The following is a 56,112-nucleotide window of genomic DNA, read 5'->3' as shown; positions in this document are numbered from 1 at the left end:
ACCTGCACATCCCCGAGGGCACCAAGGGCCGCCTCCCCAAGGACCGGCGCACGCTCGCCGGGCTCGACGCGGAGGAGATCGAGGACCTCGGCGAGACCGGCAAGCGGCACACCCCGGCCGGCGGGTCGCGGGGACGCCAGGGTGGCCGGTCCGACGGCGGTCGCAGCCGGGGCGAGCAGGGTGACCGCGGACGGTCGGGCGGCCAGGGCCGCTCCGGCGGCCGACGCGCGGAGGGCGAGCGCTCGGGCGGTCGTCCCGAGGGCGAGCAGACCGACGCCGCGGGCGCACCGTCCGAGGGCGGCGAGCGCCGTCGTCGGTCCCGCAACCGTCGCCGCACGCGCGGCGGCCGTCCGGTCGAGCAGCAGGGCGGCGCCGAGGCGACCGCCCAGCCCGCCGAGTAGCCCGGAGGCTCCCGCAAGCCCGACGACGAACCCCGGGTCGCTCCCCACGGTCACCACGCCGTGGGGAGCGACCCGGGGTTCGTCGCGTCCGGGACCGGTCAGTGCACGTGCGCGTCCCGGCCCGCGAACCACACGGCGACGCCCTGGACGGCGGCCGCGGCGACGAGCAGGAGGAGCGGCAGCGTCCACGCGCCCGTGGCGTCGTGCGCGAGGCCGAGGCCGAGCGGCCCGGTCGCCGCGAGCAGGTAGCCCGCGCTCTGCGCCATGCCGGAGAGCTCGGACGTGTGGGCGGCATCGCGGGCCCGCAGGGCCATGAGCGTGAGCGCGAGGCTGATGCCGCCGCCCTGGCCCAGGCCCACCAGCACGACCCAGAGCGCCGCGGCGCCGGGGGCGAGGGCCAGCCCGAGCAGCCCCGTCCCGACGAGCACGACGAGCGCGATCCCGATGCCCCGCTGGCGGCGCATGCGCCCGGCGAGGACCGGGGTCACGAACGACCCGAGGATGCCCGCGAGGTTGCACAGCGCGAGGAGCCAGCCGCCTGCCTCCGGCGTCCGGCCGAGCGCGACCATGATCTCCGGGAGCCACGCGTTGACGGCGTAGAACGACAGCGACTGCATGCCCATGACGACCGTGACCGCCCAGGCGAGCGGGCTCCGCCACACCGTGGAGCGCGCGACCCCGGCTCCCGCGCCCGCGCCGAACGCCGTCGCGCCGGCCGCGTCGGGCCGCAGCGCGCGCGGCACCCACACCAGCACGCCGAGGACGGCGAGCACGCCCCACGTCGCGAGCGCGCCGCGCCAGTCGAGACTGGCCGCGGTCGCGACCGGGATCGTCAGCCCCGCGGCGAGCGCGGCGCCGCCCGACAGCGCCATCGAGTACAGCCCCGTCATGAGGCCGATGCGGTCGGCGAAGTCGCGCTTGATGAGCGCGGGGAGCAGGACGTTCCCGAGGCCGATCGCGCACCCGGCGACCACGGTCCCGGCGAACAGGCCCCACGTCTCGGGGACGAGCCGCAGCGCGAAGCCGACGCACAGCGCGACGAGGCTCACGAAGAGCGCGCGCTCGAGGCCCCACCGCCGCGCGAGCACGGGCGCGAGCGGCGCGAGGAGGCCGAAGCACAGGACGGGCAGCGTCGTGAGCACGCCGGCTGCCGTCGCGCTGAGCCCCAGGTCGGCGCGGATCTCCCCGAGCACCGGCGAGATCGACACGACGGCGGGGCGCAGGTTGAGCGACGCCAGGACGATCGCGACGACCGCCCCCACCCCCAGCGGTCGGCGCAGCCCGCTCACGCGTCGGCCTCCGTCGCCCCGGCGCGCTCCGCGGCGGCCTCCACCAGGTGCGCACGCACGGCGTCGATCGTCGCGGTCACCGCGTCCTCGGCCGCGTCGGCGTCGCCGGCCCGGATCGCGGCCACCACCTCCTCGTGGCCGGGGACGTCGCGGTGGTGCAGGCGCTGCTCCCCCGAGGGGTACGTCCGGACGAGCGCGTGGTCGAGGCCGTCGTAGAGGTCCGCGAGCAGCGGGTTGCCGGCGGCGCGCACGACCTCGGCGTGGAACGCGACGTCGGCGGCCTGGAACGTGTCCTCGTCCGCACCGCGGGCCGCGGTCTGGGCCGCGAGCGCCGCGTCGAGCCGGGCGAGCGCGCCCGCGTCGTGCCGGACGGCCGCCGCCCGCGCCGCACCGCGCTCGAGGACGCCGCGCACGTCGAGCACATGGAAGGCGTCGGTGGTCCGCGCGCGGCGCGCCAGGGCGGCGTCGAGGCCGTCGGCCGCGCGGACGTAGGTGCCGTCGCCGCGCCGGGGCTCGAGGACGCCGGCGTGCTCGAGGGCCCGCACGGCCTCGCGGACCGTGTTCCGACCCACGCCGAGCTCGGCCACGAGCTCGGGCTCCGGCGGGATCCGGGAGCCGACCGGCCACTCCCCGCGAGCGATGCGCTCGCTGAGCCGCTCGACGACGAGCTCGGACACCTTGCGGGGAGGGACGATCGGCTGGTTCACCGAAAGAACCTAACATCCCCTGTTTGGCCGCGGCGACGAGGACGGGCCGTACGGGGTCTCTCGTACGGGGATTGACCAGCACGGGGCGCCCGGAGGACCTTGCGCGGGACCGCTCCTCGACGACGAAAGCGAGACCCACCATGGACCCCACGACCCCACGACGCCGACGGCTGCGCAGGATCCTCGCGCTCGTCGCCTCGGCGACGCTCGTCGGGACGCTGCTCACCGGGACCACCACCGCCACCGCAGCGGACACCGAGCTCGCCGTCAACGGCGGGTTCGAGTCGGGGCTGTCGGGGTGGACCTGCTCCGGCTCGACCGGACAGGCGACCGCGAGCCCGGTCCGCACCGGCAGCGGTGCCCTGCGGGCAGCGCCCGCCGGCGCGGACAACGCGCGCTGCTCGCAGTCCGTCCCGGTGCAGCCCTCCTCGACGTACACGCTCAGCGCGTGGGTCCAGGGCGCGTACGTCTACCTGGGGGCGAGCGGCGCGACCGCGCAGGACGTCTCCACGTGGACGCCGTCCGCCTCGACCTGGCAGCGCCTCAGCCTGACGTTCACCACCTCGGCGACGGCCACGTCGGCGACGATCTACCTGCACGGCTGGTACGGCCAGCCGGCCTACGTCGTCGACGACGTCAGCCTCGTCGGCCCGGGCGGCGGCACAATGCAGCCGCCCGCCACGCCCACCGGGCTCACCGCCGGCACGCCCACCGCCAGCAGCGTCCCCCTCACCTGGGGCGCCGTGACCGGCGCCACCGGCTACGCCGTCTACCGCGACGGCACCAAGGTCGCCACCACCACGAACCCGTCCACGACCGTCACCGGGCTCGCCGCCTCGACCGCCTACTCCTTCCAGGTCACCGCCACCAACGGCGCCGGCGAGTCCGCCCGCTCCACCGCCGTCACCGTGACCACGGCCGGCGGCACGACGCAGCCGCCGGCCACCCCGACCGGCCTCGCCGCCGGCACCCCCACCGCCAGCAGCGTCCCGCTCACCTGGGGCGCGGTGACCGGCGCCACCGGCTACGCCGTCTACCGCGACGGCACCAAGGTCGCCACCACCACGACCCCGTCCGCCACCGTCACCGGGCTCGCCGCGTCCACCGCCTACTCCTTCCAGGTCACCGCCACCAACAGCGACGGCGAGTCCGCCCGCTCCACCGCCGTCACCGTCACGACGGCCGACGGCGGCGGCACCGGCGGCGACCTCCCGCCGCACGCGCTCGTCGGCTACCTGCACGCCTCGTTCGCCAACGGCTCGGGCTACACCCGCATGGCGGACGTCCCCGACTCGTGGGACGTCATCAACCTCGCGTTCGGCGAGCCGACGAGCGTCACGTCCGGGGACATCCGGTTCAGCCTGTGCCCGCAGACCGAGTGCCCGAACGTCGAGTCGGTCGCCGAGTTCAAGGCCGCCGTCGCCGCCAAGCGCGCGGCGGGCAAGAAGGTGCTCCTGTCGATCGGCGGGCAGAACGGTCAGGTGCAGCTCACGACGACCGCCGCGCGCGACGCGTTCGTCGCGTCGGTGAGCTCGATCATCGACACCTACGGGCTGGACGGGGTCGACATCGACTTCGAGGGCCACTCGCTGTACCTGAACACGGGCGACACGGACTTCCGCAACCCGACCACGCCGGTGATCGTCAACCTCATCTCCGCGCTCAAGACGCTCGCGGCGCGCTACGGCGACGACTTCGTGCTGACCATGGCGCCGGAGACGTTCTTCGTCCAGAACGGCTACCAGTTCTACGGCTCCGGGCCGTGGGGCGGTCAGGACCCGCGGTGCGGCGCGTACCTGCCCGTCATCCACGCGCTGCGCGACGACCTGACGCTCCTGCACGTCCAGGACTACAACTCGGGCCCGATCATGGGGCTCGACGACCAGTACCACACCATGGGCGGCGCGGACTTCCACATCGCCATGACGGACATGCTGCTCACCGGCTTCCCGGTCGCGCGCGACACGTCCAAGGTGTTCCCCGCGCTGCGCCCGGACCAGGTCGCGATCGGCCTGCCGGCGAGCACGCAGGCGGGCAACGGCCATACCGCGCCCGCCCAGGTCAACCAGGCCCTGGACTGCCTCACGAAGGGCACGGGCTGCGGGTCGTACCAGACGCACGGGCGGTGGCCCGCGTTGCGCGGCCTCATGACGTGGTCGATCAACTGGGACCGCTACAACGGCTGGGAGTTCTCGCGGAACTTCGACGCCTACTGGCCCTGACGGCCGTCGTGACGCACCGACCGTGACGCACCGGCGTCCGGGGGCCGCGCCCCCCGGACGCCGGCCGTCCGCCTCAGTCGTCCCAGCGCACGTCGTGCACGCGGTTCCACCCGATGCCCGCGGCGTCCCACCGAGGGGCCAGCCGCACGATCCGTGCCTCGAAGTCCTCGTAGTCGCGGTCGGCCTGGGCGGTCCAGGCCACCTCGGCGAGCGCGGGCAGGCGGGGGAAGGTCATGAAGTCCACGTAGACGTCCACCTCGACGAACTCGTCGGTGCTCGCCGGCAGGTGGGTGAGGCTGTCCGGGTAGGAGCGGTCCGACCACAGGGGCGCCTCGACCCCGGCGACGCGTCCCGCGACGTCGACCTTCCGCTCCGGGTCGAGGGTCGACGTCAGCTCCGTCTCGGGGTCCCACGAGTACGCGCGCTCGAGGTCGATCCGCGCGGCCCACTCCAGCCCGTACGGGGTGAGGTCGTCGTACTTCATGTCGAGGTACGTGCGGTCCGCGGGAGACATGACGAGGTCGGCGCCGGCGGCGAGCGCCGCGCGGACCTCCTGGACGTCCGCGGTCTCCCGCGCGGTCCCGATGAGCCCCTGGTTGCGCTCGCCCACGCCCCAGTACTGGATCAGGCTGCCCTCCGGCAGGGTCGTGCCCTGCGCCCACTGGTGCCAGCCGACGACCGTGCGCCCGTGCTCCGCGACGATCTCGTTCGCCGCCGCCGTGTAGTTCTCGTACCAGCCCTCCGCGGGGCTGGGAGCCTCGTCCCCGCCCAGGTGCACGTACGGACCGGGGTTCTGCGCGACGACGGCGGCGAGGACGGTGTCGAGGTACTCCTGGACCGCCGGCATGTTCTCGTCGCTCGAGCAGATCATGGGGTTGTTCACCTCCGGCCCCCGGTACGGCTCGCCGGGCGTCCCGTCGCAGCGCAGCGACCCCAGCACGGACTGCGCGGCGAGCGTGTGCCCGGGTCCGTCGATCTCGGGGACGACGGTGACGTACCGGTCGGCCGCGTACTCGACGATCTCCGCGTACTCCTCGGGCGTGTAGAACCACGGCCCGCCCGTCCCCGGCGGCCAGCCCTCCTGCGTCCGGCCGCCCACCTCGGTGAGCTCCGGCAGGCCGTCGACCGTGAGCCGCCAGCCCTGGTCGTCGGACAGGTGCAGGTGCAGCACGTTGAGCCGGTAGTCCGCGAGGTGGTCGACGAACCGCTGGACGTCCTCGACGGTGGCGAAGCGTCGCGCGACGTCGAGCATCGCGCCGCGGTACGCGTAGCGCGGCGCGTCGGTGATCTCGACCGCCGGCACCTCCCACGCGACGTCGTCGACGGGGGCGGACGCCTCGACCTCGGGCGGCAGGAGCTGGAGCAGCGTGCGCGTGCCGCGGTACAGGCCCGCGGGCGTCGTGCTGGCGAGCACGACGCCGTCCTCCCCGGCCTCCAGGGTGTACGCCTCAGACGCCGGGTCGTCGAGCAGGCCGTGGGGGTCCCACGACTCGCCGCCCGGCTCGAGCCGGAGCACCACCGCGCCGCCGTCGGCCTCGGGGTCCGTCTCGACCGGGAGGTCGAGCGCCGTGGGCGTGCGCAGCTCCGCGGCGAGCAGCTCGCCGACGTGGACCGCGCCCTCCTGCCCGACGGCGCTGCCCGCCGCCGCGTCGACGACGACCCGGGTCCCGCCGTCGAGCACGAAGGGCGCGGCGTCCGAGACCTCGACCGACGCCGGGAGGGGGACGAGACCGAGGTCCTGGACGGTGGCCGTCGTGGTGGACGGGGAGGTGCAGCCCGCGAGGACGGCGACGCCGCTCACCGCCATCACGGTGAGCGCGCCGGGCGCGCGTCGTGCCCAGCGTCGGACTGCCTTCATGAGGACCCCTGCCGAACTCGTCGCGCGGACGGCCGTCGTCCGCGTCGGCCCGACCCTAGCGCTGCCCGGGCGCGACCGCGAGGGGCTGCCGCACGGCTCCGGTGCCACGTCCGGCCCGAGCGCCGGGGCAGGGTGCGCGCGGGAAAAGACGCTACGCCCGGGTCCCGGGGGCGCTAGCGTGCCGACCGGCACCGCCCGTCCGGGCGCGCCGCGACCCGTCCCACCCTCAGGAGACACCGTGCCCTCGTTCTCGCCCGTCGTGGCAGCCCACTGGGAGCGCCGCGTCGGCGGCGACGTCCTCTTCCGGGACGAGCGCCTGACGCTGGTGACGAACGCGAACCTCGACGCGAGCGAGCGCGTCACCGTGCTGTGGACCGCCACCGACGGGCGCACGTCCGTCGCCGTGACCCCGGACGTCGCCGACGCCGCAGGGCTCGTCGACCTGGCCGCCAGGGGGCTCTCCGAGTACGACCTGCGCGCCGCGCTCGTCCGCGTGGACCTCGTGCTGCACGACCCCGATCTCGTCCACCACCTCGACGACGGAGCGCGCGCGGCACTGCTCGGCGAGGCGGACGCGCCGGGGGTACGTCGTCTCACCGCCGAGGACGCCACGCTGTTCGCCGACTTCGAGTCCGCGGCCCCGGAGCAGGACCTCGACGACGCGTACGTGGAGCTCGACCACTGGGCCGTCTTCGGCGCCGTCGACGACGACGGCCGTCTCGTCGCCGCCGCGAGCGCCTACCCCTGGGGTGGCTCCGCCCTCGCGGACGTCGGCGTCCTCACGCTGCCCGACGCGCGGGGTCGGGGGCACGGCAGGGCCGTCGTGCGCGCCCTCGCCCGGCACGCGCTCCACGCCGGGCACGAGCCCCAGTACCGGTGCCAGCCGGACAACGCGGCGTCCGTCGCGCTCGCAGCGGCGGCAGGGCTGACCCTCTTCGGTCGGTGGGAGGTCGTGACGCCCGACGCTCCGGCGGACGGGAGCTAGGCGGCCTGGACGAACTGCGTGACGGCGTCGGCCACGAGCTGGACCGCGATGGCGGCGAGCAGCAGACCGGCGATGCGCGTCACGAGGATGGTCCCGGAGTCGCCGAGCACGCGGTTGATGACGTTCGCGAAGCGCATGGAGAGCCAGAGGCACACGTGCACCGCGACGACGCCCGCGACGATCGCGACCCACTCCGCGACGCCGCCTCCGCGCTCCCCCGCGCGCTGGACGAAGACCATGGTCGCGACGATCGCGCCCGGGCCGGCGAGCAGCGGCGTGCCGAGCGGCACGAGCGCGACGTTGACGCCCTTGTTGCCCGACGGCTGCGGCTCCTCCATCTTGCCCGTGAGCAGCTCCATCGCGACGAGGAGCAGCAGCAGCCCGCCCGCGGTCTGGAGCGCGGGCAGCGAGATGTGCATGTAGCTGAGGATCTGCTGGCCGAACGCCGCGAACGCGACGATCACGCCGAACGCGACGAGGATCGCGGTGCGTGCCGCCTGGTTGCGCTGCTTGGCACCCATCGCGCTCGTCAGGCCCAGGAACACCGGCACCGTGCCGGGCGGGTCCATGATGACGAACAGGGTGACGAAGACCTCCGTGAAGAGCCGGACGTCGAAGACCTCGCTCATCGTCCGATCATCGGATCACGTCCAACTGTCCCAGCTCCTCGATCTGCTCCAGCACGGTCGGTGCTGTCGTGTTCTCCCCGAGCCGGTTCGGTTTGCCGGCCCCGTGGTAGTCGCTCGACCCGGTGACGAACAGGCCCAGGGTGCGGGCCAGGTCCTCGAGCCGTGCGCGCTGACGCTCGTCGTGGTCGCGGTGGAACACCTCGAGCCCCGCGAGCCCCGCCGCGGTCATCTCCTCGATCACCGCGTCGGACACGACGCGCCCTCGGCCGTCCGCGCCCGGGTGGGCGAAGACGGGCACACCCCCCGCGGCACGGATGCCCCGCACCGCCGCGACGGCGTCGGGCGCGTAGTGGGGCACGTAGTACGGGGTGTCGGTGGCGAGGATCGTCGCGAACGCCGCCGAGCGGTCGGGCGAGAGCCCTGCGGCGACGAGCGCGTCCGCGATGTGCGGCCGCCCGATCGTCGTGCCCTCGACGGTCTGCGCGAGCACATCATCCCACGTGATCGGGTAGTCCTCGGCGATGAGGTCGACCATCCGCCGCGCCCGGCTCGTGCGCGCGTCGCGCGTGCGGTCGAGCTCCGCGAGGAGCGCCGCGTGCGCCGGGTCGTGCAGGTAGGAGAGGAGGTGCACGCTGATGCCGCCCGAGCGGGCCGAGACCTCCGCGCCGCGCACGAGCGCGACGCCGTGGCGCAGCGCCGCGTCCGTCGCCTGCGCCCAGCCGGCGGTCGTGTCGTGGTCCGTGAGCGCGACGACGTCGAGCCCGGCCGCGGCCGCGGCCTCGACGACCTCCCCCGGCGCGTCCGTGCCGTCCGACGCGGTCGAGTGGGTGTGGAGGTCGATGCGCACGGGTCCCAGGATAGTGACGGCACACCGGGTCGGCGGCACGGGACCCGCACACGATGTGCACACGGGGCGCTACCCCTCCCCACGGCCGTCCCAGGCTCGGGTGCCACAGTCGGGAGCGATGACCCCCACGACGCACGCCCCCGCCCTGCTCGCCCCGCCCGCCCCCCGCACCGACGCGCCCGCCGACGGCCCGGAGCGCCCGCCCGCCGTCGTCTTCGTGCACGGCATGCGCACGTCCGGCGCGATCTGGGACCACCAGGTCGACCACGTGCGCGCCCTCGGGCACGACGCCGTCGCCGTGGACCTGCCCGCGCACGGCGCCCGCGCGCACGAGCGGTTCACGCTCGACCGGTCCTTCGAGGTGCTCGACGAGGCCGCCGCCTCGTTCGGACCGGACCGTCGGGTCGCGCTGGTCGGGCTCTCGCTCGGCGGCTACACGTCGCTCGCCTGGGCGGCCCGCCGCCCCGCGAACCTCGCGGGCGTGGTCGCCGCGGCCTGCACGTCGGACCCCAAGGGCAAGCCCGTCGCGCTGTACCGCGACGTCGCGCGCCTCGTCGTGGCGGGCGGGGGCGCCGTCGGGCGCGGAGCGCGCTGGGCGGCGCGCACGAGCGCGGCGGCGTGGAGCACGATCGCCCGCGGCGGGCGCTCGCTCCCGGGCGGCGCCGCGTCGTCGTACGCGCTCGCCGGTCCGGCCGACGCGGGTGCCCCCGCTCCGGCCGCACCCGGGTGGCACGTCGTGACCGACGCCCTCACCCAGCTCGCGGGCCGCTCGTGGCTCGCCCACGTGCGCGACGTCGACGTGCCCGTCTGGCTCGTCAACGGCGCCCGCGACCACATGCGCCTCGACGAGCAGCGCTACCTCGCCGCCGCCGCGGACGCCGCGCTCGTCGTCGTGCCGCGCGCCGGCCACGACGTCAACAGCGAGGCCCCCGAGGCCTTCAACCGCGTGCTCGGGCGCGCGCTCGCGGACTTCGGCCGCGTGCGCGGTGCGAGACTGGGGGCATGACCGACGCCACCCCCGTCACGCCCGAGCCCACGTCCGAGACGCCCGACCAGGCACCCGACAGCGCCGGCGACGGCCAGGACCTGGCCGCGCGCGGCAGCAACCGCTCCCAGCGCCCCGACTCCGACGCGTTCAAGGCCTTCATCACGAGCGGCTGGGCGCCGCGCGCGGAGCTCGACGTCGAGCCCCTCCCGGCCGCCCCGTACACCGTCGCCCGCCGCGCCGCGCTGTCCGCCCGGTTCCCGGGCGCGCGCCTCGTGGTGCCCGCCGGGCCGCTGAAGACGCGCTCGAACGACACCGACTACCGGTTCCGCCCGCACTCGGCGTTCGCGCACCTCACCGGCTACGGCACGGACCAGGAGCCCGACGCGGTGCTCGTGCTGCACCCCGTGGAGCCCGGGACCGGCGACAGCGGCTCGGACCACCACGCCGTGCTCTACGTGCGCCCGCTCGCCGCGCGCGACACCGAGGAGTTCTACGCCGACTCGCGCTACGGCGAGTTCTGGGTCGGCGCGCGGCCGTCGCTCGACGACGTCGCGGCGGCCACGGGCGTCGAGGCCCGCCACGTCGACGAGCTGCGCGACGCGCTCGCCAAGGACGTCGGCCCGGGCGGGGTGACGCTGCTCGTCGTCGCGGGCGCCGACGAGGCCGTGGAGGCGCTCGTCGAGGCGATCCGCGCGGAGGCCGGGCTGGACGACGTCGAGGGCGCCCAGGACCAGGAACTCACCGAGGCCGAGTGGCTCGCCCGGGCGGAGGCCGCCTACCGGCGCACCGACGCCGCGCTCGTCGAGGCCGTCTCCGAGCTGCGGCTCGTCAAGGACGCCCACGAGGTCGAGCAGATGCGCGAGGCCGTCGCCGCCACGATCGCGGGCTTCGAGGAGGTCGTGCGGAACCTCCCGCGCGCCGTCGGGCACCGGCGCGGCGAGCGCGTCATCGAGACGACGTTCGACGCCCACGCGCGCCTCGAGGGCAACACGGTCGGCTACGAGACGATCGCCGCGGCCGGCGAGCACGCGACGACGCTGCACTGGATCCGCAACGACGGCGTCGTGCGCACGGGCGAGCTGGTGCTGCTCGACGCGGGCGTCGAGGTCGACTCGCTCTACACGGCGGACGTCACGCGCACGCTGCCCGTCGACGGCGAGTTCACCGAGGTCCAGCGCCGCGTGTACCAGGCGGTGCTCGACGCCGCGGACGCCGCGTTCGCCGTCGCCGTGCCGGGCGCGCGCTTCCGCGACGTGCACGCCGCCGCGATGGAGGTCGTCGCCGCGCGCCTGGAGGAGTGGGGCCTGCTCCCGGTGAGCGCCGCCGAGTCGCTCTCGCCCGAGGGGCAGCAGCACCGTCGCTGGATGGTGCACGGCACGAGCCACCACCTGGGCCTGGACGTGCACGACTGCGCGCAGGCGCGCCGCGAGCTCTACCTCGACGGGATCCTGGAGCCCGGCATGGTCTTCACGATCGAGCCCGGTCTGTACTTCAAGGCGGACGACCTGGCGGTCCCGGAGGAGTACCGCGGGATCGGCGTCCGCATCGAGGACGACGTGCTCGTGACCGCCGACGGCAACGAGAACCTCTCGGCCGCGCTCCCCCGCCGCCCCGAGGACGTGGAGGCCTGGATGGCGCGCCTGCGCGCCTGAGGTGGCTGGCCCTCGTCGTCCGTCAGGCGGGACGCTCGGGCTGGTCCGGCTGCTGCGCTCCCGGGGCCTGCTCGGTGCCGGGCTCCGCGTCGGCCGGCTGGTCCGACGTCGGTCGCATGGCGCCGTAGCGCGGCTCCCCGGTCGGCGTGGTCCAGCGGGGGTCGGGCGTCCGGGCGGGCGGCGCGACCGGGGGCGTGGGCGCCGGGCCGGCGCCCGACGTCGGCTCGGGCGCCGGGGCGGTCGGCGTGGGAGCCGCGGGAGGCGGGGTCGCTCCGGGCGTGCCCCACGTCGGGTTCGCCGGGGCGGCCGGGGCACGGACCCCGCCCGCGCCCTCCGGCATCCGCGCGAGGAGCTGGCGCGCGTCGCCCGCGCGCTCGGGCGCGCAGAGGATCCCGTACGACGAGGCGACGATCTGGCTCTGCGACGTGAAGTCGCGCTTGCCCTGCGTGAGGGCGTACGACAGCACAGAGAAGAGGAGGCCGAACCCGGCGCCGATCGCGATGGCCGTGAGGACGAACCCGCCCTGGCCGGAGAACATGAAGAGCAGCAGGCCGACGAAGAGACCGAACCACGCGCCGGACGCCGCGCCCGCGATCGCGACCCGCCCGTACGTGAGCCGGCCCGTCACGCGCTCGACCATCTTGAGGTCGGTGCCGACGATCGTCACGAGCTCGACCGCGAACTTGTTGTCGGAGAGGAAGTCGACCGCCTTCTGCGCCTCGAGGTAGGTCGCGTACGACGCGATCTCCTCACCACGGGGCGGGGTGGGGACACGGGGGACGGCACCCGGGCGTGACATGCTCATTCGCCCAGTCTGTCCTACTCGTGCCGACCGCGCGAGGCCCGCCCCTCCGCGCACCCGCGGATCCTGGCCGCCCGAGGGCGCCACCCGTCTCAGGAGCGCGCGGCGGCCCGGGCGCGTGCGTAGGCTGGCGGCGTGAGCGCAGCCACCACCGTCTTCGTCGCGCGCCTGGCCGGGACCAGCGTGTTCGACCCCATCGGCGACCAGGTCGGACGGGTGCGGGACGTCGTCGTGCTCATCCGGCCCAAGGGCGCGCCCCGCGCCGTGGGCCTCGTGGTCGAGGTGCCCGGGAGACGCCGGGTCTTCCTCCCGCTCACGCGCGTCACGAGCATCGACGCGGGCCAGGTCATCTCGACGGGCCTGGTGAACATGCGGCGGTTCGAGCAGCGCGCGATGGAGACGCTCGCCGTCAGCGAGCTGCTGGAGCGCACGGTCGAGCTCGTCGACGGGTCGGGCTCGGCGACGGTCGAGGACCTCGCGATCGAGCGGCAGCGCACCGGCGACTGGCTCGTCACCAAGCTGTACGTGCGGCGCCGCGCGCAGCACAAGGGCACGCTCGGCCTGCGCCGACGGGGCGACGCGATCGTCGTGGACGTGGGGGCGGTCACCGGCCTGGCGGGGAGCACCGAGGCGCAGGGCGCCGCGATGCTCCTGGCCGCCTACGACGATCTCAAGCCCGCCGACCTCGCCGACGTCATCCACGACCTGGGCGACACGCGCCGGCTCGAGGTCGCGGGCGCGCTCGACAACGAGCGCCTCGCCGACGTCCTGGAGGAGCTGCCCGAGGACGACCAGGTCGCGATCCTCTCCGGCCTCGACACCGACCGCGCCGCCGACGTCCTCGAGGCGATGCAGCCCGACGACGCGGCGGACCTGCTGCACGAGCTCCCCGAGGCGCAGGCCGCGCAGCTCCTCGAGCTCATGGAGCCGGAGGAGGCGCGCGACGTGCGCCGCCTGCTCGCCTACGCGGAGGACACCGCGGGCGGTCTCATGACGTCCGAGCCGGTCGTGCTCGGCCCCGAGACGACCATCGCCACCGCGCTCGCGCAGATCCGGCGCAAGGACCTCGCCCCCGCGCTCGCGTCGATGGTGTTCGTCGCGCGCCCGCCGCTCGAGACGCCGACGGGCCGGTTCCTCGGCGTCGCGCACTTCCAGCGGCTGCTGCGCGAGCCCCCGCACGCGGCCGTCGGCTCGGTGCTCGACTCCGACGTCGAGGGCGTCGCTCCCGACGCTCCCCTGGGGCGCGTCACGCGCATCCTCGCGACGTACGACCTCCTGTGCGTCCCCGTGCTCGACGCGGAGAAGCGCCTGCTCGGCGCGATCAGCGTCGACGACGTGCTCGACCACATGCTCCCGGACGACTGGCGCGAGACGGACGACGACGTGGACACCGAGCAGGCGCGCGCCACGCTCGCGCCCGGCGCGCTGCCGCGTCCCGCGGCCCGCGGCGGCGCGACGGGGGTGACCCGTGGCTGACCGCCTCGACACCCCGAAGAGCGCGCGGCGCTCCCTCATCCCGCGGGTCAAGGTCGACCAGGACGCGGTCGGCCGTGCGACCGAGGGCATCGCCCGGTTCCTGGGCACGCCCCGGTTCCTCGTCTACCTCACCGTGTTCTGCGCGGTGTGGATCATCTGGAACTCGTGGGGGCCGGAGGGCCTGCGGTTCGACTCCGCGGAGTTCGGGTTCACCGCGCTCACCCTCATGCTCTCGCTCCAGGCGTCGTACGCGGCGCCGCTCATCCTGCTCGCGCAGAACCGCCAGGACGACCGCGACCGCGTCACCGCCGAGCAGGACCGGCAGCGCGCGGAGCGCAACCTCGCCGACACCGAGTACCTCGCGCGCGAGATGGCCGCGCTGCGCATCGCGCTGAGCGAGGTGGCCACGCGCGACTTCGTGCGCTCCGAGATCCGCAACCTGCTGGAAGAGCTGGAGGAGAAGTCGGCCCGCCAGCCCGACGACGAACCCTCCGACCGCTGACGCGAGATCGACCCGCCCGTCGCCAGATCGACCCCCCGAGGGTCGATCTCGGCCGCTCGGGTCGATCTCAGGATCCGCTACCGCGTGCCCTCGGCCGCGACGCGGCGCAGGCGCTCGACGAGCGCGGGGTCGCCCTCGACGGCCAGGCCGTCGGCCGGGCCCCGGCCCCACAGCCACAGGTCGAGCGCCCACGCGGGGCCGGAGACCTGCGTCGTGGTCGAGCCGGGGAGGTCCACGAGCTGCGCGACGTCGAGGTCGTACGCGGTGCCCGACTCGGGGCCCGTCCCGGTGAAGCGCCCGAACGCGAGCTCCCAGCTCCGGGGCCGCTCCCCGAACCCGTCCACGACGACCGACACCGTCGCGCCGTCGGGCGTGAACACGCCCCAGCCGGGCACGCCGTCGATCATCACCGACAGCACCTCGTCGACGCCGTCCGCCGCGACGTCCGGGTCGGCGGGCGTGACGTCCCGGCCGGCCGTGAGCTCGGCGTCCGCGCGGTGGATCAGCGCCTCGTGCGCCTGCCGGCGCACGACCCAGCCGACGTGGCGGCCGTCGTCGTGCCACGACCAGCACGGCTCCGCCGGGTCGCGACCCGTGAGGGCGGCGACGAGCCGGCTCGTCGAGCGCTGCAGCAGCGCGGGCAGCTCCGCGTCCGACGACGGCCGCGCGAGCGGGGTGACGTCGTCGCCGTCGAGGCCGTGCCCGGGGGTGGGCCCGACGACGCGCGCCCAGAAGTCCTGCACCTCCGCGAGGTGGTAGAGCAGGTCCGCGCCGGTCCACTCGGGGCACGCCGGCACGCGCGCGTCCGGGGGCGCGCTGCGCACGGCGTCGCCGAACAGCTCGCTGTCCCGTGCGAGGGAGGCCAGGGCGTCCATCCGTGCACCGTAGACCCGTTCGGCGCACCACGGCGTGCGATGCGCCTCACGTCCGTCCCGGGACCTAGGGCCCGGCGGACCGCGGCGCCGGCGCGCCTACGATGGGTCCATGCCCGACCCTGTTGCAGACCCGCTCGAGCACGCCGTCCGGCAGGCCCTCACCACGGTCCTCGACCCGGAGATCCGCCGCCCCGTCACGGACCTCGGCATGATCCGCTCGGTCGCGGTCGCGCCCGGGGCGCCGGGCGCCGTCGTGACGGTGGGCGTGGACCTCACGGTCGCGACGTGCCCGATGCGCGACACGCTCTCGCGCGACGTCGCCGCCGCCGTGCGCGCGGTCGACGGCGTGGCGGACGTGCGCGTGGACCTGGGCGTCATGAGCGCGGAGCAGCGCGCCGAGCTGCGCACGATGCTGCGCGGCGGCGTGGGCGAGCCCGAGATCCCGTTCGCGAAGCCGGAGTCGCTGACCAGGGTCTACGCGATCGCGTCCGGCAAGGGCGGCGTGGGCAAGTCGTCCGTCACGGCGAACCTCGCGGTCGCGCTCGCGGCGCAGGGCCTCGAGGTCGGCGTCGTCGACGCGGACATCTACGGGTTCTCGATCCCGCGCATGCTCGGCGTCGACCGGCAGCCCACGCGGGTCGACAACATGCTCCTGCCGCCGATCGCGCACGGGGTGAAGGTCGTCTCGATCGGCATGTTCGTCCCGCCCGGCCAGCCGGTCGTGTGGCGTGGCCCCATGCTGCACCGGGCGCTCCAGCAGTTCCTCGCGGACGTGTTCTGGGGCGACCTCGACGTGCTGCTCCTCGACCTGCCGCCCGGGACGGGGGACATCGCGATCTCCGTGGCGCAGCTCCTGCCGGGCAGCGAGATCGTCGTGGTCACGACGCCTCAGGTCGCGGCCGCCGAGGTCGCGGAGCGCGCGGGCTCGGTCGCCACGCAGACGCAGCAGGGCGTGGTGGGCGTCGTCGAGAACATGTCGTGGCTCGAGCAGCCCGACGGGTCGCGGCTGGAGGTCTTCGGGTCCGGCGGAGGTGAGCGCGTCGCGGCGAACCTGTCCCGCGCCACCGGGACCGACGTCCCGCTCCTCGGCCAGGTCCCGCTCGACGTGTCGCTGCGCGAGGCGGGCGACGGCGGCACCCCCGTGGTCCTCGCCGAGCCCGGTTCGCCCGCGGCCGTCGCGCTGCACGACGTCGCGCTCGGGCTCGCGCGGAGGCCGCGCGGCCTCGCGGGGCGCTCGCTCGGGGTCACGGTCGTCTGACGCCTCCTGCCGGGGCGCCTGACGCCTCCTGCCGGGCCGCCTGACGCCTCGTGCCGGGGCGCCCGAACGGGGAGCCCCGGGGGCCGGGCGGGCGACGTGCCTCGTCGTCCGGCAGGGCCCCTGTCTTTTCTCCGTGCCACGGTATAGTCTCGCCCGCATCTCGTCAGGGGGACGGCCGTCAGGCCGGTGAGGGGGATCGTGTCGTGGCGTCGTCGCTGCTCCACGCTGCCCTCTTGCGCCCTCACACGCCTTCGCGCACCCTCGCCCGTTCCCCGTCGCCCCACGCGGGGGCGTTCGGCCCGTTACCGATGGGTGACCTCTGGGTGGAGAGAACGCGACGGAACTCCTCCCCAGGGATGACGACGCCCCCGGTCCGCACCCCCTAGCCTCGGGCCGGGCGTCCACCCGACCGCCCTCGCAGCACCCCCTCACCGACCGTCACCGTCGTCCCGTCACCGTCGCCCAGGAGCCCGCACGTGGGTATCACCCGCCGGATCGTCTTCCCCGCCCTCCGCATCGTCGTCTGGGGGGTCATCGCCGCCGCGCTCGCCGTGATCGCCTTCCGGTCGGCGCCCGAGCCCCCCGCGGACCCGGCCGTGCCGTCCGCGGAGCTCGTCGAGCCGCGCGTGACCGTGACCACGGGCGACGTCACCAACACCGTCACCCTGACCGGGCAGATCGTCGCGGACCCGGCCGCGCCACAGAAGGTCACGCAGCGCGGCGTCGTGACGGCGGTGCACGCCCAGCCGGGCGACGTCGTCGAGGCCGGTGCGCCGCTGCTCGAGGTGACGCTCACCGAGCCGCAGGAGCCGGTGACGAAGACCGACCCCGAGACCGGCGAGGTCACGGTCACCGAGCGCCGGCCGAAGGTGACGAAGGAGACCGTGAAGGCCACCACCGCCGGCACGGTCGCCACGTTCACCGCTCTGAAGGACCAGGAGGTCGCCGTCGGCGAGGACTTCGCGTCGGTCTCCCCCGGGACGCTCTCCGTCACGGGCAGCATGGTCGCCGAGCAGCAGTTCCGCCTGCTCCAGATCCCGACCGAGGCGACGGTCACCGTCACCGGCGGGCCCGCACCGTTCACCTGCACGAACCTGCGCATGGGCACTGCCGCCGCTCCCGCCGGGACGCCCGAGGACGGCGCGACCGACCCCGCCGCGGGCGCGACCTCGGCGAGCGTCACGTGCGCCGTGCCGGGCGACGTCACCGTCTTCGCCGGGCTCGCCGCCGAGCTCGAGATCACCGCCGGCTCGGTCGAGGGCGCCCTCGTCGTGCCCGTGACCGCGGTGCTCGGCCGGGTCGAGCAGGGCAAGGTGTGGGTCGTCGGCCCCGACGGCGAGCCCGAGGAGCGCGCCGTCGCCCTCGGCCTCACCGACGGCAGCGTCGTCCAGGTCACCGAGGGGCTCGCCGAGGGCGACGAGGTCCTCGAGTTCGTGCCCGGCCAGGACGTCGTGCCGGTCGTCGACCCCCTGACCGGCGAGGTGGTCGGGGGATGAGCCTCCTGGAGCTGAGCGGGGTCGCCCGCTCCGTCCTCCTCCCCGACGACCGCGAGCTGGAGATCCTGCGCGGCATCGACCTCACCGTCGACGCCGGAGAGCACGTCTCGATCGTCGGGCGGTCGGGCACCGGCAAGTCCACCCTGCTCAACATCCTCGGGCTCCTCGACACCCCGACCGGCGGCGAGTACCTGCTCGACGGCGTCCCCATCGGCCGGCTCTCCGGACGCGCCCGGGCACGTCGCCGCGGGACGGACTTCGGGTTCGTCTTCCAGCAGTTCAACCTCCTCCAGGGCCGCACGGCGCTCGAGAACGTCGTCGCGCCGCTGATGTACGCGCGCGGCCGGCAGTTCTGGCAGCGCCGGACGCTGGCCGCGGAGATGCTCGACCGCGTCGGGCTCGGCGACCGCCTCGACACCCGCCCGGAGAAGCTCTCGGGCGGCGAGCAGCAGCGCGTCGCCATCGCCCGTGCGCTCGTGCGCGTGCCCCGCGTGATCCTCGCCGACGAGCCCACGGGCGCGCTCGACGTCGACACGGGCAGCGAGGTCATGGACCTGCTCGACACGATCGCGCGCGAGAACGGGTCGGCGCTCATCGCCATCACGCACGACCTCGCGGTCGCGTCGCGCGCGGCCCGCCAGTTCCGGCTCGCCGACGGCGTGCTCACCCCGATCGCCATCAGCGCGCGCAGCGCCGGCTCGCTCGCGTCGCTCGACGCCCCGGGCGCACACCCCGGGACCCAGGACGCCGCAGGGCCCTACGGCCCCGGGGCGGAGGGCGCCGTCGCGCCCGCGCTGGAGGCCGGCGACGACCAGGCGGAGCACGTCGCGCGGCCCCTGGTCGCCTCGCACGGCTCCGCCCCCCGCGCGGGGGACGCCGCGTGACCGGGGTCGTCGGCGCCGTCCTCGAGGCGTGGGACGAGCTGCGGGTCCACAAGGTCCGCGTCCTGCTCGCGCTCGTCGGCGTCGCCGTCGCGGTCTGCGCGATCACGGCGATCTCCGCGGCCGGCGAGATGCTGCGCCAGGTCTCCGCCGAGCAGAACGACCGCTGGGGCGGTCGCGCCGCCACGCTCCAGGTGTCGGCCTGGCCGACCGGCGAGAGCGGGAGCGTCATGCCCGCGCCCGAGGAGTACGAGCGCGTGTTCGACGAGGTCGTCGAGCGCTACGCGATCGGCTACTCGTCGATGCTCCGCGACGCGCCGGCGCCCGTCCGCTTCCCCGACGGCACGCGCGAGGTCTACACGACCGGCGTCGAGGCCGACTGGGCCACGATGCACCGCTTCGAGGTGACGTCGGGACGGTGGTTCACCGACGCCGACGCCGACCGCCTCGCGCCCGCGCTCGTCGTCAACCAGGCGTTCCTCGACGCGCTCGGCGGCGTGGCCGTGGCCGAGCACCCGACCGTGACGATCGGGGGCGACAACCCGGTGGTCGCGACCGTCGTCGGGGCGTTCCCGGACGACTGGCCGCAGGCCGAGCCGCAGGCCTACGTCCTCGTGGACGCCCAGTCGGCCTGGGTCACCCCGGAGTCGCTGGAGATGACCGGGCCGCCGCGGCTCGAGCTGTGGGTCCCCGACGAGCTCGCCGACGGGCTCGTCGAGGCGATCCAGCGTGACGTCGCGGGCGCGATCAGCGGCACGCAGGCCGAGGTCTACCGGTCCGACTCGGCGAGCTACGGCGTGGTCGACGGTGCGATCCGCTGGGTCGTGCTCGGCGTCAGCGTGATCGCGCTCCTGCTCGGCGGGCTCGGGCTCGTCAACATCGCGCTCGTCACCGTGCGCTACCGGATCCGCGAGATCGGGATCCGCCGGAGCTTCGGGGCGAGCTCGGGCCGCGTCTTCTTCTCCGTGATGATGGAGAGCGTCGTCGCGACGACCGTCGCGGGCGTGCTGGGCGTGACCGTCGCGGTCGTCGCGCTGCACAACCTCCCGCTCGACGCGCTCATGGGCTCGGCCGTCCAGGACGCCCCCGGCTTCCCGTTCTCCGCCGCGGTGACCGGGATGCTCGCCGCCGTCGGGATCGGCGCGCTCGCGGGTCTCCTCCCGGCGCTCGTCGCCGTCCGCGTCAAGGTGATCGACGCCATCCGCTACTGACCGACCGTCACGACGACGTCCGACGTACTCGACCGCTCCGCCCACAGCCAGGAACACCAGACAGGGGATGCACGACATGACACGACGACTCACGGCTCGCGCCACCACCACCGCGATGGTGCTGGGGGGTGCGCTCCTGCTCGGGGCGTGCTCGTCGGGCGCAGAACCGTCGACCTCCGAGGCGGACAGCCCTCTGACCGCCTTCTTCGAGGACGTCTACGGGGACTGGGACGAGGAGAAGATGCAGGCGGAGCAGCGGGAGATCGAGGAGGCGACCGCCCGCTGCATGACCGAGCAGGGGTTCGAGTACCAGCCGGTCGACCAGTCCGGGATGAGCTTCACGTCCGAGGAGAACGCCGAGCGCGACCCGGAGCAGTACGCGGCGGAGTACGGGTACGGCTTCACCATCTACGAGGAGCCGTCCGCGGAGGAGCAGGCGGAGATGGACGCCTGGGTCGACCCGAACCAGGAGTACGTGGAGGCCATGTCCGAGTCGGAGCAGACCGCCTACTACGAGGCGCTCTACGGCGACATGGCGAGCATGGAGTACGACGAGGACGAGGAGATGCCGGAGTACGACCCGTCCACGGCCGGCTGCCAAGGTGCCGCGCAGGAGGAGGTCTACGGCGACCAGAACGCCCTCTGGGAGAGCGAGGAGATGACGGCGTTCAACGAGGCGACGACCCAGCTCTACGAGGACATCGCCGCCGACCCGCGCCTCAAGGAGGTCGACTCCGCGTGGGCCGAGTGCATGGCCGACGCGGGCTTCACCGGCTACGCCTCACCGCAGGAGGCGATGGACGACATGATGGAGCGCTCGAACGCGCTGTGGGAGGGTGCCGACCCGGAGGGACCGAGCGAGGAGACCCTCGAGGCGGCCAAGACCCTCGAGCGGGACACCGCCGTCGCCGACGCAGCCTGCCAGAAGGAGGTCGGCTACCAGGAGGTGCACCTGGACGTCCAGATCGACCTCGAGACGGCCTTCGTCGAGGAGCACCAGGCGGAGCTGGAGACGATCCGCGACCTCATGGCGGAGGCCCAGCGGTGAGCGTGGACGACACCCGGCTCCTCGACCCGGCGACGGAGGACCCCGCGGAGCCGGACCCGCAGGACGGCCGCGGGCGCCGCCGGCTCTCGCTGACGGGGCACCGCCTGGTGTGGTTCGTCGCCGGCGTCGCGGTCCTCAGCCTGGTGGCGGGCATCGTGCTCAGCCGGCTCGTCGTCTCGCCGGCGCAGGCGGCCGCCGACGCCGAGCCTCCCGAGGCGGGCCTCATCACCGTGCCCGTGGAGCGGCGGACGCTCGCCAACGACGTGACGCTGCGCGCGGACGCGACGTACGACGACGCGGTGTCGGTGAAGATCGAGACCGGCGACCTGGGTGGTCCCGCCGTCGTCACGGGGCAGGTCCCCGAGGTCGGCGCCGAGCTGGGCGCGGCGGGCGTCGCGCTGGAGATCGCGGGACGTCCGGTGATCGTGCTCCCGGGCGAGCTCCCGGCGTACCGGTCGCTGCGCGTGGGGGTCTCCGGTCCCGACGTGCTCCAGCTCAAGGCGGCGCTCGGTGCCGTGGGCATCGACCCCGGGCGCGCCGACAGCGACCTGTACGACGCCGCGACGGCCACCGCCGTCGAGAAGCTCTACGCGCAGGTCGGCTACCCGGCACCGTCGGCCGCGGAGGAGGCCGCGCTCGCGCTGTCGAGCGCGCGCGAGGGCGTGCGCGCGGCGGAGGACGCGCTCGACGGGGCGCGCGCCGCGCTCGCGGCGGCGCAGACCGGGGCGACCGACGTGGAGAAGCTGCAGGCCGACAACGCCGTGCGTGCCGCGGAGCGCGCGGTGGCGGCGGCGCAGGCCGAGGGCGGCGACGTCGCGGGCGCGCAGGACGAGCTCCGGCTCGCGCAGGCGCAGCGGGCCGAGCTCGACCGTCCGCGCCAGACCGCGGCGGAGAGCGCGGGCGTCGAGTCGGCGCGGCGCCAGCTCGCCGACGCGCAGGAGGCCCTCGAGGAGGCGCGGACGCAGACCCTCACGGCGCTGCCGGCGAGCGAGGTCCTCTTCCTCGCCGGGCTGCCCCGCCGCGTCGACGAGGTGCAGGTCGAGCGGGGCAGCACGATCGAGGGTCCGGTCATGTCCGTGTCCGGGGCGACGCTCGTGCTCGAGGCGTCGGCGGCGGCGTCCGACGCCGAGCTGCTCGAGGTCGGAGCGGCCGCGACGCTCACGCTGCCGGACGACTCCGAGGCGACGGCGACCGTGACGGCGGTCGAGCCGGCGTCGGCGGCGAAGGACGCCGAGGGCGAGGGCGACGAGAAGGGCGGGGGCGCCGGTCGCTTCACGGTCTCGCTGACCCCCGACGCCCTCACGCCCGAGCAGGTCACCGCGCTGCAGGGCCAGAACGTGCGCATCCGCGTCCCGGTCAGCTCGACGGGGGGCGAGGTGCTCGCCGTCCCGCTCGCGGCGCTCACCGCGGGGCCGGGGGGCGAGTCCCGCGTCGAGGTCCGGCGCGGGTCGGGCGCGGACGCGACGACCGAGCTCGTGGACGTCGAGACGGGGCTCGCGGCGCAAGGGTTCGTCGAGATCGTCTCCGCCGACGGCGAGCTCGACGAGGGCGACCTGGTGGTGGTCGGCGAGTGACCTGGACCGAGCTGGGGCTCCCGGGGACCGATCCCGGCGGCGGCCCCGACGCGGTGGCCCCGGGACCGCCCGACGGCACGACGTCGACCGACGGGTCGGCCGACGGCACCGGGGGCGGGAGCGTCCCCGCCGCCGTCGTCGACCTCGTCGACGTGTCGCGCAGCTTCCCGGGTCCGCCCCGGGTGGACGCGCTCCGGGGAGTGAGCCTGCGCGTGGACCCCGGCGAGTACGTGTCGATCATCGGCCCGTCGGGCTCGGGCAAGTCCACGCTGCTCAACATCCTGGGCCTCCTCGACCGGCCGACGTCGGGCGAGTACCTGCTCGACGGCGTCCCGACCGGGAGCGCGTCGGAGTCGGTGCGCTCGAGCCTGCGCGGCGGTCGGATCGGCTTCGTCTTCCAGTCCTTCCACCTGCTGCCGCAGCGCACGGTGCTCGACAACGTCCTGCTCGCGACCCTGTACAGCGGCGTGCCGCGCGGGGAGCGCGAGGAGCGGGCCCGCACGGCGCTCGAACGCGTGCACCTCACGCACCGGACGACGTTCCACCCGACCACCCTCTCGGGGGGCGAGCGCCAGCGGGTCGCGGTCGCCCGGGCGATCGTCGCCGCGCCGCACCTGCTGCTCGCGGACGAGCCCACGGGCAACCTCGACTCGACGAACTCGGCGGAGGTCATGGACCTGTTCGACGAGCTCCACGGGGACGGGCTCACGCTGGCCGTCATCACGCACGACCCGGTCGTCTCCGCGCGCGCCGAGCGGCGCGTGCGGATCGCGGACGGCCGGCTCGAGGAGCTGGACCGGTGAGGGCGCCGTGGGACCGGGTCCGGCACGCGCGCCGGCGGGGCGCCGCGCGTCCCGGGCGCGACGCCCGGCTGCGGGTGCGCGGGCGCGACCGGTTCGGGGCGCGCGACCTCTTCGCCGAGGCGGCGCACGGGATCGCCGCGCGGCCCGGCCGGCTCCTGCTCACCGTGCTCGGGACCGTCCTGGGGATCGCGTCCGTCGTCGTGACGGTAGGCCTCGCGCAGACCGCCGCCGGGCAGATCAGCAAGCAGTTCGACGCGGTCGCGGCGACGCAGGTCGTCGTCGAGCCGAAGACGACGACGCTCATGTCGGGCGAGGAGCGCGCCGTCGCGCGGCTCCCGTGGGACGGCCCCGAGCGCGTGCTGCGCCTCGCAGGCGTCGAGGAGGCAGGGGCGGTCGCGGCCGTGGACGTCGCGGGGGCGTCCGTCACGGCGGTGCCCGTCAACGACCCGTCCGTCGCCGCCCAGGCAAGCCCGGACGTCGTCGCCGCGACGCCGGGGCTCCTGGGCGCGGTGCGGGGCGAGGTCGTCACCGGTCGGTTCTTCGACGCCGGGCACGACGCGCGCGCCGACCGTGTCGCGGTCCTCGGGGCCCGCGCGGCCGAGCGGCTCGGGATCAACCGCGTGGACCGTCAGCCGTCGGTCTTCGTGGGCGAGCGGTCGTACACGGTGATGGGGATCGTCGACGACGTGCAGCGTCGCACCGACCTGCTGGACGCCGTGATCCTCCCCGCCGGGACGGCGCGCGCCGACTTCGGGGTCGGCGCCCCGGAGGAGCTGCAGCTGCGGATCGCGACGGGCGCGGGGAGCGTCGTGGCGCGGCAGGCGCCCGTCGCGCTGGACCCCAACGCCCCGGAGGGCTTCGTCGTCAAGGCGCCCACCTCGGGCTCGGCGCTGCGGGAGAACGTCCAGGCGGACGTCAACGCGATCTTCCTCGCGCTCGGCGGCATCGCGCTCCTCGTCGGCGGGGTGGGGATCGCCAACATCACGCTGCTCTCCGTCATGGAGCGGGTCGGCGAGATCGGGCTGCGGCGCGCGCTGGGGGCGACCCGACGCGACATCGGTGCGCAGTTCGTCGTGGAGTCGGTCGTCGTCGGGCTGCTGGGCGGCCTCGTCGGGGCCGCGCTGGGCGTGATGGCGGTGGTCGTCGTCTCCGTGGTGCAGGAGTGGACGCCGATCCTCGACGTCCGCATGGCCCTCGGTGCGGCGCTCCTCGGCGGCGTGGTCGGCCTCCTCGCCGGCACCTACCCGGCCCTCAAGGCCGCGGCGATCGAGCCGATCGCGGCGCTCCGCGGCGGGACCTGACCGCGCGGGTCGCGCGGGTCGCCCGGTCGGGACGAGTTCCCGACCGGGCGACCCGCCGGGCGACCCGTCGTCGTCGGCCTGCGCGCAAGCAACCCGATGTTTGGTCGTGTTCGATCGTGTTGGATTTCTCGGCGATGTGGACAATACTGGTCGCATGCTCGCCTCACAGCGCCAGGAGCGCATCCTCGCGGAGATCCGGGACCACGGCGCGGTCCGCATCGGCGACCTGACCCGAGAGCTCGGGGTGTCGGACATGACGATCCGGCGCGACCTCGTCGAGCTCGCCGACCAGGGCCTCGTCCGCAAGGTCCACGGGGGCGCCGTCGCCCCCCACACGACCGCGCACGAGCCCGGCTTCGCCGCCAAGAGCTCGCGCGAGGCCGCGGAGAAGGAGGCCATCGCGACGGCCGCCGCCCGGCTCATCACCGCGAACGCGTCGGTGGCGCTCAGCGCCGGCACGACGACGCACCTGCTCGCCGCCCGTATCGCCGCGGACCCCGCGCTGCGCCCCCTGACGGTCGTGACGAACTCCCTCCCGGTCGCCGAGATCCTGCACCGGGCGAACGACCCGCGCCTGGAGACGATCCTCACCGGCGGCAGCCGCACCCCGTCCGACGCGCTCGTCGGCCCCCTCGCGGAGGCCGCGCTCGCGGGCCTGCGCGTCGACCTCGCGTTCGTCGGCGCGCACGGTGTGGACCCGGAGATCGGGCTCACGACGCCGAACCTGGACGAGGCCGCGACCAACCGCGCGCTCATCGAGTCCGCGGGCCGTACCGTCGTCCTCGCCGACCACACGAAGTGGCACACGACCGGCCTGCGCGTCTTCGCGACCTTCGCCGACGTGGACGTCCTCATCACCGACGCCGGTCTCGCCGAGGACGAGCGCGCGCGTGTGCAGGACCTCGTCGAGCAGCTCGTCGTCACCTGACGGCGGACCGCAGCCGCCTCCTCCCCACCGCACCGCGATCGGAACACCGCACGCATGAACCCCCACCTGCGCCGCACCTCGACCCGCCTCGCCGACGGCCGCGAGCTCGTCTACTTCGACGACTCGCCCGCGTACGTCTCGGGTGAGCGCTCACGTCGGCTCGACGACCCGCGGCCGCTGCCCGACCGGTTCGCCCCGGTGCCCGGCCCCGACGGGACCCCGCGCCCGTACGTCGGCCCCGAGATGCGCCGCGACCCGCTCACGGGCGACTGGATCCCGCTCGCCGCGCACCGGATGAACCGCACGTTCCTCCCCGCGGCCGACTCGTGCCCGCTGTGCCCCGCGCGTCCCGGTGCGGCGTACTCCGACGGCGAGGTCCCCGACACCGACTACGACGTCGTCGTCTTCGAGAACCGCTTCCCGTCGCTGCAGCGCGTCCCCGGGGTCGAGGACGCCGTCGTCGAGGACGCGCCGCTCCAGGTCCACGCCCCGGCCGCGGGCCGGTGCGAGGTCGTGTGCTTCTCGAGCGACCACCGCACGTCGTTCGGCGCGCTCTCGCCGCAGCGCGTGCGCACGATCATCGACGCGTGGGCCGACCGCACGGCCGCCCTGGGGGCCGTGCCGGGCGTCGAGCAGGTCTTCTGCTTCGAGAACCGCGGGCAGGAGATCGGCGTCACGCTGCACCACCCGCACGGGCAGATCTACGGCTACCCGTACGTCACGCCCCGCACGCGCGCGCTGCTCGACGAGGCGCGCGAGCACCACCGCCGCACGGGCCGCAACCTGCTGCGCGACGTGCTCGACTCCGAGCTCGCGGACGGGCGCCGCGTCGTGCTCGAGACCGAGCACTGGGTCGCCTACGTGCCGTTCGCGGCGCGCTGGCCCGTCGAGGTCCACCTCGTCCCGCGACGCGACGTGCCCGACCTGCCGGCCCTCACCGACGCCGAGCGCGACGACCTCGCGACCGCCTACCTCGAGCTCCTGCGCCGCCTCGACCGGTTCTTCGAGACGGCCGACGGCGACCCCATCCCGCTCCCCTACATCGCCGCGTGGCACCAGGCGCCGGCGCACGAGGGCCGCTCCGTCGCGGACGGCGGCACCGACGACGTCACCCTCGCGCGGCTGCACCTCCAGGTCTTCTCGGTCCTGCGCGCGCCGGGGAAGCTCAAGTACCTCGCCGGCTCGGAGTCCGGCATGGGCGCGTGGATCAGCGACACGACGCCCGAGCGGATCGCGGCGCGGCTCCAGGAGCTCGCGCCGTCGAGCGCGGCGCGCGGGTGGGTCCGCTCGTGGTCCGACGACGACGGCGCCGCCCGGGCTCGCGCGGTCTTCGCCACGGCGTTCGGCGCCGACGCGGCCGACGCCCGCGCCGGTGACGGCACCGGCGGCGAGCACGAGGACGACGTCCACGTCTGGGCGGCGCCCGGTCGCGTCAACCTCATCGGCGAGCACACCGACTACAACGCGGGCCTGTGCCTGCCGGTCGCGCTCCCCCACCGCACGTACGTCGCGCTGCGCCCGCGCCCGGACTCGGTCGTCCGGCTCGCGTCGGCCCAGGCGCCCGGCGAGACGTGGACGACGACGCTCGACGACGTGGCCCCGGGCACGGTCGCGGGCTGGGGATCGTACGTCGCGGGCGTCGCCTGGGCACTGCGCGAGCACCTCCTCGCCCAGGGCACCGACCCCGGCGCGATCAGGGGCTTCGACGCGGCGGTCGACTCGAGCGTCCCGTTCGGGGCCGGGCTCTCCTCGTCGGCCGCGCTCGAGTGCGCGGTCGCGGTCGCGCTCGACGACGTCGCCGGGCTCGGCCTGGCCGCGACCGACGCCGGCCGCGCCGCCCTGGCGGCGGCGAGCGTCCGCGCCGAGAACGAGATCGCGGGCGCCCCGACGGGCGGCATGGACCAGTCCGCGTCCCTGCGCGCGCACGCCGGCCACGCGCTCCTCCTCGACTGCCGTCCCGGGCTCGACCCCGTCGCGTCCGCCGAGCAGGTGCCGTTCGACCTGGACGCCGCGGGGCTGGCCCTGCTCGTCGTCGACACGCGCGCCGAGCACCGGCTCGTCGACGGCCAGTACGCCGCGCGCCGCGCCACGTGCGAGGACGCCGCCCGCACGCTCGGGCTGGACTCCCTGCGCGAGCTCGCGGACGACGTCGCCGCGAGCGACGACCCTGCGGCCACCCTCGCCGTCGCCCTGGAGAAGCTGCCCGACGACGTCACGCGCCGCCGGGTGTGCCACGTCGTCACGGAGATCGGCCGCGTCCGCGACGTCGTCGCGCTCCTGCGCGACGGCCGTCCCGGCGCGATCGGGCCGCTCATGAACGCGTCGCACGCGTCGCTGCGCGACGACTACGAGGTCTCGAGCGTCGAGCTCGACGTCGCCGTGGACGCCGCGCGCGTCGCCGGCGCCCTCGGCGCGCGCATGACCGGCGGCGGGTTCGGCGGGTCCGCGATCGCGCTCGTCCGCGCCGACCAGGTCGAGGTCGTCGCCGACGCCGTCCGCGCGGCGTTCGAGCGCGAGGGCCTCGGCGCCCCCGGCTTCCTCCTCGCGACCCCGTCCGCCCCAGCCGAGCGCGTCGCCTGACCCGACACGACGTCACACGCCGCCGAGCACGACATGAGGGTCGCGATGCGGCACATGACGACCCTCATGTCGTGCTCGGCGGGGGCGGAACGTCTCAGACGTCGTACGTGGCGACGAGGGGAGCGTGGTCGCTCCAGCGCTCGTCGTGCGTCGGCGCGCGGTCGACCTCGACCTTGACGGCGCGCTCGGCGAGCGACGGCGTGGCGAGCTGGTAGTCGATGCGCCAGCCCGAGTCGTTGTCGAACGCGCGCCCGCGCCACGACCACCACGTGAACGGGCCGGGGCCCTCGCCGCCGTGGACGCGGCCGAGGTCGACGAGGCCGATCTGGTCGAGCCAGGTGTCGACGTACGCGCGCTCCTCCGGGAGGAAGCCGGCGCTCTTGAGGTTGCCCTTCCAGTTCTTGATGTCGACGTTGTGGTGGGCGATGTTGAGGTCGCCCGCCAGGACCACCTTCTCCCCCGTGGCCGCGAGTTCGTGCAGGCGCGCGGTGACCTTCTCGAGGTAGGCGTACTTGGCCACCATCGTCTCCGGCTGGCTCACGGTGCCGGAGTGGATGTACGCGGAGACCACGGTGAGGCGACCGCCGTCGGGCAGCTCGAGGTCCGCCTCCACCCAGCGGCCCGTGTCGACGGGCGGCTCCGGCTCGCCGGCGCCCAGCCCGACGCGCACCGCCGAGACGGGCAGCCGCGAGGCGACGGCGACGCCGGCCCGGCCCTTGATGTCGCACGCCTGGTGCGCGACGTGCCACCCGTCGAGGAGGTCGTTCACGATCGAGTCGGGGGCGCGGACCTCCTGGAGCAGGAGGACGTCGGGCGTGCGGGACGCGATCCAGGCGTCCATCCCGCGGCGGTAGGCGGCACGGATCCCGTTGACGTTGGCGGTGGCGATGGTGTGCAAACGGCACTCTCCTCGGGGGGTGACCAGGCAAGGAGTCCATCATGCCGTCCGCGACACCCCGTCACCGTCGCCGCCCGACCCGCGGGCGCCCGGCTGCGAGCGCCGGAGTTTCACCCGCTCTCGACATGCCGACCGGAGCGTTCCGCGCTTCGCTGACACGCGTGAGCCGATGGGGGCGGGCGCGACGTCGCGCGATCGCCGCTGTCCTGGTGCTCGCCGCGCCAGCCGTGTTCGTCGCCTCGGCCGCGAGCGCCGACGCCCCCGTTGCTCGAGCTGCCTTTCGACCTCTCGAGACGGGGTATCCGCCCGCGCCGTGCGTGCAGCATGGCGAGCAGAGCAAGGCCGAGCGGATCATCTGGGACGAGGTGTCGCGCCTGGTGGCTGCGGGGCTACCCGCGTGTGAGCTGACGTGGGTCCTCGAGCCCCCATACGACGGTTCGTGGGGTATCGCGTACACCGCCGCAGAGGCCGAGGGCGACCGGCCGCTGATCGTGATCGACCCGAACGTTGCGACGTACACCGACGACCTCGACCCGGAGGAGCGAACCCGGGTCCAGCTCGACACAGACGTGCGCACGGCCGTGCGACACGAGTTTGGGCACGTGCTGACCTACTTGCTCGGATACGACGACGACGAGCTGCGTGACATCTTCCCCGCGGAGCTCGAGGGCGCGAACATCTCGGAGTCCACCCGGTACGGGCTTGAAGCGTCCGCGGAGGCCATCACGCAAGCACTCACACCGCCCGGTGAAGGGCGGACCTGGATGTACGACAAGCACGTCGATGATGCCGACGTCGCAACCGCGCGCGAGCTCCTGGCCCGCTTCACCGACCCCGGGTCGACGACGACCCCCTGACCCCAACAGAACGGCCCCGGCCGGTGCTACCAACACCGAGCGGGGCCTGACCACCACTAGAGGAACGGACCCTCTGCGATGGCTCTCGCCCACGCTAGCAGCACCCTGCCCACGGCGCCGACGGCGCCCGACTCGACGACGTCCGCACGCCGCTACGTGAACGCGTGGCGCGACGCGGTGTGGGCCTCACGCGACCTCCGCGCGACGGACAAGCTCGTCGCGCTCGCCTACGCCGACCACGCGTCCGCCGGCCCGCTGCGGGTGTGGGTCGCCGCCGAGCGCCTGCAGACGCGCACGAGCCTCGGCAGGACCGCCACGACGGCCGCCGTGCGGCGCCTGCGCGACGCCGGGTGGCTCACCCTCACCTCGGCCGGCGTGCGCGGCTCCACGACCCGCTACGCGCTCACCACGCCCGGCACCGACGCCGCCGAGCTCGAGCACGACGACCAGGTCGACGACGTCGACGTCGTCGAGCACCAGGAGCACGAGCCGCGAGCGCCGCGACAGGTGTCGCCTCGCGACGAACTCGTGTCGCCTCGCGACGAAAGGGTGTCGCGAGGCGTGCCGGATCCCCTGTCCCATCCCCTGCCCCATCCCCCCACAAGGTCGCTCGCCGTCGTCGACGACTCCCCCGGCGAGCGGGACGCCCTGCTCGCCGGGGTGGTGGAGGAGATCCGGACCCACCCCCTCGCCCGCGGCCTGGCGGCCACGGCGGTCCGTCGGCACGCCCGCGAGCTACGCGCCGCCGGGTGGACGCCCGACGACGTCGCCCGCGAGCTCGCCGCCCAGGACTGGACCGGCGCCCGCGGGCCGGGCCTGCTGCGCTACCGCCTCACCGCGCTCGCGCAGACCGGCCCGACGCCGGCACCCACACCCCGGACGGTCGTCCGCCCGGTCACGACGTCGCGGCAACTGCTCGACGACGCCGACGCCGACGTCGCCGCCGCACCCCCGACCCCCGAGACGCTCGCCGCGGCCCGTGCCGCTGCCTGGCCGCACGGCCGGCCGACCACCACCCGCTGACCACCACGCACGAGAGGACCACCGCCATGACCACCACCGCCACGCCCCGCTCGACGACGTCCGCCCGGATCAACCCCGACAACCGCGTCATGCTCGCGGGGCTGCTGCTCGTGCTCGTCGCCGTCGCCGCGGCCTCGTTCACGCTGAGCTTCACCGGGCTTTCGGCGGCCGCGCCGTGGGTCGCGCTCCCGGCCCGGCTCGCGTGGCTCGTGCCCGTCGTGCTCGAGGTCGCGATGCTCGTCTACGTCGGCGCCGCGCTCCTGCGCGCGCACCGCGGCCAGAGCGCCCGGCTCGCTTGGACGCTCGTGTGGGTGCTCACCACGGTGTCGTCCGCGATCAACGCCGCGCACGCCTGGGACGCCGGCCCGCAGGGCTGGCAGGGAGCCGTCGGCGCGGCGCTGGCCGGCATGTTCCCGTTCATGACGCTGGCCGCCGCGCACGTCGTCGTGGACGTCGCGGTCGCCGCGCGCCCGGACGCCATGGCCGCGGCCGTGGCGGACACCGCGGCGGACACCGCGGCAGCGACGGACGCGGACACCACGCCAGCGTCCGCGAGCGCCGGACAAGCGGACGCGCCCGCCGTCGTCGGCGACGTCGCGCCGGTCGCGCTCGTCGTCGAGCGCACGCCCGAGCTGCACACCGTGGACACCGAGGCGGTCGACACTCGGACGGACAGCGGACACCGGGACAGCGTCCGGACGCTCCGGACGGCTGCGCGCGGACGCGTGGCCGAGCGCCTCGAGGAGATCGACCGCCTCGCGCTGACGACGGACATGTCCGGGCGCGCGATCGCCGACGAGCTCGGCCTCGGCCGGACGAGCGTATGCGCCCGCGTGTCCGCCGTCCGGGCCGAGCGGACGGACACCCGGACACCGGACACGGACGCCGTCTTGCTCGCTGTCTAGGTGTCCGTCCACGCGGGGACCGCCCACCGCCGCGAGGGGTCCGCGCCGACCGGCGTCGTGTGGTTCTGCCACCGGACGACGTCCGCGCACCCCTCCGCGGCGAGCGCCCCGCACACCGGACACGTCCACAGCGTGTGCCACCACGGCTCAGAGCACCCGCACCGGACGAACCCCTCGCCCGGACGGCCGCGGTGCAACCCCCACGCGGAAGCGCACGCCGGACACTGGCGCGGCGGGACCTTGAGCCATCGCCCGCGCCGAACCTCGACCCACCCCGGCCATCGCTGTACGTCCATCCGACCATCGTCGCACCGCTCGAACACCTGTTCGACATACGGCGAAGCGCCCCCGCCCCTCCCGTGTGGGAGGAGCGGGGGCGCGTTCGCGTGCGGGGCCGGTCAGGCGAGGTCGGCCTCGCGGTACATGGCGACCGTGTCGGAGCCGTCGAGCCGGACGCCGTAGTGCCAGCCGTCCTCGCGCTGCTCGGCGTAGAAGATGACGCCTGACACGCTGCCCGAGTCGGTCGTGACGTGGTCGCCCTTGCGGCGGGGGGCCGCGGCCAGGGTCGTGATGTCGTGCACGCCGCCGGCGTCGGGCACGGTGAGGGTCGGTGTGGAGGAGAGGCCGAGATGGCGCAGCCAGGCGTCGACGGCGGGGATCGCCATGATCCGGGCCAGCGCCGCGGCGACGGCCGCGAGGACGGCGGCCGCGCCGACGACCCACGCGAGCCACGCGTCGGGCAGGTAGCCGCCAAGCTCGTCGGACAGGATCGCTGCGACGAGCGGGGCAACGATCCCGAGGACGAGCACGACGGAGATGACGGTCTGGGCCGCGGTGCGCCAGGACGCGCGGCGGGGGTACTCCTGCTGGGAGGACGTGGTCATGGTCAGCCCTTCTGGTTGAGGCGGTCGGCGAGGGCGTCGACGAACGCGCCGGCGAGGTCGTCACCGACGGCGGCGAGGACGGCGTCGGCGAACGCGCCCGGGTCGAGGTCGGTGCCCGGCTGCCCGCTGACGAGCGCGACGAGCTGGTGGTAGGCGGCGGACGTCTCGGCGACGGTCCGCTTCGTCGATGCGGCGATGTCGGCGCGAAGGGTCTGCCCGTCGAGGGTGTCCAGGACGCGGGCGGGCTTGCCGGCCGCGTCGTAGCGCTGGGGAAGGATGCCGAGGATCCGGTCCACCGCGTCGTTGAGTCGGTCGGTGTCCACTCCGGCCATGTCGTCCTCCTGGTGCAGTACGGCCGCGATCTGGGTGCGCATGCGCGCCATGTCCCAGTCGCGGATGTCGATCTTTCGGTCGGGGGCCCACTCGTTGTGGCCGCACACCATGTCGGGCCCGAAGCCGGACAGGTCGCAGTACGCGGCGTTGATGCGGGGGTAGGCCCACCGCTGGGCGTCGGTCCAGTCGCCGTCGCCGGCGGACTCGGCCTCGGTGCCCCAGACGGACCGGTTCCCGGTGAGGCCGCGCCACCCGCCTTCGCCGGCGTGGTTCGCGCGCCCGGCGGCCACGACGACTGCGACGCCGGAGCGGGCGAGGAAGACGTTCGCGAGGGGGCCGGGCAGCTTGGGGCGGCCGTCGCGCACGACCTTGAGCGAGGGTCGGTCACCGGTGCGCGCGCCGGCGGTCCAGTGGCAGACCGCACCCTGCGGATCGAAGTCCGCGCTGCCGCGGGCCTCCCACCCGTCGACGAGCTCGACGGTCAGCCCGCGCGCGGCGAGCGCTGCGGGCAGGCGGGTGATGCGGGGCATCAGTCGTCGTCCTGGTCGGGGTCGTAGGGACGGGTGGGCACGGCGTCGTCCGTGGCCGCGGCGTCGCGCATGCGCCCGTCCCGCTCGCGCGACCAGTCGAGGTCGTCGCGCTCGGTGCTGGGGTCGGTGCTCACGGGGGCCCTCCTTCGGGGCATGGCGACGGCCCGGGCCGGGGAGTAGTCCGGTCCGGGCCGCCTGGTGGGTGGTGAGGGTCAGGTGCCGGCGGGCGGGTTGCGCAGCGGGCAGTCAGCGACGTGCTGGGCGAGCTCGTCGCGGATCACGCGGGGGATCTCCTCGCGCAGCTCGGCGAACTTCTCGTCACGCTCCTCGACCGCGCGCGCGAGCGCGCGGGCGCCGGACGTCTTCACGCGCTCGATCGCGTCGTCCGTGGACTCTGACCCGGTCGTGAGGTCCTCGAGCCAGGACACGAGCCGCGCGACCTGCCGTGTGAGGCCGTGCGTCGCACCCTTCGCGGCCTTCGACTCGCTGAGCGCCTGCTTGGCGACCTCACGCGTCGCGGTGAGCTCGTCGCGCAGGTTCGGGTACTCCGCCTCGGCGTGCTCGTTCTCGGCCTGGTCACGGGTCGCCTTCGCGTCCGCGCCGATCCGGTTGAGCTTCCGGTTTCCGAGGATCGCGACGACGATCAGTCCCCCGGTCGTGATGAGCTGGATGATGACGGCGTCGCTCATCAGGTCCCCGTCGCGTTCGATCCGGCCGGGACGACGACGTTCGTCGACCCGGAGGTGGTGACGCCCGGGTTCGTGAACGCGCCGATGATCGAGTTGCCGGTCGCGACGACGTTGTTCGCCCCGTTCGAGATGTAGATCCCTCGGGTGACGGTCCCGGTCGAGGTGACCGTGTTCCCGGTGATCGTCGCGACGGACGCCGACGTCGTGTAGTAGATGCCGTAGGTCGATCCGGCGAGCGCCTGGGCGGCGTTGCCGGAGATCGTGGCCCGGTTGCACGCGTTGAACCACAGCGGGTCCTTCACCCCGGTAAGGGTGTTGCCGGTGCAGGTGAGGTCGTCCACGGCGGTGCAGCGGATCCCGCCGCCGTCGGTCGCGGTCGTGGTCGAGTCCGCGACGACGTTGCCCGTGATCGTGACCTGCGAGGCGTCACGCACCCATATCCCCTTGGACGCGTACCTGGTCGCGTTGCCAGTGACGCGGACCCGAGTGGCGTACCGCACGTGCACGGGGATCGCGGCGGGCGAGGACGCGACCCCGGACCCGGCGCTCGGGAACGCGTTGTCCGCGATGATGACGTTGTCCGCGCGCGGGAACCCGGCACGCTGGTCGCCCTGGACCTGCACGATCGCGTTGGCCGCGTCGACGCCGGTGTTCGTCCACCCGGTGAACGTGTTGCGCGTGATGCGCGTGTTGAGCGGGACGAGCGGGTTCGCGGACTCAGGGGCCGCGGGAGGGTTCGGGTTCTGCACCTGGTCCATCGGGAGCAGGTACGCGCCCCGGTACAGGTTGATCGCGAGCCCGACCTGCCCGCCGCTGTTCTCGAAGACGTTGCCGTCGATGTCGAGCCCGTCGACGCCGACGGCGAAGTGCAGCGCCCCGGCGTAGGCGGATGTGAGGTCGCCCTGCCAGCCGCGCACCACGTTGTTCGTGAACCGGTAGCCGGAGGGCCGCTGCCCCTCCACGCCGGTGTGCGTGCCCATCGGGTTCGGCGCGTAGTAGGTCGTCCCGCCGACGACCTTCGGCAGGAAGCTGCACCCGTCGACGGTGACGTTGACCGTGGGCAGTCCGTCGCACCCGGCGGGGTCGTCCGCGATCGTGAAGCCGCGGGCCTGCGAGGCGTCGGTCTGGATCGCCTCGGTGAAGATGCGCGACCCGTCCACGCCGAGGAAGGCGCACCGGTAGAACGACACGGTGTCGCAGCCCATGAGGTCGAAGCCGTGCCCGGCGCCGATGAGCTCGTCGACGACGACGTCGCGCACGACGACGTCACGACAGTGGTGGAGCTGGGCGACGCACCCGGTCTGCGCGGCGGCGTAGGACCCGACCGCGCGGAACCGCTCGAGCACGACCCGGGACGGGCCGGCGCCGTACCCCTGCGCGGCACCGGACGCGCCCTGGAAGATCACCCCGGAGGACACCGCGCCCCGCTTGGACAGGACCGTGGTGTCCCCGTCGCCGCGGACCGTGATGTCGTCCGCGAGCTGCACGACCCCGGACAGGTAGTACGTGCCCGACGGGACGTACACGACCCCGCCCCCGGCGGCCGCCGCGGCGTTCACCGCGTCCTGGAACGCGGCCGTCGCGTCGGTGGACCCGTTCGCTACGGCGCCGTAGGCCAGGACGTTGAAGACGCCGCCCGTGATCGCGACGGCGAGGTTGATCGGCTCGACGAGCGCGCCGGACACGATCGCCTCGTCGATGCCGTCGGCGACGACGGCGGGCGCGTCGGCGAGCTGCAGCAGCTCGTTGAGGTTGGCCGCGGACAGGGGCGTGACCCCGTCGACCCAGATGAATCCCACGTCGCCCCCTCTCAGACCGGGAACGCGGCCGAGATCGAGCCCGCGCCGGTCCCGGTCTGGTTCACCAGGACGTTGCCGGTTGCGTCGATCTGGCAGCCGGCGCCCTGCACGCGAGACGCGGGCCGGTGCCCGGTCACGAGCTGGCAGATCGCCTGCCCCTGCGTCCACGCCGTCGCGCGCTGGAACGCGCCGTTCACGTAGCAGACGCCGCCGACGACCCGGGACCGGATCGACTGCCACCCCGACCCGTTGTATGCGGTGTAGCCGTTGCCGTAGGTGACGGGCAGCACCCAGTCGGTGTCGCGCCACAGCACCCGCCACGTGCCGGCCACGCGCACGTACAGCACGTCGTCGACCCAGGCGGCGTCCCCGTCGCGCGCGGACGCGTCCGCGTCCCGCGCGCCCGTGCTCGGGTACCGGCCCAGCCCGCCGCGCCCGACCACGCGCCGCGCGACCTGCTGGATCGACGCACCGGCGGTGGACACGTCGTCCGAGGAGAGCAGGCACTCGGCCAGGACCGTCGCCCCCGCCGGGACCGCGGTGTACGGCTTGGTGGGGGTGCCAGCAGCCGTGCCGGACGTGACACCGCCCAGGGCCTCGGAGTCCGTGTCCCCGCCGTCGACGTCGTGGTGCAGCACCCACACCAGGTCATACCGTGCACCGGACGCCGGCGCCGGGTCGCACACCACCGACAGGGCCGCGTCGTTCCCCATGACGATCACGCCGTCCCCGGCGCCGCGCACCACCGTCGCCACCCCGGCACCGACCTGGTAGGCCCACCCGTCCGTACCCGCGACGACCATACCTGTGAGCACGCCGCCCACGTCCGAGGGCGTCACCAGGCCCGCGAGCGCGTTGCGCGCCTCGACCGGGCTCGTGCCCCTGGTGTCGTCCCCGCGGACGAACAGGCCGCGCTGCATCATGGTGCCTCCTCGGGCAGTCGGGTACGCAGCTCGCCGAGCTCGCGCGTGAGGGTGTCGATCTGGTCCTGCTGGCGGCGCAGCAGCGCGAGCAGCGCCGCGGGGAACCGGTCGTAGGACAGGGCGTCGGGGTTGCCGTCGGCGTCGTACACGACGAGGTCCGTCAGACCCGCGTCGTGCACCTCCTCCGCGATGAACCCGACGTAGCGGTTCGTGGTGTCGGGGTCGCGTTCAACCTCGCCCCGGTCCCGCCAGGACCGCGGCTGCAGCGCCAGCACGGCGTCCGGGTCCGCGTCGTAGTCCCTGACGTCCTGCTTGTACTTGCGGGCCGAGGAGACGCGCTGGATGATCCCGTCCGCGTCGAGAGCGACGTTCGCCGCAGCCGACGCGTTCGTCCACGGCACGCGCAGACGTCCCGTCTCGGAGTAGATCGAGACGTCGCCTGCGCATGAGAGCACCAGAGGGGCAGCACCGCCCGTCCCAGTGCTTCCTTCGGACCGGAGCCAGATGTCGCCCGAACGCACCCAGAACGCGTCTACTGGATACTCCGTCTCCCCGAACTGCACATGGCGTCCAAGACCTCCAGGCACGTCGTACTTCGCCTTGAAGATGTCGCCGCCTCCGGCAGATGCTGGCGCCTGCACCAGGAGCCCGACGCCAGACGGGTCGCCTGTCTCCGCGTCGTAGAGCGGTCCGAACAGGGCGCCCTCGGAACCGTCAGGATGGTGGCCGGAAACGCGCCCACCCTGACGGACGTTCAGCGAACCGCCGTCCTGAACCTCCACGTCGCCGCCAGAGACGACAACGTCTCCACCGTCCTCGACGCGCACGCCCCCTCCGCCCTGCACGGTCACCGAGCCGCCGTCCTTGACGACGAGACCGCCGGAGGAGATCGCCGCGGACTGCAGGGTGCGGGACCGCTCGGACTCGTCCTGGCGGCGCTTTACGCCCCGGATCTCGGCCGCCACGGCCTCGAGCCCGGTGCGCTGGGTGGGGTACTGCGAGGACGCCGCCGGGGGCGTGTACGCGTCAGCCACGTGCCCTCCTCACCTGTACTCGGGGGTTGGGGCGCACGTGATCGACACCCAGTCGTCCAGGCCGCCGGAGATCTCGAGGATCCGGGTCCGGTAGTGCCCCTCGGGGAGCAGGCCCCGCAGGTACGGGTGCCCGCCCGGGACGTAGACGCGTGCCCAGTCGCCGGGCTGGTACTGCCCCAGCAGCGGGTACACGTCGCGGCGCGCGGAGAACTTCCACGTCATCCAAGGCCTGGCACTTTGCGCGAGGTTGGCCTCGCCCCACGAGCGCAGCGTCGCCCGGTCCGACGCGGACGACCGGGACTCGGCCTGCTCCAGGAGCGGGAAGCCGGCGTCCGTCAGCTCGGACGAGGCGACGAGCTCGATCGGCATCTCGACCTCGACCCCGTCACCGGCCATCCACCAGCGCGACGCGAGCCCGGTCGCGTCCCGGGAGATCGACAGGCCCGTCGTCGACCCGCGTGCCGTCGAGGTGTCCCACGACCAGTCCGCGCCCGACTGCGTCAGCAGCGGGTCACCGGCGACCATGCGCCACCGGATCCCGAGCCGGTCCGGGGCGAGGTAGGGGCGGAACGCGATGTCTGGGCCGTCGATCACGCCCATGAGCTCGGTGAGGCGCTGCCCGAGGTTCGCGAGCTCGAAGCCGGGGTAGGTGCGCTCCGATCCGCCGGCGACGTCGTCGGGCAGGTCCAGCGGGAGCGACCCGCCCGCGTGCGCGAGCGCGGTCTGCACGAGCCGCTTTGCGATCGTCGCGAGCGACAGGCCTGACCACGACAGGGACGACCCCGCCGGGTCCTCCCCCGCAGCGAGGACCTTCATCACGATGCGGTGGTCCCACAGCGACCACAGGCCCGCCGAGCGGACCGTGAGGCGGCGCGTGTCGTCGTCGTAGTCGTGCGACCAGATCGGGCCGGCCTCGAGCACCTGGTCACCCTCGACGACCGCGAGGAAGCACCGCGCTGGGTCCAGGGACGCGAGCGCGTCCGTGCGGTACTGCGAGTCCGGGGACGACGTCACGGACGGGTACTCCGGCGTCAGGTCCGGGCCCGGGACCAGCGCGAGCGCCGGGAAGAGGCCGGTCGTCGCGATGATCGCCTTGCGGTACTCGTCGATCTCCAGCGGGATTGTGCACGACACGTCGCCCGCCGCGCGGTGCTTCACCGACCACGACGCATCCGACACGGGCACGGTGGCTAGGCGGCGCCCGGTGCGCAGCTCTCCACAGATGATCTCGGCCACGGATCACCACCACGCCGAGGAGTAGGTCACGGACAGGCGCGCGCCGGTCGACGCGCCCACGGGGAGGAACTGCACCTCGAGCTCCTTCCCTGGCGGGACCGCGAACCATTCGCGGCGCGTGAAGAGACCTGACCGGTCGGCCGTACCGTTCAGGAGCGCGGTGCCGCGCGCCGGGTCGACAGTGAGCAGATCGCCCGGGAACAGCGACCCCTCCCACCGGATCCGCCGGCCCACACCCACGGCGACGAGCTCGAACCCCTCGACGGCCGGGCCCTCGACGTGGAACAGGCCGTAGGCGTCCGCGTCGCCGTCGTTGCGTAGCCGCACCCGTCCTGTCTCGCCGCGCTCCCCGAACTCGAGGAACCCGGTGTCCGCTGCACCGTCGGTGAACAGGTCGAACGCGAGCCCGCCCACCAGCTCCGGGAAGCGCGCCGAGGTCGACTCTTGAGGCCCGTACCCCACCGGGTCCGGCGCGAAGAGCTGCGCCTCGGCCACCGCGAGGCCCATCTCGTACTGCAGGTCCGTCACGATCCGGCGGCGGCGCACGCGCACCGCCCAGCAGATGACGGCGCCCCGACGCGGGATGTTGATCCAGAACGGCACCAGGACGCCGCGCGGGGTCGGAACGAACACGCGACGCAGGTCGGCGAGCGCCTGGTCGAGAGACACCGCGAGCTCGGGCTCGTCGGAGATCTCGATCGTGAACTCGATGGTGCGGCCGGATGCGAGGTCGTCGCCCGTCCAGGTGCCGTGTGCGGCGGGACGGTCGGTGTCGTTGGTCCGCAGGGCGGGGAGCTCGTCGACGCCGGAGAGAGCGGCCCACTCGTAGGGGGTGCCCGGCCCGAGCCGCAGCGACCCGAGCTGGGCTTGCCACGGCTCAAGGTCGGGCACCGTGGAGAGGGTGCTGGCGAGTGCCTCGGTCACGGGGCGTCTCCTCTCATACCCGCAGACGCCATGCCAGGTCATCCGCGAGCTCGTGGGCGCTGGCACTGCCGGCGTAGTAGTTCTCGATGTGCAGGCCGCGCACGCCGGCGTTGTCGGTGCCGGCCGCGCGGTTCACGTTCGAGATGAACTCGCCGAGGCGGTCGAGCGGGACGACCGCCTCGGGCCCACGGCCTTCTCCCACCATGGCGAGCGTCGCGCGGGTGACGATTCCGCCGTCAGCCAGGAGCGGGATGTTCGGGGTGTTGATCGTGAAGCCGGCACCCGCAAGGCCGATCGCCGAGGTGAGGGCGTTGTCCGGGACGGTGAGCTCGACCTTGAAGTCGTTCCACCAGCGGATCACCTTGTTCAGCGCGCCCTTGAAGTTGTCGGAGATCGAGTCCCACATGCCGGCTGCGGCGGAGCCGATCTTGCCGGGCAGCTCCTTGACGAATCCGACGATCGCGTCCCAGTTCGAGACGACGAGGCCAAGCGGGGACCACTCCCACACCTTCTTGATCGCATCCCAGATGAGGTTCATGACGTTGGTGAGGGTCTCCTTGCCCTCGTTGAACGCGGCCTTGATGACCTCCCACCCGGTGGTGAGGAACGGCAGGGCGGTGTTCTGCCACCAGTCCGTCACGGCGGAGATCGCGAGCTTGATCCCACCCCACACGGCCTGGACGATCTTCTGTCCCGTCTCGGTCTCGGTGAAGAACCACACGAGGCCCGCCACGAGGGCCGTGACGGCGGTCAGGACGAGCCCGAGGGGGTTCGCCCGCATCGCCGCGTTGAAGAGCCACTGACCCGCCGTAGCGGCCGCCGTGGCGACCTTCCCGGCGGTCGTCGCGACAGTGGTCGCGACGGTCGCGAGCTTCATGTTGTTCAGCGCGACGACGCCCATGCCGACCGTGGTCGCGAGCTGGGCGGCGTCCCCACCGAACGCCTGGACCCCGACGGCGATGTCACCGACCGGGCCAGGCATCCCGACGAGGTCCTGTTTCCACCCCTCGAAGCTGCGGCGCAGCTCCTCGACCCGGGCCTTCGGGTTGCCCGACAGGGTCGCGGCCATGGCGTCCGCGGCGCCGGCGGTGTCCCCGAGGCCGGTCTGCGCGCCCCCGAGCGCGTCGAGGAACGCCGGGATCTGCGCGGTGCCGAGGTCCTCGATCGGGGTACCGAACAGAGCGATCGCGGTGTTCGCCTGCGTCGCCGGGTCGGTGATGCCCTGCAGCCCGGACACGATCGTCGAGAACGCCCCGGAGGCGGTGTCGCCGCCGGCAAGGATCGCGTTGGACATCTCCTGGGCGTTGAGCCCCAGAGCGTCGTAGGCGGCCACGGACGACGTCGACATGTCGGTCGCGCGGATCGTGAACTCCTTGAGGGAGTCCCCGGTCTTGTCGATCGCGATGCCGCCGTTCGCGGACGCGTTGACCAGCATCGCCATGGCCTGGTCACCAGAGAGGCCGAGCTGGGAGAAGTTCACGCTGTACTCGTTCAGCGCGTCCAGGGCCTCGCCGCGCATCGACGTCGGGATCTGCTGCAACGAGGCGGTCATGAGGTCGAACGCCTCGGTCGCGTCCTTCGCGAGCCCGTTCTTGATGAGGATGCCCGCCGTGGTCGTCGACTCGGCGACGTCGATGCCCATCGCCTGCGACAGCGCGAGGGCCTTCTCGGTCGCGGCCTGGATGTCGGACTCGGCCGCCTGGCGCATCCCGCCGATGTTCCCCACGACGGCCTCGACCGCAGCCGAGGCCTCGTCCATCGACTCACCCCACGCACCCCGGTACGCGCCCGCCGCGGCCGCGCCCCACCGCTCGGCCTCGGCCGCCGACGCGCCGAGCGACGCAGCGACCTTGTCCTCGAGCGCCGCGGAGTCGATGTTCGCCGCGAGCGCCTCGCCGATCTCCTTGCCGGCGAACGCCGCGGCGGCGGCCGCGGCCGCCTTCCCGGCGTTCGCCTTGAAGGACTCCCACGCCTTCGCGGTGCGGTCGTCGCCGAGGATGTTGACGACGAAGTCCTTCGCGTTCGCCACGGCGGCCTCCTCTCGGTGCTACCTGCGACGAGCGCGGGTGACGGTGCCGCGAGCGCTGCGCTGGGCCTGGCGGGCCTTCTCACGCTTCGCCTTGCGGTGCTCGTCGACGGACAGGGCCATCGCGACCCACTGGCGAAACGGGAGCTCGAGGACCTCCCGCGGCGTCATGCCGGGGAAGATCGTCAGGAGGTCGAGGAGTCGGGCGTCGATCTGGTCGTCGAGCCATCGCTCGTCGCGGTAGAGCTGAGCGATGCGCGGGTCACGACCGGCGGTGCGCTGGGAGCGGCGGCGGCGTCGACCGACGGGGAAGCCGTCGACGCTGACGTAGGGTCCTCGGCCTCGCCCTGGGTGGGCTCGGCGTCGCGCACGCCGGGGTCGCCGGGGTCGGCCTCGATCTGCGGGATCGGCTTGTCGAGGACCTCGTCCCAGGTGAGGTAGCGCCCGCGGTTGTGCTCGGACAGGAACTCGACGATCTTCGTGATGAGCGTCTGCTTCGTCTTGTCGCCGTTCATCGCGACGATGTCGTCGATCCCGAGACCGGACTGCTGCTGCAGCGCGATGACGGCGCGCCCCGGGGCGTCGTTGAGGTTCACGGCCCGGACGCTCTGGCCGTCGATGATGATGCGCACTAGGCGCCTCCCTTGGTCATCTTGGTGATCGCCGCGGCGATCGCCTCGTCGATCTTCTTCGCGGCCGCGTCGCGGCCGGCGACGGCCGGGCCCCAGAAGTAGGGCTGTCCGGCCTGGTTGACGTACTGCTCCCCGCCGAACACGGGGTGGCGGAAACGCTTCGCCTGCCACGCCTGGGCCATCGGCCCGGAGATCCGCCGGTCGGTGCGCACCGAGACGCCCTGCCGCGTCTTGCCGGTCACGACCCGGGTCTTGAGTCCGGCCCCGATCGCCTTGCGCATCCCGCGGTTGCGGTCGCGTGCGACCCGCTCGCGCTCCTCGTAGACGTTCACCTGGCGCAGGTACGGCTTGCGCCCGTCCTTGGGGACGACGAGCCGGGTCTTCTTCCCCGTGACCGCGATCGAGCCGGGCAGGGCCCCGGCGAGGAGCTGGCGCTGGTCGGCGATGATGTCGTCGCCGACGGAGCGCAGCGTGCGGCGCAGCTCGCGCGCGAGCTTCGGGGAGAACTCCTTGACCGCGGCGAGAACCTCGCGCAGGTTCGACGTGTCGAGCTCGAAGTCGAGCCCGGCCGCGGCCTGCGCGGCGGCCGAGCCCGACGACGTGCCGGCCATGTCAGTACGCCGTGTCCAGCGAGCGGTAGACCGCGTAGACCGGCTCGGGGTCGGTGCCCTGCAGGCCGGTCCAGTCGTGCGACACGGTGATGACATCGCCGCCGTTGCCGGTCGGCAGGTCACCGTCGAGGTAGATCGCGGGCACCGCGATCTGCAGGAGCGGCTTCACGCCGGCGGCGATCTCCGCCGGGCCCTCGAAGTTGAGCAGCATCGTGAGCTGCTCCTGGTCGCGGTAGGCGTCGGTGAGGTCGCGGCCCGTGTACTCGATCTCGAAGGATCCGCTGACGCCGTCGTCCTTGCCGCCGGTGAACGCCGCGGGCCGCGAGCGCCGGCCGCCGTTGCCGAGGTTCCACCCGTTCTCGTCGAGCCCGTTGTCGAGCGCGATCGAGGCGGAGCGGACGGAGGCGAGCGGGGTGCCGGCGGACGCGGGCGCCGTGGCGGTCGGGGCGGTGAAGGCGTCCCCGCCGACGTACAGGCCGCCGTGCACGAACGTGAACAGGTCGAACTCCGCGGCGTAGGACGGGGCGGCGTAGGCCTCGTCCATCGTGAGCTCACGCGCGACCCACCCGGTCGTGACGGCGACGATCGAGTCGGCGGCCGCCTCGAGCGAGAGCGTCGAGCACTGCGCGCCGAGGTAGGTGTACGCGTCGGTCGTCGAGGACCCGAGCCGCGGGATGCCCTGCTGGATCGTGTACGAGGGCCCCCAGTCCTCGCGCTTGAGCGTGTGCACCTGCTGGAACACGCCCGAGTCCGCCGCGGTCTCCGTGATAGTGGAGACGCCGAAGAACGCGGCGAGCAGGTAGCCCAGGCCGCGGGTCGGGGCGTCGAGGGTGATCTCGCCCTCGGAGGACCGCTTCACGATCGCGCGGCGGTTCGCTCGCGCGACGCGCAGGCCGGGGCGCATGCCTGTGCCCTGCGCGGTCTCGACGGACTCCTTGAGGGCCGCGTCCGCCTCGAGGAACCGGGACGGCGCCGTGTAGGTGCCGTAGGTCGTCTCGGTGGCGAGCCCGACCGTGTAGTCGCTCTGGATGCCCATGGTGGGCTACTCCTCTCGCTCGTCGGCGGCGCCGTCGGCGTCGTCGTCCTGGTCGGGCGTCGCGTCCTGGCGGCGACGCTTCGGCTTCGGGTCGGCCGGCTCCCAGTCGGCTTGGCCCGCGAGGTGCACCGCCTGCGCAGGTGTCACCTCGATCACCTCGCCGAGCGCGACGACGCGGCCGACGAGCGGCAGCTCGAGCGCGCCGAGCGGGCTGACGTTCTTGAACTTGCGCACCGGGTCTCTCCTCACCTGGTCACGATCACGCGAGCCGCGTAGGTCACCGCGATCTCGCACAGACGGCCCACCTCGGCCTCGACCTCGTCGGTCGCGCCGTCGGACGTGAGCTCGTCCGAGAAGCACCACAGCGCCGCGCCGGCCATGGTCGGGTCCTCGCGCAGGTGCGCGTCGATCACGCCGAGCAGCCCATAGGCGCGGTCGTGCGGCTCGGCGTCGTCCGCGGTCACGCGGAAGCTGACGATCGACACGTCGACGTAGACCGTGAGGTGCCGCGTCCGCTGCGGGCTGACGGTCCCCTCGTCGGGTGTCGCGCGCACCGCGGTGACCGCGACCGAGTCGAACCACTCCGTGGGCCAGAGGAACCCGAACCGGACGTCGACCTCGGTCTCGTCCGCGGCCGCGAGCGCCGCGGCGATCTGGTCGTGCAGCGCGTGCTTGACGCTCGATGTCGCGGCGCCGAGCGATGGGTACATGCCGACGCCGGTCGTCATCCGAACCCTCCCGTGAGCACGTAGTCCTTGATGAGCTCGGACACCTGGCGCGGGAGGGCGAAGCCCTGCAGCACGTCGACGTCGCGCTCGTTCGTGCCGGCGCGGCCGGGCGCCTTCGGGCCGACCTTCGTCGGGCCGGCGAGGAACGCGGCGAGGCGCTGCCCGGCGAGGATCACCTCGTCCGGGACGGACGACGCGGGGCGCGCCGTCGCGGTCACGACGACGCGGCCCGGGCCGAGGGGCCCGTAGACGATGCCCGCCTCGGGGTCCGTCGCGGTCGGGGTGACGGCAGCGCCGTCGACCGTGACCGTGTCGACGCTCGCGACGGGCCACGGCAGGACGACCGCGGAACGGGTCCCCACCGCCGTGACCGCGTGCGTGAGCTCCTGTCCGTGCCACGGGCCGACCCGGCGCTCGATCGCCGACACCGCCGAGGCCGCGTACTGCTCGAGCTCGTCAGCGCGGTCCGCCGGCCACGACATGTCAGCCGCGACCATGGCGCCGTCGATGGGCCAGGTCGGCTCCGTGGCCACGGGTCAGTCCGCCTTGGGCTCGGCGGCCGCGGCCGCGGAGCGGCGCTGACGGCCCTTCGGTGCCTCGGCCTTCGCGGGCTCGGGGTCGGCCGGCTTCGGGTCGGGCGTGGCCGGCGCGGGGCCGGTCGAGTCCGCGGGCGGGGCGTCGGGCACAAGGCCGCGCAGGCGCTCGTTCTCGACGGTCAGCTCGGAGTTCTGCGCGGCGAGCTGGGCGTTGCGGTCGATGAGCTCGTCGACCGTCGCGGTCAGCTCGTCGACCGACGCGCGGAGCTCGGCGGCCTCTGCCGTGTCGGCGTCCTCGTCGTCGACGTCGTCCGGCTCGTCCTCGTCGAGCTGGTCGAGAGCGGCGATCTGCGCGTCGGCGTACTCGGCGCGCTCGGTGAGGCCGCGCTGCACGTAGCCGTCACGCTCGGTGACGAGCGCGGCGCGCAGCTCGCTGCGGTCCTGGTGGGCGGCGGCACGCGCGGCGGCCGCCTTCTGGTGGGTGGGCTCACCCATGGCTGTACTCCCTCGTGTCGTGGGGTTCGTGCGAGGCGTGCCCGCGCACGGTGGGGGCGCGGGCACGCGATCGGTCAGAAGACCGGGGCGACCAGGCCCGTGCCCGTGATCTTCTGGTGCACGGCCTTGGGGGTGCCCTGCTCGTCGACGACGCGGTTGAAGCACGCCGCGTAGTAGCCGTAGACGACCAGGTCGATCCCGAGGGACTTCATGCTCGGGCCGTTGTCGGCGCGGATGTACAGCGGGGCGGACGGGTCCTCCCACAGGTGCGCCTCCTGCCGGGCCACGACCACGGCGACGTCCTCGTTCGTCCCCGTGCCGAGAGCGTTCGGCAGGTTGTTGTCCGTCACGACGTCGCCGCCGTTGGGGAGCTGACCGCGCACACCGGCCGGGTAGCCGGCGCCGTTCGACGTGCCGCCCGCGAGCGCCGGGACGCCCTGCGCGGCGATGAACGGCCACTTGTCGCTCATCTCGCCCTGCAGCCACGCCCAGCGGCGACCGCGCACGAGGGTGAACAGGTCGTCCTCGTCGAGGTCGAGCAGGACGTCCTCGACGTTGGCGGACGCGCCGAGGATCTTGCGGTAGAGCTCCGCGGCGGTCGGGTCGGCGTCGGTGTACGTCACGGTGTTCGCGACGGCCAGCAGCCCCCAGGTGGCGGCGTTGATGATCGTCGAGTCGAGGTTCACGTCGTAGGACTTGAGCAGGTCCTCGAACGTGATGTCGAGCGTGCCGAGGCTGCGCTCGGACGCCTGCCGCGCGATCGTCTGCGAGCCGGCCGCGGTGCGCACCTGCACCGAGATCAGCTCGTCCTCGTAGTCGGTCTCGCTCACGGGGGTGAGCTGCGTCGTCTGGTCGGCGACCGACGTCTTCGCCTTCTGACGCGGGATGTAGACCGTCATGCCGGTCTCGGGCAGGTTGTGCTTGCGGCACTGGTCGGCGAACTTGCGACCGGGCCGGCCCTTGGCGGCGTAGAGGTCGACGAGGTACTGCGGGACGACGAGGCCGGGGGCGCCGCCCGTGGTGACGCCGCGGCCCTCGAGCTTGTCCCCGCGCTCGGTGCGCTCCTCACGCTCGTGCGCCTCGAGCCGCTCGCGGTGCGGGCCGCGGATGTTGAGGGCGTCGGCGACGACGTCGCGCAGGAAGAGCTCGCCCGACGGGTCGTTCTCGCGCGAGTAGGTGCGGCCCTCGCGGACCTCGACGCCGGAGCCCGCGCGGGTCTCGCCGGGCCGGTCGCCGCCGCGCGCGTCGGCCCCGGTGTCGACCGGGTTGACGCGCTCGGCCAGGCGGGCGAGGACGTCGTCCGCCTTCTTCTCGTCCTCGAGCGCGCGCAGCTCGGTCTCGAGGGTTCCGAGCTCGGCGTCGATGCCCGCCTTCTTGCCGCGCAGCTCCTCGGCCTTCGCCTTGTCGTCGGCGGTCGGCTCGTCCTTGCCGCGCAGCTCGTCGAGCTCCTGGGCGTACTGGTTGCGCAGGTTGATGCGCGCGTTGATCTTCTCGCGCGCCTGCGCGATGAGCTTCTCGAGGTCCACAGACCTCTCCTTTCGGATGGTGCCCCGGCGGGGCGGTGGTGTGTGCAGGGGCGCCAGTCGACGAGGCCAGTCGGCCGCCCCAGGCCGTGGCGCGGGGCGGAGCTCGAGCAGCACGTGCGAGCAGCAGGGGTGCGGGCGCTCAGACGAGCGCGCGCAGCCGCACGTCCTCGACCGTGAGGCCGAGGTCGATGCGGAGGTTCTGGGGCGCGACCTGGTCGCGCAGGTCTGGGTAGCCGCCGGTGTGCGGGTTGGCGCCGTACCCGACGATCGCGACGTCGCCGCGGTGGATGTCGTACTTCTGGATCCGGTACTCGGTGTAGTCCGGGGACCACTGCCCGAGCGTGATCCGGAACATGAACGACATCTCGTCGACGAGCTCGGCGCGGATCTTGGGCGCGATGTACGCGACGTCCTGGTCGCGCGGGTCGAGCTCGGGCGCCTCGACGCGCAGGCCCGTCTCGTCCTCGGCCAGGAGCAGCGTGCCGTTCGTCGTGCGCGCGATGCGCCGCAAGCTCTGGTGCTGCAGCACGAGCGGCACGTCGAGGTCGGCACGGGCGAGGGACTCGGCGCCCGCGGCTTCGGACACGATCTCCGTATATGGGCCGTACCAGTCCCACATCTCGTACCCGCGCTCGTACACCGACGCGTAGCCGGTGAACGCGAGCGGGCCAGCCTCGTCGTCGCCGGCGGCGCGCAGCGACATCTTGACGCCGGCGACGTGCACCGCGGCGCGCGAGCCCTGGGGCTCGGCGGCGCGGCGCTGACGGGGGCGGTCGGCGCGCTGCGCCATGCCCTGCGCGCGGGAGTGCCCGGCGCGTGCGATCAGCTCGGGGTCCATCAGTTGGTGCCTCCCGTCGGGGTGGTCTGCGGCTGGCCCTGGCTGCGAGCGCCGAACAGCCGGTCGAACTCGGCGAGCTGCTCCTCGGTGAAGGGCTCGCGGTCCTCGAGCTCGCGCGCCTCGGACGGTGCGAGCTGGCGAGAGTCGATCTGCAGTTTGAGCAGCTCGGCGCGGGTCTTGGCGTCCATCGCGAGCACAGCGTTGCGGTTGAGCTTCGCGAACCGCGCGGCCGGCAGGAGCCGCGCCGAGACGGTGTCCTCGCGCCGCTTGATCGCGCCGCCGAGGTTCATCACGAGAAGCTGCAGGTTGCGCTGCGTGACGTTCGCGTAGGTGACGTTCCCGGTCGAGGACTGCACGTCGACCATGTCCGCTGGCACGCCGAAGAACCGGGTGAGCGCGATGTCGGTGTACTCCATCTGCTGGATGAACCCGGACTCGGCGGCCTTGGCCGCGAGCGGGGAGTACGTCCAGTCCTTGCCGGAGACGAACACGTCGCCGGCGGCGACCGACGCCTTGAACTGCGCCTTGACCGCCTCCGCCTTCGCCGGGTCGGGAATCGGGAGCTCGGTGTTCTTGAGGTGCGCCGACGGAACGGCGCCGTTGGCGAACCAGTCGGTCGCGAACGTCTGCGCGCCGGACGCGCCGAGGATGCTGAGGGCGGCGTGCGCGATCGGGGACAGGCCGAGCGGGAGACCGCCGACGGTGAACTGTCGCTCGTGCCACACGTGCACGGGGTCGGTCTTCTCGCCGCAGATCCGGTAGTGCAGGATCCGCCCGCCCTTGATCCGGGCCGTGACGTCCTCGGCCTGCACGAGGTCGATCTGCGCAGGCTTGCCGAGCCCGTCCGTCGCGCGGATGATCCCGAACGCGTTCCCATGCGTGTCAAGGTCCATCTGGCTCGAGCCGAGCCACTCCCCGATCGACATCGGCTGGCTGTCGCCGTCGGTCCAGAACGACGGCGTGACGAGCACGGGCGGCGGCGGAACGCGGTAGGAGATCTCGCCGCGCTTGCGGAACACGTCGATCGGCATGAGGGACAGGACGTCCGAGCGCAGCCGGCACGCGGCCCACACGACCGACTGCTGCCGCGCCTCGGTCGAGCGGACGGCCCGGCCGCGAGCTCGTGCCTGGCGACCGATCGAGAGCACCTCGTGCGCGGCGCTCGAGCGTCGGAACAGGCTCATCGCTTCCCCCTCCTTGCGACCCGCCAACGGCGCAGCCGCGGCCCGCCGTCGACGAACCAGGACAGCGCCAGGAGGCCCGCTCCCCCGGCCGCGAGCGCCAGGGCGGGGCTGACCGGCCAGAGGAACACGGCGAGGGCCAGGACGAGCAGCAGCGACCCGAGCAGGTCGAGCAGCGTCGTGAGGTTCACGCGTCCTCCTTCGTGGGTCCGACCACGGAAGCGGCCGGGTCGTAGTCGGCCGGCGCACGGGTGACGTACCCATGCCGGGCGAGCGTGACGGCGTACAGGGCGGTGATGTCCTCGAGCGAGCGCTTGCGCCCCCACCGCCACGAGTCCCCGGACGGTGCCTTCACCGCGGCCTTCACCGCGGCGTACAGCTCGGGGTCGCCGGAGTGCGTGAGGTTCGTCTGCACGACGTCGTCGAACAGGGCGCCGCACGCGGCGTTGAGCTCGCGGGCCCCGAGCTCGACGACCTCGAAGCCGGCCCTGCGCAGGTCCGGGGCGAGCGACGCGGCCGGGCCGGCGCCGTCGAGCACGACGAGCCGACCGCCGAGGGGCTCGGCCTTGCTGGACCCGTCGCGCATTCGACGCGCCGCGTCGACGACCCACGCGGTCCCGACGTCCTGCCGCGGGACCTCGACCCACGCGCGCGTGTTCGGTGCGCCGGCCGCGATCGCGATCGTCGCCACCGAGCGGTCCGGCGCGACGTCGATGCCGTAGACCGGCGAACCCGACCAGTCGAGATCCTCGTCCGGCTCGAAGCACCCCCGCAGCGACGCCTCGGGGATGACCCACTCGTCGCGCTTCGCCTCGGGCCACCACCCGAGGTACGGGCGGTAGAACTCCCACGGGTCGCTCTGCGCGGCCTCGTGCGCGGCCGCGAGCTTCGCCTCGGTCGTGAGCCACCCCAAGCCGGGGTGGCAGTACCACCACGACGCGGGGTCGTCCGGGTCCATGTCCGTCGGCAGCGCGTACTGCACGAAGCACACCCGTGCGCGAGTCGGGCCGAGCGGCCCGTACTGCTCGACGAGCGAGCGAAAGCGCGCCTCCTCCTGGAGCTGGCGCGCGCGCAGGTAGAGCGACTTGGAGTGCCCGGCGGCCGACGCGATGATGAGCTGCGCGTGCTCGATGGTCTGCATCGCCGGCCGCATAGCCTGCTCGACGCGGCCGTCGAGGTGGGCGAACGCCTCGTCGATGATGCCCTTCGTCAGGCTCGGGCCGTGGCCCGACTCCTCCTTGAGCGCCTCGACTTCCCACTTCGCGCCGGTCGTAAACCGGATCGCTTCCTCGCCGGTCGTCCCGTCCCACCCCGGCTTGTTCGTGCGCCGGCCATAGTTGTGGTCCAGGAACATCTCGAGCGGCGAGCGGTGCAGGATCTTCCAGAACTCGTCCTCGAGACGGCTCGCCGCCTTGCCCTTCGTCTGCGCGGTGTAGCGGATCAGCGCGTCCGGGTAGAAGAGTCCGGTCTCGGTGCCCTCGACGATGGTGAACGTCGTCTTGCCGATCTGGCGCAGTCCGATCAGGACAAGCGTGTCGTACCAGTAGGTCCCTGTGTGCGGGTCGATCTCGCCCCACACGTCCGCGACGTCCTGCTGCCACGGGATGAACGGGCGGCCCATGGCCCGCGCGACGCCGGCCTTCTGGCGCCCGGTCGTCTCACGGTTCGGGTTCCGTGGGGTGTGGAACAGCGGGATCGCCTCGGGACGATCACGACCCACTGGCCGCACCGTCCTCGCCGTCGCCGCGGATGAGCTCGAGCACCTTCGCGCGCTTCTCCTCCTCGGTCAGCTCGCCGCCGCCCTCGGGCTTGGGCGGGAACAAGCGCGTGCCGATGTCGACGAGGCGCTGCGCGAGCGGCGACACCAGGTCGTGCCGGTGCTGCTTCACCGCACCGTCGAGCGAGCGAGCCACCGTGGTAGCGACCGCGCGAAGGAACTCGGGCTTGCCGTCGTCGCGCGCCAGGTCGTCGGCGAGCGCCTGCTCGATCGGGCCGGCAGGACCGGGCTCGTCGGGTTCGTCGGCGGGCACGTGCACGACGACGGGGGGCCGCTCGGGGATCTCCTCGGGGAGCTGCGCGCGGCGCTTCTCCTCGCGCCGCTCCGCGACGTACCGGGCGTTCTCCGCACGGCAGGCGGGGCACCCGCAGCCGCGCTGGTACGCCTTGCGGCTGGGGCCGGCGTCGCCGTGCGTGATCTCCGAGGCCACCCGTCACCCCCTGTGACTCGTCACAGGCTCTGCCCTGTGCGTGTACTGAAAAATGGACAGGCGCGGGTCTCCGCTGCAGCGATCCTTCAAAAAACCGCGCGCTGACCAGGGGCGACGCAGGATCGTGAGGTCAGGGCGAGGTCGGTCAGTCGTCCTCGAACACGGCCGAGGACCGACGTCGACGCGGTTGATCGTCGGCCGCAGCGAGGCGAGCACGGGAGTGCCGGGCCCTGGCCTGCTGCGCCTTCCACTCGGCACGGCGGGCATTGGACTTGCGGACGTTGCACGTCAGGTGCGCGGGCCGCAGGTTCGCCGGGTTCTCCGGGTCGCCGCCCTCCCACAGCTCGACCTTGTGGTCGAGGCTCGGGCCGAGCGGGTGCCCGCGGCGCAGGTCGAACAGGATGGCGCGGCTCGGGCCGTAGCAGTCCTCGACCTCGCAGTACGAGCCGGGTGGGCACAGCACCCGCACCAGCTCGCGCCACGCGTGCCCACCGCGTCCTCGCATGGTGCCTCCCGCCGCCGCCGGGCTCCCGCGCCGTCGGGGTCGCCGTGGTGTGTCGCGCGGTCCAGGGCGACGGCGGGAGGTGGAGTGGGGGGCCGGCGCACGTCGCGTGCGTTCGACGGCGCCGGCCAACCCGGGATGCTCCGGTCCCGGGTAGCACGAAGCCCCGGCCGCGGCAGTGGTGCGCGGTCGGGGCTTCCTTGGGCATGACGAACACGCCCGAACGGTGACAGCGTACTACGCCGGAGCGCGATCACGCGCGAGGTCGCGCACGTCGCCGAGCCGGTACAGCGCACGGTCGGCCGCGTCGTGGCCGCGGACCGGGAGCCGCTGTTCCTCGGCGGGTCGCTTCCGGTCCCGGGCGAGGACCTGGTTGATCGTGTTCCGCTTCACCTCGGGCACGAGGCGGCGCGCCTGGTCGATCGTGACGAGGAGGTCCGGGTCGGTATCCGGCAGTTCGCGCAGCCGTGCGCCCTGGTCCAGCGCGAGGTGCTCACCGCCGAGCCACGCCTTCCCGCAGCGGGAGCAGCGCGCGTCGTCGCCCAGGCCGGCCGCGACGTCCCAGTCGCGGACGACCGGGCCGCCGCAGTCCGGGCACGACCCGACGCGCTCGGGCGCGAGGCCGGCGAGGCGACGAACGACGGCACGCGTTGCCCGGAGCTCGTCGAGGTACACGCGCCACGCCGGGTGGTTCTGCGCAGCCCAGAGGGTGTGCGAGGCGAGGTAGGTGAGCGTGTCCCACGCGCCGTCCGGGTCGCCGCACCGGTCGACCCAGTCGTCGACCCACGCCTCGAGCAGGTCGAGCGCGCCGCCGCGCGTGCGGATCGACGACGGGCCCGGCACCGGGACGTCCTCGCGGTACGCCGCGTCCAGGCCGTGCGGCAGCCGGTCCGAGCTCGACGCCGAGGCCGTGCCCGTCAGGTCGTACCGGACGGCACGCAGCCCGACAGCGACCCGGGCGACGTCGGACATCTCGGCGAGGTAGGTGCCGATGTCGTCGAGCAGGCCGCGGGCGCGGTCGAGGCACCGGGCGCAGATCGTCAGGGCGGTCTCGAGCGGGCGGTCGCAGTCCTGGCACCCGGTCGTCGTCTCGGCGCAGGCGGTGCAGGCGAACACCGGGCGCCCGTCGTCGTGGGCCGTGGTCGCGGTCCAGGCGTGCGCGGTGCAGCTCGCGGGCGGGGCGGTCGTCATCATCGGGTCTCCTTGATCGCGCGCTTCCAGAGCTCGTGTCGCTTGCGGGCGCTGCCGCAGGGTCCGCAGACCTCCTCGATCCCCCAGGGCTGGTGCTGGTGGCAGAAAGGTGAGGGCTCGGGCTGCGTCGCGATGAGAGCGAGGGTCGAGGAGAGCGGGACCGGTGCGGCCGGGGCAGGTCGGGCGGGCGCCTCCTCCGCTCCCCTCCCCCTTCCTTCCTTCTCTCCTACTACTCCCTGGACCGAATGTCCGAGTTGGGGTGTTGGTGGTGGTTCCGGGTCGGTGGAAGGCCATCCCTCGAGGCGCAGCAGCAGGGCGTCGCGCGGGCCGTCGACGAGCGCCAGCCAGTGCGCGTCCGCGAGGACGACGAGGTCGTCCAGGACGTCGTCGTCGGTCACGCTCGACGTCGTCGGCCACACCGTCTCGCGCACCATCGTCGGGTCCGCCGGGCCCGTCCCCTGCCGGTCGACGTGGTGCTGCCACAGACCGAGCGCCGTCCGTCTCGTCCGCTCCGGGAGCGCCAGTAGCGTCGGGTCCGTGAGCAGCCGCGTCAGGCCGTCCATGGGCGGCTCGGCGGGCTTGGATTCGGTCACCATTCACCAGTCCTCGGAAGATCAGGTCCCGGACGGCCAACCACTGGTCCGGGTCGAAGCGGAAGCACTCGGTCCACCCGCGGCCGTGCGGCGGCAGGAGACCGAGCGACTCCTCGGCCGACGCGAACGCCGGCCGCACGAGCTCGGGGTGCGCGCGCAGCATCGTCAGCACCGCCCACTCGACGACGTCCTCGGTGTCCCACTCGAGGATCGCCACGCGCCCGCCCGTGCTCGTCAGGCCGGCGAGGCGGTGCCGCTTCCACGCTCGCCCGACCTTGACGACGCCGAGCTCGTCCCACACCACGACGTAGGTCATCGCGCGGGCCGGGATCGTGAGCTTCTGTCCACGACGCGGCCGCCGTACCGGGAGCGCGGCGGCTGTCACCGAACACCCCCGTTGCCGCGAGCGCCGCCCGCTACGATCCGCCCATGACGTGGAGTGCGCGGATCCGGGAACGAGTCCACACAGCGAGCCTGACGTTGGCGCAGGCAACCCAGGACCGCGGTCCGCTCCCCCGGGGCTGGTCTGTGGCTGGGCCACAGACCGTGGAGACGAGGTCTCCGAGGCGCCTGCCGAGCACCGACCACTTGCTGGGCTTGTGCAGAGCGCTCGACGAGTCCATGCTCACGGGGCTGAGCACGGTAAAGCTCGCCCAGGGTGCGAAGGGTCGCCCGCCGGAAGCTGTCGTCGGTGGGCTCACCAACGTCTCGGCGCCCGACCGTCAGTGGGTCGAGATCACCACGACCGCGGGGCAGGTCGACTACACCTACGTTGTAAGACTCACCACCAGAGGTGTCACCATCACGAACGGAAGCGCGGCGCAGGTTCAACCAGGAGATTCGCTCTTCTTGGTCGACCTCGTCATGTCCCAGACCGAGAAGCTCCGCCGGAAGGGGCGCTTCGACGAGCGCGTGGTGCTTGCCAACATCGACGGCGTCGAGCACTCCCGTCGGCAACATGAGACCGAGGTGGAGTCGCGGGCAGCGAAGAAGGGCGCCCTGTGGGGTGGTGCTATCGGCGCCGCGTGTGGCCTCGCAGTCAGCATCGTGTTGAACCTTCTCGGCCTCTCCTAGCCGCTGAGCCATCACCACCCCCACCACGAGCGAAGCGTGGATGCGATCAGGCGACCGAGTAGGGCGCCGAGGATGCTCGCCGGGAGCGAGACGCCCACCGCCCACCGGAACGCGATCGCGTTCGCGCGACGCTCTCGCGCCCGGAGTTCCTCGTCGCCTCGTCGAGACATGCGCTCTCTCACTGATCCGCCCCGGGCAGGGGCCACAGCACGGTGACCGGGTAGGTGAACGCCTCGGACGGCCAGGACTCGGAGAAGCCGGTCGTGAGCCAGGGGTACGGCCCGCCGGCGTTCTCGGCGACGTTGCCGGCGGCGTCGCGGATGACGGCGCGCGCCGGGAGCGCGTCGACGTCGGCAGGGGCGGTCAAGACCTGGACCTGCGGCGCGGCAGGTCCGGGTCCGGCGGCGGGCTCGAGGACCACGGCGGCCGCCTGCGCGATCGCGAACGCGCTGACGAGCGTCGGGCCGGTGATCGAGAAGGTCTCCGCGCCGGACGACGGGCGGGTGCCGACCTTGACGGCCGCGCCCGGGAACCCTTGACCGTCGGTGAACCCGACCCGCTCGCCGAGCGGGAGCGCGTCGAGCTCCG

At 73.9% G+C, this 56,112-nt stretch carries 57 protein-coding genes and 1 pseudogene (2 of these 58 running past the window's edge); 22 read left to right on the top strand and 36 right to left on the bottom strand.

Annotated features, from left to right (window positions below; genetic code table 11):
- A protein-coding gene (locus tag ACTJIY_RS11625; protein WP_253050934.1) for a DEAD/DEAH box helicase crosses the window boundary here: on the top strand, positions 1-401 show its 3' end. It extends 1,246 nt beyond the left edge of the window; the window shows 401 of its 1,647 coding nt (coding positions 1,247-1,647); its start codon lies beyond the left edge, outside the window; its stop codon occupies positions 399-401.
- 98 nt (positions 402-499) lie between these two features.
- On the opposite strand, the gene ACTJIY_RS11620 is transcribed toward ACTJIY_RS11625, so the two are convergent.
- Together ACTJIY_RS11620 and ACTJIY_RS11615 are read right to left on the bottom strand one after the other, a co-directional pair.
- A complete protein-coding gene (locus tag ACTJIY_RS11620) occupies positions 500-1,690 on the bottom strand; it encodes a CynX/NimT family MFS transporter (RefSeq protein ID WP_440674458.1) in 1,191 nt (396 codons plus the stop codon).
- The gene (locus ACTJIY_RS11615) at positions 1,687-2,397 is read right to left on the bottom strand and encodes a FadR/GntR family transcriptional regulator (RefSeq protein ID WP_253050932.1); all 711 of its coding nucleotides are present in this window, start codon (positions 2,395-2,397) and stop codon (positions 1,687-1,689) included. The genes ACTJIY_RS11620 and ACTJIY_RS11615 overlap by 4 nt, the downstream gene beginning before the upstream one ends.
- A 140-nt stretch (positions 2,398-2,537) precedes the next feature.
- Here ACTJIY_RS11615 and ACTJIY_RS11610 point away from each other — a divergent pair, with 140 nt between their 5' ends.
- Complete coding sequence (locus ACTJIY_RS11610) at positions 2,538-4,619, top strand: carbohydrate binding domain-containing protein (protein WP_440674457.1); 2,082 nt, start codon at positions 2,538-2,540, stop codon at positions 4,617-4,619.
- Between the two features lie 73 nt (positions 4,620-4,692).
- Here ACTJIY_RS11610 and ACTJIY_RS11605 read toward each other — a convergent pair whose 3' ends face one another.
- The gene (locus ACTJIY_RS11605; protein ID WP_440674456.1) at positions 4,693-6,477 is read right to left on the bottom strand and encodes a beta-N-acetylhexosaminidase; all 1,785 of its coding nucleotides are present in this window, start codon (positions 6,475-6,477) and stop codon (positions 4,693-4,695) included.
- 238 nt (positions 6,478-6,715) lie between these two features.
- On the opposite strand from ACTJIY_RS11605, the gene ACTJIY_RS11600 reads away from it, so the two are divergent.
- On the top strand, positions 6,716-7,462 hold the full coding sequence (locus ACTJIY_RS11600) for a GNAT family N-acetyltransferase (RefSeq protein WP_440674455.1): 747 nt from the start codon (positions 6,716-6,718) through the stop codon (positions 7,460-7,462).
- On the opposite strand, the gene ACTJIY_RS11595 is transcribed toward ACTJIY_RS11600, so the two are convergent.
- Positions 7,459-8,091: a MarC family protein gene (locus ACTJIY_RS11595; protein WP_336722006.1), complete on the bottom strand. Its 633-nt coding sequence runs from the start codon at positions 8,089-8,091 to the stop codon at positions 7,459-7,461. The genes ACTJIY_RS11600 and ACTJIY_RS11595 overlap by 4 nt on opposite strands.
- Positions 8,092-8,098: 7 nt before the next feature.
- Entirely contained in the window at positions 8,099-8,938 is an 840-nt protein-coding gene (locus ACTJIY_RS11590) for a PHP domain-containing protein (RefSeq protein WP_440674454.1), read from the bottom strand.
- Between the two features lie 118 nt (positions 8,939-9,056).
- On the opposite strand from ACTJIY_RS11590, the gene ACTJIY_RS11585 reads away from it, so the two are divergent.
- Positions 9,057-9,944: an alpha/beta fold hydrolase gene (locus tag ACTJIY_RS11585; RefSeq protein ID WP_440674453.1), complete on the top strand. Its 888-nt coding sequence runs from the start codon at positions 9,057-9,059 to the stop codon at positions 9,942-9,944.
- On the top strand, positions 9,941-11,578 hold the full coding sequence (locus ACTJIY_RS11580) for an aminopeptidase P family protein (RefSeq protein ID WP_440674452.1): 1,638 nt from the start codon (positions 9,941-9,943) through the stop codon (positions 11,576-11,578). The genes ACTJIY_RS11585 and ACTJIY_RS11580 overlap by 4 nt, the downstream gene beginning before the upstream one ends.
- A gap of 22 nt (positions 11,579-11,600) precedes the next feature.
- Here ACTJIY_RS11580 and ACTJIY_RS11575 read toward each other — a convergent pair whose 3' ends face one another.
- The gene (locus ACTJIY_RS11575) at positions 11,601-12,383 is read right to left on the bottom strand and encodes a general stress protein (protein ID WP_353707885.1); all 783 of its coding nucleotides are present in this window, start codon (positions 12,381-12,383) and stop codon (positions 11,601-11,603) included.
- Positions 12,384-12,515: 132 nt separating this feature from the next.
- On the opposite strand from ACTJIY_RS11575, the gene ACTJIY_RS11570 reads away from it, so the two are divergent.
- Positions 12,516-13,856: a magnesium transporter MgtE N-terminal domain-containing protein gene (locus ACTJIY_RS11570; protein WP_253050924.1), complete on the top strand. Its 1,341-nt coding sequence runs from the start codon at positions 12,516-12,518 to the stop codon at positions 13,854-13,856.
- Complete coding sequence (locus tag ACTJIY_RS11565) at positions 13,849-14,358, top strand: DUF1003 domain-containing protein (RefSeq protein ID WP_253050923.1); 510 nt, start codon at positions 13,849-13,851, stop codon at positions 14,356-14,358. The genes ACTJIY_RS11570 and ACTJIY_RS11565 overlap by 8 nt, the downstream gene beginning before the upstream one ends.
- Before the next feature lie 77 nt (positions 14,359-14,435).
- Here the strand turns inward: ACTJIY_RS11565 and ACTJIY_RS11560 are convergent, their stop codons facing one another.
- Complete coding sequence (locus ACTJIY_RS11560) at positions 14,436-15,233, bottom strand: maleylpyruvate isomerase family mycothiol-dependent enzyme (protein ID WP_440674451.1); 798 nt, start codon at positions 15,231-15,233, stop codon at positions 14,436-14,438.
- Between the two features lie 109 nt (positions 15,234-15,342).
- On the opposite strand from ACTJIY_RS11560, the gene ACTJIY_RS11555 reads away from it, so the two are divergent.
- The 11 genes and pseudogenes from ACTJIY_RS11555 to galK all read left to right on the top strand — a co-directional run bounded on the left by ACTJIY_RS11555 (position 15,343) and on the right by galK (position 28,313).
- Positions 15,343-16,491, top strand: a complete 1,149-nt coding sequence (locus tag ACTJIY_RS11555) for an Mrp/NBP35 family ATP-binding protein (RefSeq protein ID WP_253050921.1) — start codon at positions 15,343-15,345, stop codon at positions 16,489-16,491.
- Positions 16,492-16,967: 476 nt separating this feature from the next.
- Complete coding sequence (locus ACTJIY_RS11550) at positions 16,968-17,987, top strand: efflux RND transporter periplasmic adaptor subunit (RefSeq protein WP_440674450.1); 1,020 nt, start codon at positions 16,968-16,970, stop codon at positions 17,985-17,987.
- On the top strand, positions 17,984-18,871 hold the full coding sequence (locus tag ACTJIY_RS11545) for an ABC transporter ATP-binding protein (protein WP_440674449.1): 888 nt from the start codon (positions 17,984-17,986) through the stop codon (positions 18,869-18,871). Before ACTJIY_RS11550 ends, ACTJIY_RS11545 begins: the two co-directional genes overlap by 4 nt.
- The gene (locus ACTJIY_RS11540; RefSeq protein WP_440674448.1) at positions 18,868-20,079 is read left to right on the top strand and encodes an ABC transporter permease; all 1,212 of its coding nucleotides are present in this window, start codon (positions 18,868-18,870) and stop codon (positions 20,077-20,079) included. The genes ACTJIY_RS11545 and ACTJIY_RS11540 overlap by 4 nt, the downstream gene beginning before the upstream one ends.
- A gap of 76 nt (positions 20,080-20,155) precedes the next feature.
- A complete protein-coding gene (locus tag ACTJIY_RS11535) occupies positions 20,156-21,127 on the top strand; it encodes a hypothetical protein (RefSeq protein WP_440674447.1) in 972 nt (323 codons plus the stop codon).
- On the top strand, positions 21,124-22,701 hold the full coding sequence (locus tag ACTJIY_RS11530) for a hypothetical protein (RefSeq protein WP_440674446.1): 1,578 nt from the start codon (positions 21,124-21,126) through the stop codon (positions 22,699-22,701). Before ACTJIY_RS11535 ends, ACTJIY_RS11530 begins: the two co-directional genes overlap by 4 nt.
- A 152-nt stretch (positions 22,702-22,853) precedes the next feature.
- Complete coding sequence (locus ACTJIY_RS11525) at positions 22,854-23,504, top strand: ABC transporter ATP-binding protein (protein ID WP_253051431.1); 651 nt, start codon at positions 22,854-22,856, stop codon at positions 23,502-23,504.
- Between the two features lie 68 nt (positions 23,505-23,572).
- Entirely contained in the window at positions 23,573-24,805 is a 1,233-nt protein-coding gene (locus ACTJIY_RS11520; RefSeq protein ID WP_253051430.1) for an ABC transporter permease, read from the top strand.
- Between the two features lie 154 nt (positions 24,806-24,959).
- The gene (locus tag ACTJIY_RS11515) at positions 24,960-25,733 is read left to right on the top strand and encodes a DeoR/GlpR family DNA-binding transcription regulator (RefSeq protein WP_253050915.1); all 774 of its coding nucleotides are present in this window, start codon (positions 24,960-24,962) and stop codon (positions 25,731-25,733) included.
- A 54-nt stretch (positions 25,734-25,787) separates the two neighbouring features.
- Positions 25,788-26,990 (top strand): annotated as a pseudogene (galT, locus tag ACTJIY_RS11510) (galactose-1-phosphate uridylyltransferase); the annotation flags it as partial.
- On the top strand, positions 26,964-28,313 hold the full coding sequence (gene galK, locus ACTJIY_RS11505) for a galactokinase (protein WP_440674480.1): 1,350 nt from the start codon (positions 26,964-26,966) through the stop codon (positions 28,311-28,313). The pseudogene galT and the gene galK, both read left to right, overlap by 27 nt.
- A 94-nt stretch (positions 28,314-28,407) precedes the next feature.
- On the opposite strand, the gene ACTJIY_RS11500 is transcribed toward galK, so the two are convergent.
- Positions 28,408-29,211, bottom strand: a complete 804-nt coding sequence (locus tag ACTJIY_RS11500; RefSeq protein ID WP_440674445.1) for an exodeoxyribonuclease III — start codon at positions 29,209-29,211, stop codon at positions 28,408-28,410.
- A 161-nt stretch (positions 29,212-29,372) separates the two neighbouring features.
- On the opposite strand from ACTJIY_RS11500, the gene ACTJIY_RS11495 reads away from it, so the two are divergent.
- The 3 genes from ACTJIY_RS11495 to ACTJIY_RS11485 all read left to right on the top strand — a co-directional run bounded on the left by ACTJIY_RS11495 (position 29,373) and on the right by ACTJIY_RS11485 (position 31,996).
- The gene (locus ACTJIY_RS11495; protein WP_440674444.1) at positions 29,373-30,068 is read left to right on the top strand and encodes a hypothetical protein; all 696 of its coding nucleotides are present in this window, start codon (positions 29,373-29,375) and stop codon (positions 30,066-30,068) included.
- A gap of 78 nt (positions 30,069-30,146) precedes the next feature.
- Complete coding sequence (locus tag ACTJIY_RS11490; protein WP_440674443.1) at positions 30,147-31,091, top strand: hypothetical protein; 945 nt, start codon at positions 30,147-30,149, stop codon at positions 31,089-31,091.
- A 26-nt stretch (positions 31,092-31,117) separates the two neighbouring features.
- Positions 31,118-31,996 carry a DUF2637 domain-containing protein gene (locus ACTJIY_RS11485; RefSeq protein ID WP_440674442.1) on the top strand — a complete coding sequence of 293 codons (879 nt, stop codon included), beginning with the start codon at positions 31,118-31,120 and terminating at the stop codon, positions 31,994-31,996.
- A gap of 398 nt (positions 31,997-32,394) precedes the next feature.
- Here the strand turns inward: ACTJIY_RS11485 and ACTJIY_RS11480 are convergent, their stop codons facing one another.
- The 27 genes from ACTJIY_RS11480 to ACTJIY_RS11350 all read right to left on the bottom strand — a co-directional run bounded on the left by ACTJIY_RS11480 (position 32,395) and on the right by ACTJIY_RS11350 (position 54,453).
- A complete protein-coding gene (locus ACTJIY_RS11480) occupies positions 32,395-32,880 on the bottom strand; it encodes a hypothetical protein (protein ID WP_440674441.1) in 486 nt (161 codons plus the stop codon).
- A 2-nt stretch (positions 32,881-32,882) separates the two neighbouring features.
- The gene (locus tag ACTJIY_RS11475; protein WP_440674440.1) at positions 32,883-33,743 is read right to left on the bottom strand and encodes an N-acetylmuramoyl-L-alanine amidase; all 861 of its coding nucleotides are present in this window, start codon (positions 33,741-33,743) and stop codon (positions 32,883-32,885) included.
- Positions 33,743-33,877: a hypothetical protein gene (locus ACTJIY_RS11470; RefSeq protein WP_440674439.1), complete on the bottom strand. Its 135-nt coding sequence runs from the start codon at positions 33,875-33,877 to the stop codon at positions 33,743-33,745. Before ACTJIY_RS11470 ends, ACTJIY_RS11475 begins: the two co-directional genes overlap by 1 nt.
- Positions 33,878-33,955: 78 nt before the next feature.
- The gene (locus ACTJIY_RS11465; RefSeq protein ID WP_440674438.1) at positions 33,956-34,432 is read right to left on the bottom strand and encodes a hypothetical protein; all 477 of its coding nucleotides are present in this window, start codon (positions 34,430-34,432) and stop codon (positions 33,956-33,958) included.
- Positions 34,432-36,231, bottom strand: coding sequence for a glycosyl hydrolase family 28-related protein (locus ACTJIY_RS11460; protein ID WP_440674437.1), 1,800 nt, complete (start codon positions 36,229-36,231; stop codon positions 34,432-34,434). The genes ACTJIY_RS11465 and ACTJIY_RS11460 overlap by 1 nt, the downstream gene beginning before the upstream one ends.
- Before the next feature lie 11 nt (positions 36,232-36,242).
- Positions 36,243-37,154, bottom strand: a complete 912-nt coding sequence (locus tag ACTJIY_RS11455; protein ID WP_440674436.1) for a hypothetical protein — start codon at positions 37,152-37,154, stop codon at positions 36,243-36,245.
- Positions 37,151-38,188 carry a tail fiber domain-containing protein gene (locus ACTJIY_RS11450; RefSeq protein ID WP_440674435.1) on the bottom strand — a complete coding sequence of 346 codons (1,038 nt, stop codon included), beginning with the start codon at positions 38,186-38,188 and terminating at the stop codon, positions 37,151-37,153. Before ACTJIY_RS11450 ends, ACTJIY_RS11455 begins: the two co-directional genes overlap by 4 nt.
- Positions 38,189-38,197: 9 nt before the next feature.
- Positions 38,198-39,373, bottom strand: a complete 1,176-nt coding sequence (locus tag ACTJIY_RS11445; RefSeq protein ID WP_440674434.1) for a hypothetical protein — start codon at positions 39,371-39,373, stop codon at positions 38,198-38,200.
- A gap of 54 nt (positions 39,374-39,427) precedes the next feature.
- Entirely contained in the window at positions 39,428-40,348 is a 921-nt protein-coding gene (locus ACTJIY_RS11440) for a phage distal tail protein (protein WP_440674433.1), read from the bottom strand.
- Positions 40,349-40,361: 13 nt separating this feature from the next.
- Complete coding sequence (locus ACTJIY_RS11435) at positions 40,362-42,377, bottom strand: phage tail tape measure protein (protein WP_440674432.1); 2,016 nt, start codon at positions 42,375-42,377, stop codon at positions 40,362-40,364.
- Between the two features lie 18 nt (positions 42,378-42,395).
- Complete coding sequence (locus ACTJIY_RS11430) at positions 42,396-42,545, bottom strand: hypothetical protein (protein WP_440674431.1); 150 nt, start codon at positions 42,543-42,545, stop codon at positions 42,396-42,398.
- Positions 42,546-42,559: 14 nt separating this feature from the next.
- On the bottom strand, positions 42,560-43,006 hold the full coding sequence (locus ACTJIY_RS11425) for a hypothetical protein (protein WP_440674430.1): 447 nt from the start codon (positions 43,004-43,006) through the stop codon (positions 42,560-42,562).
- Positions 43,006-43,617 (bottom strand): hypothetical protein, encoded by a 612-nt coding sequence (locus ACTJIY_RS11420; protein WP_440674429.1) that lies wholly within the window; start codon positions 43,615-43,617, stop codon positions 43,006-43,008. Before ACTJIY_RS11420 ends, ACTJIY_RS11425 begins: the two co-directional genes overlap by 1 nt.
- Position 43,618: 1 nt before the next feature.
- Complete coding sequence (locus ACTJIY_RS11415) at positions 43,619-44,653, bottom strand: phage tail tube protein (protein ID WP_440674428.1); 1,035 nt, start codon at positions 44,651-44,653, stop codon at positions 43,619-43,621.
- A gap of 6 nt (positions 44,654-44,659) precedes the next feature.
- A complete protein-coding gene (locus tag ACTJIY_RS11410; RefSeq protein ID WP_440674427.1) occupies positions 44,660-44,887 on the bottom strand; it encodes a hypothetical protein in 228 nt (75 codons plus the stop codon).
- Positions 44,888-44,898: 11 nt separating this feature from the next.
- Positions 44,899-45,381: a hypothetical protein gene (locus tag ACTJIY_RS11405; RefSeq protein WP_440674426.1), complete on the bottom strand. Its 483-nt coding sequence runs from the start codon at positions 45,379-45,381 to the stop codon at positions 44,899-44,901.
- Positions 45,378-45,914 (bottom strand): hypothetical protein, encoded by a 537-nt coding sequence (locus tag ACTJIY_RS11400; RefSeq protein ID WP_440674425.1) that lies wholly within the window; start codon positions 45,912-45,914, stop codon positions 45,378-45,380. Before ACTJIY_RS11400 ends, ACTJIY_RS11405 begins: the two co-directional genes overlap by 4 nt.
- Positions 45,915-45,917: 3 nt before the next feature.
- Positions 45,918-46,412 carry a hypothetical protein gene (locus ACTJIY_RS11395; protein ID WP_440674424.1) on the bottom strand — a complete coding sequence of 165 codons (495 nt, stop codon included), beginning with the start codon at positions 46,410-46,412 and terminating at the stop codon, positions 45,918-45,920.
- A 74-nt stretch (positions 46,413-46,486) separates the two neighbouring features.
- Positions 46,487-47,938: a hypothetical protein gene (locus ACTJIY_RS11390; RefSeq protein ID WP_440674423.1), complete on the bottom strand. Its 1,452-nt coding sequence runs from the start codon at positions 47,936-47,938 to the stop codon at positions 46,487-46,489.
- Positions 47,939-48,077: 139 nt separating this feature from the next.
- A complete protein-coding gene (locus tag ACTJIY_RS11385) occupies positions 48,078-48,776 on the bottom strand; it encodes an HK97 family phage prohead protease (protein ID WP_440674422.1) in 699 nt (232 codons plus the stop codon).
- The gene (locus tag ACTJIY_RS11380; protein WP_440674421.1) at positions 48,776-49,960 is read right to left on the bottom strand and encodes a phage portal protein; all 1,185 of its coding nucleotides are present in this window, start codon (positions 49,958-49,960) and stop codon (positions 48,776-48,778) included. The genes ACTJIY_RS11385 and ACTJIY_RS11380 overlap by 1 nt, the downstream gene beginning before the upstream one ends.
- The gene (locus tag ACTJIY_RS11375) at positions 49,957-50,148 is read right to left on the bottom strand and encodes a hypothetical protein (RefSeq protein ID WP_440674420.1); all 192 of its coding nucleotides are present in this window, start codon (positions 50,146-50,148) and stop codon (positions 49,957-49,959) included. Before ACTJIY_RS11375 ends, ACTJIY_RS11380 begins: the two co-directional genes overlap by 4 nt.
- Complete coding sequence (locus ACTJIY_RS11370) at positions 50,145-51,677, bottom strand: hypothetical protein (RefSeq protein WP_440674419.1); 1,533 nt, start codon at positions 51,675-51,677, stop codon at positions 50,145-50,147. The genes ACTJIY_RS11375 and ACTJIY_RS11370 overlap by 4 nt, the downstream gene beginning before the upstream one ends.
- The gene (locus ACTJIY_RS11365) at positions 51,667-52,164 is read right to left on the bottom strand and encodes a hypothetical protein (protein WP_440674417.1); all 498 of its coding nucleotides are present in this window, start codon (positions 52,162-52,164) and stop codon (positions 51,667-51,669) included. Before ACTJIY_RS11365 ends, ACTJIY_RS11370 begins: the two co-directional genes overlap by 11 nt.
- Positions 52,165-52,309: 145 nt before the next feature.
- Positions 52,310-52,669 carry a hypothetical protein gene (locus ACTJIY_RS11360; protein ID WP_440674416.1) on the bottom strand — a complete coding sequence of 120 codons (360 nt, stop codon included), beginning with the start codon at positions 52,667-52,669 and terminating at the stop codon, positions 52,310-52,312.
- Positions 52,670-52,903: 234 nt separating this feature from the next.
- Entirely contained in the window at positions 52,904-53,860 is a 957-nt protein-coding gene (locus ACTJIY_RS11355; protein ID WP_440674415.1) for a hypothetical protein, read from the bottom strand.
- A complete protein-coding gene (locus ACTJIY_RS11350; RefSeq protein WP_440674414.1) occupies positions 53,857-54,453 on the bottom strand; it encodes a hypothetical protein in 597 nt (198 codons plus the stop codon). Before ACTJIY_RS11350 ends, ACTJIY_RS11355 begins: the two co-directional genes overlap by 4 nt.
- A 426-nt stretch (positions 54,454-54,879) precedes the next feature.
- Between ACTJIY_RS11350 and ACTJIY_RS11345 the strand changes: the two genes are divergently transcribed.
- On the top strand, positions 54,880-55,524 hold the full coding sequence (locus tag ACTJIY_RS11345; protein ID WP_440674413.1) for a hypothetical protein: 645 nt from the start codon (positions 54,880-54,882) through the stop codon (positions 55,522-55,524).
- A 178-nt stretch (positions 55,525-55,702) separates the two neighbouring features.
- Here ACTJIY_RS11345 and ACTJIY_RS11340 read toward each other — a convergent pair whose 3' ends face one another.
- On the bottom strand, positions 55,703-56,112 hold the 3' portion of the coding sequence (locus ACTJIY_RS11340; protein ID WP_440674412.1) for a hypothetical protein. 25 nt of this gene lie beyond the right edge of the window; 410 of the gene's 435 nt are visible here — the last part of the coding sequence; its start codon lies off the right edge, out of view — the gene reads right to left on this strand; the stop codon is at positions 55,703-55,705.

The organism is Cellulosimicrobium sp. 22598 (assembly GCF_052044445.1).
Taxonomy (GTDB): domain Bacteria; phylum Actinomycetota; class Actinomycetes; order Actinomycetales; family Cellulomonadaceae; genus Cellulosimicrobium; species Cellulosimicrobium cellulans_G.
Note: the sequence above shows the minus strand (reverse complement) of the source record. Positions and strands in the feature narration are given on the sequence as shown.

Excerpts from the sequence above, each read along its gene's own strand:
- ACTJIY_RS11610 (WP_440674457.1), top strand. The coding sequence starts at position 2,538 with ATGGACCCCACGACCCCACGACGCCGACGGCTGCGCAGGATCCTCGCG.
- ACTJIY_RS11605 (WP_440674456.1), bottom strand. The coding sequence starts at position 6,477 with ATGAAGGCAGTCCGACGCTGGGCACGACGCGCGCCCGGCGCGCTCACC.
- ACTJIY_RS11595 (WP_336722006.1), bottom strand. The coding sequence starts at position 8,091 with ATGAGCGAGGTCTTCGACGTCCGGCTCTTCACGGAGGTCTTCGTCACC.
- ACTJIY_RS11585 (WP_440674453.1), top strand. The coding sequence starts at position 9,057 with ATGACCCCCACGACGCACGCCCCCGCCCTGCTCGCCCCGCCCGCCCCC.
- ACTJIY_RS11580 (WP_440674452.1), top strand. The coding sequence starts at position 9,941 with ATGACCGACGCCACCCCCGTCACGCCCGAGCCCACGTCCGAGACGCCC.
- ACTJIY_RS11575 (WP_353707885.1), bottom strand. The coding sequence starts at position 12,383 with ATGAGCATGTCACGCCCGGGTGCCGTCCCCCGTGTCCCCACCCCGCCC.
- ACTJIY_RS11560 (WP_440674451.1), bottom strand. The coding sequence starts at position 15,233 with ATGGACGCCCTGGCCTCCCTCGCACGGGACAGCGAGCTGTTCGGCGAC.
- ACTJIY_RS11555 (WP_253050921.1), top strand. The coding sequence starts at position 15,343 with ATGCCCGACCCTGTTGCAGACCCGCTCGAGCACGCCGTCCGGCAGGCC.
- ACTJIY_RS11545 (WP_440674449.1), top strand. The coding sequence starts at position 17,984 with ATGAGCCTCCTGGAGCTGAGCGGGGTCGCCCGCTCCGTCCTCCTCCCC.
- ACTJIY_RS11535 (WP_440674447.1), top strand. The coding sequence starts at position 20,156 with ATGACACGACGACTCACGGCTCGCGCCACCACCACCGCGATGGTGCTG.
- ACTJIY_RS11515 (WP_253050915.1), top strand. The coding sequence starts at position 24,960 with ATGCTCGCCTCACAGCGCCAGGAGCGCATCCTCGCGGAGATCCGGGAC.
- ACTJIY_RS11490 (WP_440674443.1), top strand. The coding sequence starts at position 30,147 with ATGGCTCTCGCCCACGCTAGCAGCACCCTGCCCACGGCGCCGACGGCG.
- ACTJIY_RS11485 (WP_440674442.1), top strand. The coding sequence starts at position 31,118 with ATGACCACCACCGCCACGCCCCGCTCGACGACGTCCGCCCGGATCAAC.
- ACTJIY_RS11480 (WP_440674441.1), bottom strand. The coding sequence starts at position 32,880 with ATGACCACGTCCTCCCAGCAGGAGTACCCCCGCCGCGCGTCCTGGCGC.
- ACTJIY_RS11475 (WP_440674440.1), bottom strand. The coding sequence starts at position 33,743 with ATGCCCCGCATCACCCGCCTGCCCGCAGCGCTCGCCGCGCGCGGGCTG.
- ACTJIY_RS11465 (WP_440674438.1), bottom strand. The coding sequence starts at position 34,432 with ATGAGCGACGCCGTCATCATCCAGCTCATCACGACCGGGGGACTGATC.
- ACTJIY_RS11455 (WP_440674436.1), bottom strand. The coding sequence starts at position 37,154 with ATGATGCAGCGCGGCCTGTTCGTCCGCGGGGACGACACCAGGGGCACG.
- ACTJIY_RS11430 (WP_440674431.1), bottom strand. The coding sequence starts at position 42,545 with ATGACGCCGCGGGAGGTCCTCGAGCTCCCGTTTCGCCAGTGGGTCGCG.
- ACTJIY_RS11420 (WP_440674429.1), bottom strand. The coding sequence starts at position 43,617 with ATGGCCGGCACGTCGTCGGGCTCGGCCGCCGCGCAGGCCGCGGCCGGG.
- ACTJIY_RS11415 (WP_440674428.1), bottom strand. The coding sequence starts at position 44,653 with ATGGGCATCCAGAGCGACTACACGGTCGGGCTCGCCACCGAGACGACC.
- ACTJIY_RS11405 (WP_440674426.1), bottom strand. The coding sequence starts at position 45,381 with ATGACGACCGGCGTCGGCATGTACCCATCGCTCGGCGCCGCGACATCG.
- ACTJIY_RS11395 (WP_440674424.1), bottom strand. The coding sequence starts at position 46,412 with ATGGGTGAGCCCACCCACCAGAAGGCGGCCGCCGCGCGTGCCGCCGCC.
- ACTJIY_RS11385 (WP_440674422.1), bottom strand. The coding sequence starts at position 48,776 with ATGGACCCCGAGCTGATCGCACGCGCCGGGCACTCCCGCGCGCAGGGC.
- ACTJIY_RS11380 (WP_440674421.1), bottom strand. The coding sequence starts at position 49,960 with ATGAGCCTGTTCCGACGCTCGAGCGCCGCGCACGAGGTGCTCTCGATC.
- ACTJIY_RS11360 (WP_440674416.1), bottom strand. The coding sequence starts at position 52,669 with ATGCGAGGACGCGGTGGGCACGCGTGGCGCGAGCTGGTGCGGGTGCTG.
- ACTJIY_RS11355 (WP_440674415.1), bottom strand. The coding sequence starts at position 53,860 with ATGATGACGACCGCCCCGCCCGCGAGCTGCACCGCGCACGCCTGGACC.
- ACTJIY_RS11350 (WP_440674414.1), bottom strand. The coding sequence starts at position 54,453 with ATGGTGACCGAATCCAAGCCCGCCGAGCCGCCCATGGACGGCCTGACG.
- ACTJIY_RS11345 (WP_440674413.1), top strand. The coding sequence starts at position 54,880 with ATGACGTGGAGTGCGCGGATCCGGGAACGAGTCCACACAGCGAGCCTG.